The sequence below is a fragment of the Nocardiopsis sp. NPDC007018 genome (assembly GCF_040635075.1).
Classification (GTDB): domain Bacteria; phylum Actinomycetota; class Actinomycetes; order Streptosporangiales; family Streptosporangiaceae; genus Nocardiopsis.
The window spans coordinates 1-57,671 of sequence record NZ_JBEYHA010000001.1 but is presented as its reverse complement, the minus strand read 5'-3'; the positions used below and the strand labels follow the sequence as shown (position 1 = coordinate 57,671).

The following is a 57,671-nucleotide window of genomic DNA, read 5'->3' as shown; positions in this document are numbered from 1 at the left end:
TGGAACGCATGGAAACACTGAGTAACCGCCCGAATAAATTCCCGTCATTCTTTTGGGAACGGGTAAACCTCCACTCCGACGGCGCGTCTTACGAAGAAGGCCCCGCCCGGAGGGACGCCCGTCCAGGGGGCGTCCGCGTCCTCACCCGGCCAGAACTACCGGCCGGCATGGCACGGGCCACCCTCCCTCGGCATAATGCGAACCATGAGTTCCCCCCAGCCCTCACGCGCCCCCGCCCCGCACGCGTTCGGGCACGGCACGGGAGGCGGCCACACGGCACCTCCGATCGGGCCGACCCCGCCGAACGCACACGCGGACGCGTGATTCCACACCTACGAACCTCGTGAACTGCACAATGGGGACCATGCCTCTGACACCGGCGGACATCCGCGACAAGAAGTTCCACACGGTGCGACTGCGCCCGGGCTACAACGAGGAGGACGTGGACGCCCTCCTCGACCGGATCGAGGCGACCCTGGTGGCCCTGGAGGGCGGGCCGCGCACGGGTCCGCTGCTCACCGCCGAGGAGATCCGCAACTCCCGGTTCCGCACCACCCGGATGAGCCCCGGCTACCGCGAGGACGAGGTGGACGACTTCCTCGACCTCGTCGTGGCCGACCTCGCCGGTCGCGGCCTGGGCCAGTCCGCCCCGCCGCCGCTGCCCCCGCACCCCGACCGGGGCGGACCCCGCCAGCCCCACCCCGGGAGCGGCTACCCGGGACCGCCCCACCCCGGCCCGCAGCCCACCCCACCGGCCGCGCACGGACCACGGATGGCGCCCCGGGACATCAGGGAGAAGCGTTTCGCCACCACCCGACTGACCACCGGCTACAACGAGCAGGAGGTGGACGACTTCCTGGACCGCGCCGAGTACACACTGGAGGTCCTGCTCCAGGGCAGGCCGGACCGGGCCACCCTCACCGCCGCCGAGGTGGAGCGGGTCCAGTTCGCCACCACCCGCGCGCGCCCGGGGTACGACCCGGCCCAGGTCGACCAGTTCCTGGACGAGCTCGCCGAGGAGTTCCGCCGCCACGAACGCCCCTGACCCCGGACACGCCGCCAGCTCCGCACCCCTCCGGGGACAGCGGAAAGTAATATTTAGGCACAGGGAGTAGTCATTCCTGGTCAAGGGCGGCCCGAGGGGAGCAGTATGCGTCATCATGCCACGCCGTCTGGAGGGGTGTTCGCGACCGGCGCGGTCCACGGAGTCCCCGGTTGCACCACGGCGCCCGGCGCGTGGCCACCGCGCCGGACCGCGCCCCACGGTCGGGCGCTCGACCCGCACCCGACCGACCCCGACGAGGAGGTCGTCCCGGCCGCCGCACATCCCTGGGAGAGACCCCTGCTCGCGCTCGGCGTGACGGTGACGCTCACCCTGGCCGCGGTGCTGCTGCGGCTGGTGTGGACCGTGTCGGGCTCTCCGCTCTGGACGGCCCTGGCCCTGGCCGCGGTCCCCCTGGCCTGCTGGTCCGTGCGCGGACTGCGCTACGCCCGCGAACGCGCGGAGTCCGTCCGGATCTCGCCCACCCAGTTCCCCGAGGCGTACCGGGTGGTGGTCGAACTGGCCCGGGAGATGGGGCTGAACCGCACCCCGGAGGCCTACGTCCGCACCCGCCCGTGCTCGGCCCGCGCCGACGCCGCCGCGCACGGTCTCCGGCGCTACCTGGTGCTGCCCGACACGTTGTTCGACCGCGGAGAGCTGCGCGACCGCGACGCCCTCGCCTTCCTCGTGGCCCACCAGGTGGGCCACGTCGCCGCCGGGCACACGGGGTACTGGCGGCGACTGGCGACCCTGGGCGCCGACCTCGTCCCCGGCCTGGGCGCGGCACTCTCCCGAGCCGCCGAGTACACGGCCGACGACCACGCCCACGCCCACGCGCCCGAGGGCACCCACGCGGTGCGGCTCCTCGCGGGCGGACCCGCCCTGTACCCGCGTGTGAACCTGGGCGAGATGGCCGCCCGCGCGCACACCGACCGGGGCTGCTCCCTGCTGCTCTACCACCTGCTCTCGCACCGCCCCAGCAACACGCGCAGGATGGCCGCCCTGCGCGACCGCGCCCGCCGGGGCCGGGTGTTCCTGTAGCGAACCCACAGTAAGGCGACCTACGTCATCGCAGGAAGACTTGACCTTTTCGAACAGGCGTTCGATAAGGTGGGCGGCGTGAGTCTCCAGAACGACCAGATCCACGTCCGCTCCACCGACCGTGGCCACCCCGCCCAGTTCACCTGGCGCGGCCACACCTTCCGCGTCCGCCGGATCATCGGCGACTGGCCCGCCCGGCCCGGGGGCCCGGGCGTACCGGCCACGCAGATCCACCTGCTCCGCGTCTCCGCCGAGTCCGAGACGGGGCAGCCCAGCATCATCGACATCTCCCGGGACACCGCCTCCGAACACTGGACCATGCGGCGCCAGTGGAGTGGCCGGTAGGGCGGGTCCGGGTGCCCGAGCCTGGCTCCCGGACCCGCTCCCGCCCCGGCGAGCGGGGCCGCGTCAGCGCCGGAGGGCGGGCCCGCGTCAGCGCCAGAGCCGGACCGAGTACGCCCCCACCAGGCCGCGCACGAGTTCGACGAACTCGCCCTCCGGCATCGGGTCCGGGCGACGTCCGTCCCTCAACCGCACGGAGACGCTGCCCTCCAGGACCTCCCTCGCCCCCAGCACCACCTGGTAGGGCACCAGTCGGGCCGCCCGGATGCGTCCGCCCAGGCCGCCGCGCTCGGGCCCCGCGACCTCCGCGCGCAGCCCCAGTTCGACGCACCGCGCCACGATCCGGGCGGCGTCGGCGACCTGGTCGCCGGAGACCGGCAGCACCACGACCTGGACGGGCGCCAACCAGGCGGGGAACGCCCCGCCGTGGACCTCCACCAGGTGCGCCACCGCCCGTTCCACGCTCCCGATCACGCTCCGGTGCACCATGACGGGCCGGTGCCGGGCGCCGTCCGCTCCGACGTAGGTCAGGTCGAACCGCTCCGGCTGGTGGAAGTCCACCTGAACGGTCGAGAGGGTGAACTCCCTGCCTCCCGCGTCGGTGAACTGCACGTCGATCTTGGGTCCGTAGAAGGCCGCCTCGTCCTCCGCCCGTTCGTAGGGCACGCCGGAATGGTCGAGGGCCTCGGACAACAGTTCGGTGGAGCGGCTCCACAGGTCCGGAGCGTCGACGTACTTTCCTCCCGGGCCGGGCAGCGACAGTCGGTAGCGGGTGGCGGCGACTCCCATCGCGGTGTGCGCACCCCGCACCAGCTCCAGTGCGGCACCCACCTCGTCCACGACCTGCTCCAGCGCGCAGAAGACGTGCGCGTCGTTGAGCTGGATCGCGCGCACCCGACTCAGACCGCCCAGGACCCCGGAGCGCTCCGAGCGGTACATGCCGCCCAGCTCGGCCACCCGCAGCGGGAGTTCCCGGTGGCCCCGCCCGCGCGATCGGTAGATCACCGCGTGGTGGGGGCACAGGCTCGGCCTCAGCACGACCTGCTCGCCACCGCCCAGGTCCATCGGCGGGTACATGTCGTCGCGGTAGTGGCTCCAGTGTCCGGAGGCCTCGTACAGCTCGCGTTTGCCGAGTACCGGCGAGTACACGTGCTGGTACCCCGCACGCCGTTCGGCGTCACGGACGTACTCCTCCAAGGCGTGGCGCACGGTGGCACCGTCCGGCAGCCAGTAGGGCAGCCCTGATCCGATCAGCGGGTCGGTGCCGAAGAGTTCGAGCTCGCGGCCGAGCCTGCGGTGGTCGTGTCGTGCGGTCATCACGTCTCCTCCTGTGGGACGAGTGACCGCAAGACGAAGGCCCCGGGGCACTCGCCCCGGGGCCTGTCGAAAACACGGTTCAGCGCGCCGGGGACTCCGGCGTCGTCGTCATGAAGGCGCGCTGCATACGGCTCACCGTATCAGCGTTCGAAATGGGGGGCTCCCTCGTCGAGCCGGGCCCAGCGGACGCGTTCCAGTACGCGTTCGGCCATGGGCGGCATCTCGTGGTCGGCGAACCAGCCCACGTCCAGGCTCTCGTCATCGTCGACCGACAGCCGCCCGCCCACGGACCGGCAGCGGAAGGCCAGGTCGAGGAACTGCACCCGGTCGCCGTTGGGGTAGGTGTGCGGCTCCTGGCCGAGCACGGCGACCAGCCGCTCCACCTCCACCCTCACCCCGGTCTCCTCCCACACCTCGCGGACCACGGCCCGCGCGGGCTGCTCCCCCGGTTCGAGGATGCCGCCGGGAGTGGCCCAACGGCCGTCGTCGGAGCGCTGGTGCAACAGCACGCGGCCGTCGTCGTCGAGCACCACCCCGGTCACACCCACCAGGGGCAGCAGGGAGTGGCCGACGTGGGCGCGCAACTGGGTGACGAAGTCCGGGACGGGCATGCCCCCAAACTAACCCGGGGCGCGGTCGGCGGGCGGGTCAGCCGCGCGTGCGACGAAGCTCGGCGTACTCGTGGTCGAGGATCGACATCAGGACCGCGTCGTGCCACGCCCCGTCCCAGCGCAGGTGCTGGCGCCACACGCCCTCACGGACGAACCCCGATTTCGCGTACGAGCGTTCGGCGTTGGTGTTGAAGGCGAAGACCTCCAACGCCACCCGGTGCAGACCGGCGGTCTCGAAGGCGTACTCCAGGACCAGGTCGGTGGCCTCGGTGCCGTAGCCCCGTCCGGTGTGCTCCATGGAGCTGAGCGCGATCCGGTAGTGCGCCTCGGCGTTGTCCGGGTCCAGATCGAGGAGTGCGCAGTCCCCGACGACGCGGTCGTCGGCCCGGGAGCGGATCACCCAGTCGGCCCGGTCGTGCTGGTGCTCGCGGGCCGTGAAGAGCCGGACGAGTCCCTCAGCGGTGAACTCCCGGTGGGTGCCGGTGAGCCTGCGCACCTGCGGGTCCATGTCCACCAGGCCGGGGACGAGGTCGTCGGCATTGGCCGCCGTGAGCGGGTCCAGGCGCACGCGGTCACCGGTGAGGGCGGGCTGGTGGCGGAAGACGTCGGGAGGCACCATGAGGGTGATCCAACCAGCGCCCCCACCCCCGGGCAACGGGTTTTCGACGCGGGCGACCGCCGGGCGGGACCCGGGCCCACCGGTGTGGGAGGCGACCGGGCCGGGCGCCGGGTTCGGAGGGTGAGGGACCATTGACGGCGGGTCGTGGCTCTGGACAGACTGTCCGGGTCCGCACACCCCCACGGATCGACCCCCCGGGAGCAGACTTGGTAGACACGACCGACCTCCGCCCCACCCCCGAGGACCGCTTCACCTTCGGCTTGTGGACCGTCGGCTGGCGCGGTGTCAACACCTTCGGCGACCCCGTCCGGCCACCGCTCGACCCGGTCGACGCCGTGCGCCGCCTCGCCGACCTCGGCGCGTACGGCGTCACCTTCCACGACGACGACCTGATCCCGCCGGGCAGCACCCCCGACGAACGGGACGCGGTGATCCAGCGCTTCCGCAAGGCGCTCGACGAGACCGGGCTCACGGTTCCCATGGCCACCACGAACCTGTTCAGCCACCCGGTCTTCCGGGACGGCGGCTTCACCTCCAACAGCCGGGACGTACGACGCCACGCGCTGCGCAAGGTGATTCGCAACATCGACCTGGCGGCCTCCCTGGGCGCGACCACCTACGTGTGCTGGGGCGGCCAGGACGGCTCGGAGACCGAGGCGGGCAAGGACCACCGCGCCGCGCTGGACCGTCTGCGCGAGGCCTTCGACCTGTTGTGCTCCTACGTCCGGGAGCAGGGGTACGGCCTGCGCCTGGCGATCGAGCCCAAGCCCAACGAACCGCGTGGCGACGTGCTGCTGCCCACCGTCGGCCACGCCCTGGCCTTCATCGAGCGGCTCGCCCACCCGGAGATGGTGGGGGTCAACCCCGAGGTCGGTCACGAGCAGATGGCCGGGCTGAACTTCGCGCACGGCGTGGCCCAGGCGCTGTGGGCGGGCAAGCTGTTCCACATCGACCTCAACGGACAGCGCGGAGTGAAGTACGACCAGGACCTGCGCTTCGGCGCGGGCGACCTCAAGGAGGCCTTCTTCCTCGTGGACCTGTTGGAGCGGGCCGGATACGAGGGGCCCAGGCACTTCGACTTCAAGCCGCCGCGCACCGAGGACGTGTCCGGGGTGTGGGAGTCGGCGGCGGGCTGCATGCGCAACTACCTGCTGCTCAGGGAGCGGGCGGCGGCCTTCCGCGCCGATCCGGAGGTGGCCGCGGCCCTGGCCGACGCCCGGGTCCCCGAACTCTCCACTTCCACCCTCGCCCCCGGCGAGAGCGTCGCGGACCTGCTCCGGGAGGAGTTCGACGCTGAGGAGGCGGGGCGGCGCGGCTACCACTTCGAGCGGCTGGACCAGCTCGCCCTGGAGCACCTGCTCGGCGCCCGCTGAGCCGGGCGCGCCCCCGGGAGGACTTCCCCTCCCCCGGGGGCGCCGGGGGCTCTGCGCGAGCCGAGCGGCCCGGGGTCAGCGGTGGACGGTCGGGCCCGACGCGCTCCGGCGCGCGGCCTCGCGCTCGTCGTAGAGCCGTGCGAAGTCGCGCGCCCGCTGGCGGTAGCGCCGCACCCAGGGGCCGAGGAAGAGCACGTAGCCCAGGAACAGCAGGGTGATCACGAGCGGGAAGACGGCGTCGGCGCCCGGGCCGTGGGCCCGGAGGTTGAGGACGCTCAGCGTACCGAACAGGAGCAGGCCGATCGCGCTGATCACGGTGACCGTGCGCGGGGAGTTGATGCCCGCCTCCGCCTGGGCGGCGACCACCCGGGCGGCCCGGTTGACGGAGTCGCGTTCGTGGAGGCCGCCGCGGCGCAGCTGGCGTTTGGCCTCCAGCAGGTCGACCGGATCGGTGCCCGGAGCGAGGGTGGACGTGCCGAGGGTCCTGCGCAGGAACACGGGCATCAGCCACACCATGAGAGCCATCATGACCGCGGCGGGGGCGAGGCCCGCGAGGAGCGCGGGCACCGCGCTCCGCCAGTCGTCGGCCACGAGCACGCAGAGGACCAGCGGCGGGAGCACGACCACGGGGAAGAGGATGAGCGAGGCCCTGACGGCGTAGGCACGCGGATGGTTCTGCGCGTAGACCTGCATCCGGCCGAACAGGGCCCTGGGATGTCGGCGAGCGGACCGGGGGTGTGTCGTGTGCTCGTTCATACCGCACCCCTACCCCGATTCGCCGTGACCTATCCGAGACCTCGGGAGGGTTCGCTGTTGACCGTGCCCCCGGGGCGGGCGTCGTAGGCCATCGCCAGGTCCCGGGCCCTCCGTTTGGCCAGGAGGTCGTGGGCGACGGCGAATGCCACCATCAATGCCATCAGGACGCTCACGACCAGGAAGACGGCCGAGCCGCTCCAGCCACCGTCCGAGGCGTACCGGTTGAGGGCGTTGAACAGGTTGAGGACGCTGAAACCGGCCAACATCAGCGCCGACGGCCAGAGCCGTTGACCCAGGACCTGGGCGGCCAGGGCTCGGGCGACCCGGTCGACCTCGGGCACGCCGGTCAGCGTCCTTGAGCGGAGCACGCGTCTGGCGGCCCGCAGGTCCGCCGGCCGGGTGTCGGCGGGGAGCGGGACCCTGAACACCATCAGGTGCACGAACGCGGTGACCACCATCAGGAAGAGGGGGAGGCCAGCCGCAACGCCGACCAAGGCCAGGACGGCCCACACGGCGGGGTGGTCGGCGACGCCGAAGAGCAGGCCGAGGAGCACGGTCAGGAGCGTCAGTGACAGCACGCCGGTGAAGGCCACCCGGCGTGCGTGCCCGGGGTCGTTCTGGGCGCGGACCTGGAAGCGGAGGAGGGGGTCGAGGAGGCGGGGGGACCTGGCGGCGGGGGGTGTGGTGTCGATGGTTCCATTATCCCCGCCGCCCGGGGTCGGAAGAGCGTTGTCCACAGGGGGAGTCGGCCGCCCCGGTGGGGGGCGGCCGTGGACGGACCCGCACCCGCCCCTCTCCGGGCGGTGTCCGCGTACCCGGCGCGGGCACGGGAGAGGGGGTGTTCACGGCTGGGGGCGGTCCCGGGAGAGGGGGCTCACGGGACCGGGCCGGACTATCCGGCCTGGCGCTTGGCCTCCAGGGCCTCCATCGCCGCTACGGCGGTGGCGACGGTCTGGTGGACCGGGACCTGCCGGTGCAGGCCGACCAGGCGGACGACCTTGGTGACGCGCTCGTTCAGGGCCGCCAGGGACAGGGAACCGTCCAGCTCACGGACGTTCCGGTAGGCGTTGATGATGACGTTCAGCCCGCTGGAGTCCATGAAGTCCAGGGCGGACAGATCCAGGATCAGCCACGGACCGTGGTCCTCGATCGCGGTCTTGATGTGTTCCTGGAGGTCGGCGGCGGTCGCGATGTCGAGTTCTCCCTCGATCGCGACGATGACGCTGCGGCTCTCGAACCGCGTGCTCAGTCCAAGCCTGTGCACGTTCACTCCTCCCGGCCCCACGCTCCGATGGTGAGGGGTCCCTCGCTTAACCATACGCAGCCCGACCGGGAACGACTACCGGACCCGGCTCCACTCCCACAGAGCCGGTCCGGTGAGGGAGACGCCTGCGCGCCCGAGCGGTCTGGTAAGTCGTTGGACACACACGGTATAAGCGAACCGCTCCCACGGGAATGGCATCGGGGAAGAAATTTTCGCCTCATGGGCGAGAACCCCCTCCCCCACGGGCGATACCTCCCGTTCACCCTGGGTCATTTCACGACATGGAACCCGGTGTCGCCCAGCTCTCCTCAGTCGTCCCCGCCGTCGTTCCCGGACCGGTCACGCCCCGTTCGCCCCTCGTGGACGCCGTCACCCTGAGTGAAGGAGGCCAGTAGGGAACGCGCGGCGAGAGTGGCGGTCGTCTCACCCGACCGCACCCGCGCCTCCATCTCCGGGACGAGCGCGGACACCTCCCGGTCCCTCAGGAACGAGTCCATCAGCTGGTCGCGCACCTGGTCCCACATCCAGCTGACACCCTGGGCGCTGCGCCGCTCGGCGAGGGCACCGTCCCGCTCCAGCACACGCCGGTGTTCGAGCACGGTCTCCCACACCTCGTCCAGACCGTCGCCGGTCAGGCCGCTACAGGTGAGCACCGGCGGCCGCCACTCAGGGTGCACCGGTTGGAGCAGGCGCAGGGCCCGGGAGAGCTCCCGGGCGGCCTTGCGCGCGTCGTCGGCGTGCGCACCGTCGGCCTTGTTCACCGCCACCACGTCGACGAGTTCCAGCACGCCCTTCTTGATCCCCTGGAGCTGGTCGCCGGTGCGGGCCAGTGTGAGGAACAGGAAGCAGTCGACCATCGCGGCGACCGTGACCTCGGACTGGCCGACGCCCACGGTCTCCACCAGCACCACGTCGAACCCGGCCGCCTCCATGAGCAGCATGGTCTCCCTCGTGGCGCGGGCGACCCCGCCGAGGGTGCCCGCCGTGGGCGAGGGCCGGATGAACGCGTCGGGGTCGACCGCGAGCTCGGCCATGCGCGTCTTGTCGCCCAGGATGCTCCCGCCGGTGCGGGTGGAGGAGGGGTCGACGGCGAGCACGGCCACCCGGTGGCCGCGTGAGGTCAGCCGTGTCCCGAGCGCGTCGATGAAGGTCGACTTGCCCACACCGGGCACCCCGGTGATGCCCACCCGCTGGGCCTTGCCGGTGTGCGGCAGCACCCGCACCAGGAGTTCCTGCGCGGCGCGCGCGTGGTCCGGGCGGCGCGACTCCACGAGGGTGATGGCCCTGGCCAGGGTCGGCCGATGCCCGGACAGCACCCCCTCGGCCAGGGCGTCCACGTCCACCGGACGCCTCCCGCGCACCGCCACGTCCACTCCCCTTCCGACCGTTCACCGGCCGCTCGTTCCCGCGCCGGACCCTCCGGACGCCGCTCGGACTACTCCGGGCCCACCGGGCCCCGGCCGCTCCGTGCCTCGCGCGACCCGTCCCCGCCGTCGGGGTCCAGCCGGTCCTCCAACTGGTCGAGCAGGTCGACGGCGGCCTCGGCGATCACCGTTCCGGGCGGGAAGATCGCGGACGCACCGGCCGCGCGGAGCTCGTCGAAGTCGCCCGGGGGGATCACCCCGCCCACCACGATCATGATGTCCTCGCGGTCCAGCCGGGCCAGCTCCTCGCGCAGCGCGGGCACCAGGGTGAGGTGCCCGGCCGCCAGCGAGGACACCCCGACCACGTGTACGTCGGCCTCCACGGCCTGCACGGCGACCTCGGCCGGGGTCTGGAAGAGCGGGCCCACGTCCACGTCGAAGCCGAGGTCGGCGAAGGCCGTCGCGATGACCTTCTGGCCCCGGTCGTGGCCGTCCTGGCCCATCTTCGCCACGAGGATGCGGGGGCGGCGGCCCTCGGCCTCGGTGAACTCCTCGACCCGGGCGGTCACCCGGTCCATCAGCCCGGCCGCGTCGGCGCTCCCGGCCGCCTCGTTCCTGTACACACCCTGAATCGTACGGATCTGGCCGGAGTGGCGGTGGAACACCTTCTCCATGGCGTCGGAGATCTCTCCGACGGTCGCCTTGGCCCGGGCCGCGTCGACGGCGGCGGCGAGGAGGTTGTTCGTGAGGTCCTCGTCGGCCCGGGACTCCCGTCCGGCGGCCTCGGTGAGGGCGTCCAGGGCGGCGCGCACCTCCCGCTCGTCGCGCTCCTCGCGCAGGCGGCGGAGCTTGTCGAGCTGCTGGGCGCGGACCCTGGAGTTCTCGACCTTGAGGACGTCGATCTCGTCGGGGGTGTCGGGGCGGTACTTGTTGACCCCGATCACGGGCTGGCGGCCGGAGTCGATGCGCGCCTGGGTGCGGGCGGCCGCCTCCTCGATGCGCATCTTCGGCAGTCCGGCGTCGATCGCGGCGGCCATCCCCCCGGCCCGCTCGACCTCCTGGATGTGCGCCCACGCCTTCTCGGCGAGCTGGTGGGTGAGGCTCTCGACGTAGTAGCTGCCGCCCCAGGGGTCGACGACGCGGGTGGTGCCCGACTCCTGCTGCAACAGCAGCTGCGTGTTGCGGGCGATGCGCGCGGAGAAGTCCGTGGGCAGGGCGAGCGCCTCGTCCAGGGCGTTGGTGTGCAACGACTGGGTGTGGCCCTGTGTGGCGGCCATGGCCTCCACACAGGTGCGCGCGACGTTGTTGAACACGTCCTGCGCGGTGAGCGACCAGCCGGAGGTCTGGGAGTGCGTGCGCAGGCTGAGCGACTTGTCCTTGGCGGCACCCAGGTCCTTGACCAGGCGGGCCCACAGCAGTCGGGCCGCGCGCAGCTTGGCGACCTCCATGAAGAAGTTCATCCCGATCGCCCAGAAGAACGACAGCCGGGGCGCGAAGGCGTCCACGTCCAGTCCGGACCGCTGACCCGCGCGGATGTACTCCACGCCGTCGGCGAGGGTGTACGCCAGCTCCAGGTCGGCCGTGGCCCCGGCCTCCTGCATGTGGTAGCCGGAGATGGAGATGGAGTTGAAGCGCGGCATCCGCTGGGAGGTGAAGGCGAAGATGTCGGAGATGATCCGCATCGACGGCCGCGGCGGGTAGATGTAGGTGTTGCGGACCATGAACTCCTTGAGGATGTCGTTCTGGATGGTCCCCGACAGCTTCTCGGGCGGCACCCCCTGCTCCTCGGCGGCCACGATGTAGAGGGCCAGGACGGGCAGCACCGCGCCGTTCATGGTCATGGACACGCTCATCCGGTCCAACGGGATGCCGTCGAACAGTTGGCGCATGTCGTAGATGGAGTCGATGGCCACGCCCGCCATGCCCACGTCCCCGGCGACCCGGGGGTGGTCGGAGTCGTAGCCCCGGTGGGTGGCGAGGTCGAAGGCGACCGACAGGCCCTTCTGGCCGGCGGCGAGGTTGCGGCGGTAGAAGGCGTTGGACTCCTCGGCGGTGGAGAACCCGGCGTACTGGCGGATGGTCCACGGCTGGTTGACGTACATGGTCGGGTAGGGCCCGCGCAGGTACGGCGGGATGCCGGGCAGCCCGTCCACGAAGTCCAGGCCCGCGCGGTCGGCGGGCGTGTAGAGCGGCCGGACCCCGATGCCCTCGGGGGTCTCCCACTCCAGGGCGTCGGCGGCCTTGCCCGTGGAGTCCTCCAGGGACCGGCGCCAGTCGGCCGCGCCCTGGTCGCCGCCGGTGAAGGCCGGGTACCGGGGGTCGACGGCGGAGAAGTCGGGGATCATGCGTTCGCCCCCTGGGTGGAGTCGGTCGTGGTGGTCGGGGGGTCGGTGAGGAGCACGTCGACGAGGTCGGTGAGCAGCGCGACGGCGTCGCATCCCCGGTGGGCGAAGGCGTCCACCCCGGCCTCCCGGTAGGAGTCGCGCGGTGCTCCGGCGAGCAGGACGCGGCGGGCCCCGGCCCCCTTGAGGGCGCGGGCCGCCTCCTCGGCGTGCTCGTCGTAGAGGCGGTCCGACGAGCAGATGACGGCGACCCGGCTGCCGGAGTCAGCGAAGGCGCGGGCGGCGGACGGGGCGTCGTCGAGCGGACCCGGGTCGCGGGCCTCCACTCCCCCGGCGGCGAGCAGGTTGGTGGCGAAGGAGGCGCGGGCGGTGTGCGCCGCGACCGGGCCGAGAGTGGCGAGGAAGGCCGCGGGCCGGTGGCCGGTGGCGGCGGTGTGCGCGTCGGAGCGGTCGCGCAGGGCCTCGTACTCCTGGGCGTAGCGGCGAACGGGAAAGCCGCCTTCGACGGGGGCCCGGCGGGCCGGGTCGGCGGCGCGGACCAGGGGTCTCTCGTTCGGGTCGGGGAACTCGCTGACCCCGGTGAGCGGGGCGGTGCGGCGGGCGAGGTCGTGGCGGCGGCGCTCCCAGGTGCGGTCCACGGCGGTGCGGAGTGCGCCGTGCGCGACGGCGTCGGCGGCGCCCCCGGCGCGTTCCAGCTCCTGGAAGAAGGCCCATCCGGCGCCGTACAGGGCGCGGGTGAGGGACTCGACGTAGAACGACCCTCCGGCCGGGTCGATGACCCGGGCCAGGTGGGACTCCTCGATGAGGAGCGACTGGGTGTTGCGGGCGATGCGGCGCGCGAAGTCGTCGGGCAGGCCCACGGCGCTGTCGAAGGGCGCCACGGTGACGGCGTCGGCTCCGCCCACCCCGGCCGCGAAGCAGGCCACGGTGGTGCGGAGCATGTTCACGTGCGGGTCGCGGCGGGTGAGCATGGCGTCGGAGGTGGTGGCGTGCAGGCTCATGCCGCGCCGGTCGGCGGGCACCCCGCAGGCTTCCAGCACCTGGTTCCACATGGCGCGGACGGCGCGCAGCTTGGCGATGACGGAGAACTGGTCGGCGTTGGCGGCGAGCCGGAACTCGATCCGGCGGGCGGCGTCGGCCAGGTCGAGTCCGGCGCCGGTGAGCGCGCGCAGGTAGGCGGTCGCGGCGGCGACGGCGAAACCGATCTCCTGGGCCTCGGAGCCGCCCGCGTCGTGGACCAGGGTCCCGTCGGCGACGAACAGTCCGAGTTCCGGGTAGCGGGCGGCGTGTTCGGCGGCGAAGCGGGCGGGTTCGGCCACGTCGGGGAGCTCACCGGCCAGGGCCGCCGCGCTGATGGGGTCCAGGCCCAGGTGGGAGATGACCCGGCCGTCGGGGACGTCGGCGTCGGTGTGCGCCCTGAGCAGAGCGGTGGCGGCGTCGAGAGCGTGCGGTCCGGGCGCGGACACCACCACGGGCGCGAGGTCCAGGTAGACGTCGGCGAGGGCCTCGCCCAGGCGGGAGAGGGGGACGCCGCCGGGCGGCGCGCCTTCGGGGGCGGAGTCCGGGCCCACGGCCACCCACAACGAGCCCGCACCGTTCATGAGGTCGTTGTGCGCGCGACGGCGGAGCTCGGCGGGGTCGGTGTCGGTGTGCCGGGCGCGGATGTCCCAGCCCCCGGCCACGCCCCCGCCCGGGCGGTAGCCGCGGGTGAAGGGGGCCAGCCCGGGGTATCCGGGATCGGCGGCGGGCGGGTCGGCGGTGTACAGGGGCGCGATGTCGAATCCGTCGTAGCCGTGCGTGGCCAGGACGGACTCGGGGGCGTCGGCGAGGCGTTCCTCGGCGACGCCGCTCTTGCGCAGCACCCCGGCGACGAGTTCGCGCCACCGTTCACGTGTGGCCGCCGGGAAGCCCTCGGCCAGGTTGGGGGCCGCGGTACCGGCGGGCCCGCTCTCAGGGACGTCCATACTTCGAGATGGTAGAGAACCGGGTTCGGTTCCGGCCAGCCGGGGTGTGGTGCTCGGCACAGCGGGGGTACCACCGGCCCGACCCGGGCGTCGTCCCGACCGTGGGGGCGGGCCGTGGGGGCGGCGCCAGCGCCCGGTTGCGACCTGGGTCACACCGGGTGCGGCGCCCGTGTCGGCGCCGCCGGTCAGCCGCAGTTGGTGCCGTTGCGCACGACCCACTCGCCGCCGATCGCACCGCCCCAGTCCACGCACTGGCCCGCGGCCTCCAGGTAGACCGGGCCCGCGTAGGTGGTGAAGCTGCCGGGGTCGGTCTGCCAGGAGGTGGAATCGGAGCGCTTGAGGGCCGCGTCCATGCTCATCGCGGCCCCGGGGTTGGACCGCATCACGATCACGCAGTTCTTCCCGTTGGAATTGTTGTAGGCCAGGTGGATGGTGCCCCCGGGCACGGAGGCCGTGTTCACCACGCCGTACCCGCTGCCGCACTCCCCGTTGTAGGGGGCCGCGGCGGCGGGGGCGGCGCTGGCCAGGGCCGCGGCCAGGGCGATCGCGAGCCCGCCGGAGATCCGGCGGGTGAGGGTGTTCAGCACGTGTGCTCCTCCTACCAGGGCGGGGTTCCGCTGCCGCTGGTCCTGTGGTGCTCGACGAGTCGGGTGATGGTGAGGGTGCCGTCGGAGGCCTCGGTGTAGGTGACCTCCGCCGCGACGGTGCGGCTCCCGGTGTTGGCGTAGCCGGTCAGCGCGCCCGGGCTGGAGGAGACCGATCCGGCGGCCCCGTCGGCCACACCGCCGCCCTGCCCCTGGCAGAAGCTCCACGCGCACACCACCGTGGCGCCGTCGAGCACCGCGTACCGGCCGTCCCCGCCGTCGGGGCGGAAGGCCACGACGTGGTCGCCGGAGGGGCGGGAGCCGGAGGCGCTCACCCCCGCGCCGACCGTGGCCCTCACGGTGGTCGGAGCGCTCTCCTCCTCCTGCTCCTCGTCCGCGTCCTCGGCGTCGTCGTCCTCCTCCTCGTCGGGCTCGTCCGAGGGCGACGCCTCCTCGGTGGGTTCCTTGCCGACCGGTCCGGGGCGCCTCTGTTCGGTGTCGGAGCCCTCCTCGGACACCTGACCGGCCTCGTCGTCCGCGTCTCCGGAGAACCAGGAGGCGACGGGCAGCGAGTCCCAGTTGTTGGCCAGGGCCACGCCGCCGAAGCCCAGCCCGGCGATGAGCAGGAGCGCGCCCAGGGCCGCTCCGACCACGGCCAGGACCCGGCCCGCGCCGGGACCGCCCCGGTTGGCGGCCACCGAGAACTCGCGTTCGGGGGCGGTCCGCACCCCGTGCCAGTTGTCGTCGACCAGTGCGCCCATCACGCTGCCCGCGGCGTCGGCGGAGGCCACCGGGGCGAAGGACCGTCCCGGATGGGTCACGGACACCATCTCCGAGACCAGTTGCAGGGCCGTGGGCCGCTGGGTGCCCTCCTTGTGGAGCGCGCGCCGGGCCAGGTCCGCCAGTGGCCCGGTGAAGCCCTCGGTGTCCGGTTCGCCGCTGATCACCCGGTGGGCGATGGCGGCCGGGTCCCCGCCGCCGAAGGGCGGTCGCCCGGTGGCCGCGTAGGCCACCAGGGCGCCCCAGGCGAAGATGTCGTCGGCGGTGCTGGCGGGCTTGCCCTGGTAGTGGTCGGGGCTGATCCAGCCGGGCGAGCCCATCACGGACCCGGTCCGGGTGAGGGCCGTCTGGTCGACCGCCCGGGCCACGCCGAAGTCGAGGACCCGGGGGCCCTCGGGCGAAAGCACGATGTTGGCGGGCTTGAGGTCGCGGTGCGCGATGCCCGCCTCGTGGATCTGGGCGAGCGCCTCGGCCACACCCGCGGCCAGGCCGACCAGCAGTCCCTCTTCGAGGGCGCCGTGTTTGCGCATGTAGGCGCTGAGCGTCAGGCCGCGCACGAGCGGCGTGACCAGCCAGGGCCGCTCGGCCCCGGTGTCGGCGTCCAGCAGGGGCACCGCGCAGGCGCCGCCGACCCTGCGGAGCAGTTCGACCTCGCGGGTGAAGCGCGCCCGGAACTCGTCGTCGGCGGCGTACTCGGGGTGGATGAGCTTGACGGCGACCAGCTCGCCCCCGCCGGACCGGGCCGCGTACACGACGCCCATGCCGCCCGCCCCCAGGCGCTTGAGGGGCTGGTACGGGCCGATCCGCGCGGGGTCGGTGGAGGTCAGGTCAGTGGCGGTGACGGGGAGGGAGACGGCTGACGGAGTTGGGTTCACGGGGAACAGATCCTGGTCGGCGTAAAGGGTGGGACGGGTGACTGGCTGCGGTGCCGGGCGCCCACCGAGAACAGGGGTGGCGGAGGGAGTCACAAGGGGATCAAAGGGATACTAGCGCCTCTCACCTCGCGCACAAGGTATCGATCGGCGCCCCGGCCCCTCGGTCACGGCATCGGCACCCTCACCTGCTGAGTCCTACCGTCACCCAGGTGCAGGTAGGCGGTGCCCGGGGTGAGCCTCGGGCTGGAGACGCCCTTGGGCAGGCGCAACCCCAGGACCTCCCCGTCGGCCTGACTCTGCGGGGACAACAGCGCGCCGATCCGGTTGCGCTTGAGGTGGACGTGCCAGCCGTTGAACCCGCCCTGGAGCGCCTCGTTGGTGCCCGCCGCGACGATGCCCCACCCCGCGCCCACCATGCCGCGCGCGATCCGTGTGAACTCCTTGCCGAGGTCGCTCTGGAGCAGCAGCTCCGCGTCGTCGACCATCACGACCGCCGTGTCCGCCTCGAAGCGCCCGAGGGCCTCGTGCAGCTGGGACAGCCGCGGCTCGGCGGCGTCGATGACCGCCCGCACCCCGCGCTCGCCCCTCAGGTCGGCCAGGCGCGAACCGCGCGGGGTGACCAGCAGGAGCTCCGTTCCGCCCTCCAGCAGCGACGCGGCCATGGTCGTGAGCATGCTGGACCGCCCGGACTGGGGCGGGCCGCTCACGAGGAAGGTCGGGACGCGCGACAGGTCGGCGGTGACGGCGGTGAGCTCGTTGCCGCCGACGCCGACCAGGGCGTGCAGCGGGCGGGGGGCCTCGGTCCGGTACCGGGCCATGTCCGCGTAGCCCAGCTGGTCCGGCAGCACGTCGACGCGGAACGGCAGGGGGCCGCCGCCGGGCCGGGGGCGCTGGGAGACGAACTCGGCGATACGCGTGAGCTCGTGCCCCTGGGCGGCGCCCTGCGGGTTCTTCGTCAGCAGCGCGATCTGGACCTCCAGGGCGTCACCCGCGCGGAAGGCCCGGCCGTCCGGGACCTCCTCCGGCAGGGAGCGGGCCTGGAGTCCGGCCGAGCCGTAGTCGCCGCTGTCGTTGCAGCGCAGGACCAGCAGGTCCTCGGTGGTGGAGGAGTACTTCGTGCGGGTCAGCAGGCGGTCGCCGGTGGCGACCACGTGCACGCCCACACCGGCGCCGTCCCGCATCAGGGTGGTGACGTCCTCGACCAGGGCACCGTAGTTGTACTCGCCGAAGGCCTGCTCGAAGGCGTCCAGGCGGTCGACGAAGAGCACGACGTGCGCCGGACGCTCCCCCGCCGGCAGGAGGGCGCGCAGCTCCTCCAGGTCGGCGCAGCCGTGCGCCGCGAGCAGTTTCTGTCTGCGGTCCAGCTCCTCCGCGAGCAGCCCCAGCAGACGCACGACCCGATCGCCCTGGGTGCGTTGGGCGACCGCCCCGCAGTGCGGCAGGCGCTCCATCGGCAGCAGGGCGCCGTTGCCGCAGTCCAGCCCGTACAGGTGCACGTCGTCCGGGTGGTGGCCCAGGGCCAGCGAGGCGGCGAGGGTGCGCAGGGTCTGGGAGCGGCCGGTGCGCCCCGACCCCATGACGAGCAGGTGGCCGTTCCTGGCCAGGTCGAACGTGTACGTCATCTGGCGCTGTTGGGCCGGGACGTCGATCAGCCCGATCGGGACCGGGCGCACCACACCGGGCTCGGCCTGCGGAGGCCGCCCCCTCAGAAGCTCCGAGAGGGTCAGCGACGTGGGCAGGGCATCCAGCCAGGGGCTCGGCTGGCGCCGCGCGCCGACCAGCTCGGCGGCCTCCCGCACAGCCGTGACCAGCGCTGTGAGGTCGGTGGCCTCCACGTCACCGCTCCGCTGCTTCTCCTTGGCCGCGACCGGGGCGGGCAGTGCCAGGTCCGACCACCGGACCGCGTGGGCGACGGGCGCGGAGGCGTTCTCGACCGCCACGACCCGCCGACCGCCCACCCGGCCCGACTGGAACGGCAGCAGGGACGCGTGACCGAGTCGGACGTACGCGCGACCGGGGGTGTCGATCCCGATGTGCGCCGACTCCGCCGCGTCGATGACGTCGCGGCTCTCGGTCTCGTCGGTCATCCGCAGCGCGATCCGCAGGTTCGTGTTGGCGCGGATGTCGTTGGTGACCACGCCGCCGGGCCGCTGCGTGGCCAGCACCAGGTGGATGCCGAGGGAACGGCCCCGCTGGGCGATGTTGACCAGGCCCTTCACGAAGTCCGGCAGCTCGCGCGCCATGGACGCGAACTCGTCGATGACCAGCATCAGCCGGGGCATCTGCGGCATGCGCGGGTCGCGGTCCAGGAGTTCGAGGTAGTCCTCGATGTCCTTCGCCCCGGCCTTGGCCAGGATGTGCTCGCGGCGGTGCAGCTCGGCGCCGAGCGAGACCAGGGCGCGCCCCACCAGGTGGGTGTCCAGGTCGGTGACCATACCGACGGTGTGCGGCAGGTCCACGCAGTCCTTGAACGCGCTGCCGCCCTTGTAGTCGACGAGCACGAACGACATCGACTCGGGGCGGTTCACCGCCGCCAGCGACGCCACCAGCGTCTGGAGGAGTTCGGACTTGCCGGAACCCGTGGTGCCCGCGATGAGCGCGTGCGGGCCGTCCCGGCGGATGTCGACGGCGAAGGGGCCGTCCAGGCCGACGCCGAGGGTGGCGACCGTGCTCCGGCCGCCGCTGGTCCAGTGGGCGGCGATCGCGTCGCCGTTGGGCGGCTCCAGGCCGATCACGTCGAGCAGGCGGGCGCTGCGCGGGAGCGAGCCGCCGGACTCGCCGACACTGCTGTCGCGCAGCGGGGCCAGGGCCCGGCCGAGCCGGTCCGCCCAGGCGGCGGACGGGACGTCGGCCCGCACGTCCTCGACGTTGTCGAAGGAGGTCCGGCGCAGGCGCATCCCGTGCGGGGTGATGCTGACGACCGCGCTGCACTCCTCGGGCAGCAGCCGCTCCTCGGCGTCCAGGCACAGGACGTAGATGCCCACCTCGGGGCCCTCGCGCAGCAGCTGCACGACACCGGGAAGCGACCGGATGCGGCGGGCGCCGTCGAGCACCACCACGATCGCGGGCTCGTCGTCGGCGGCTCCGCGCGGGGCCTGCGCCCGCGCCTCCAGGATCATCAGCAGCTCGGAGACGCGGCGCGCGCAGGTGGTGGAGTCGATACCGATGCGCCCCAGCGAGAGCTGGGGGTGGTCCCCGCGCAGGTGCGGAACGTAGCGGGTCCACCGCCACCGGCTGTGGTCGCCCTCCATGGACAGCAGGTACAGCTGGAGTTCGGCGGGGCTGTGCAGGGCCACGAGCTGGGCGACCAGCCACCGCTCCAGGGCGTGGGCGCCCTCGCCGCTCCCGGCCACGCCCACCACGCCGTTGTCCTTCACCGACACGCTCACCGGCACGTCGCGCATGTCCCAGGTGACCTCCTTGCGGTGGTCGTCCTTGGTGGGGTCCGTGAGGACCACCTCGGAGGGGATGCTGCCGGTGCCCACGCGCAGCTGGGTGAAGTCCTCGTCGATCTTGCGGCGCTCCCACAGGCGTGACCGGGGGCCGGTGGAGAGCAGCAGGACGGCGGCGGGGTCCGGGCAGGTGTCGCGGAGTCGGCGCTGGGCGGCGACGAGGGCGTCACGGGCGTCCTTGGTGACCCGCTCGGTCTTCTCCTCGAACTCGCGGAGTTCCTTGTCGTAGCGGGCCTTGGTGGTCTTGCGCTGCATGAGCTGCATGAACAGCACCGAGACGGGGGCCAGCAGACCGATGAGGAGCATCTGCGGACGGTTCATGATGAGCGCGCCGCCGACCGCCATGGTGATCGGCATCAGGATCATCATGAGCAGCTGGGCGATGGGCTTGTCGGGCGGCTCGGGCGGGCTTGGCAGCTTGAACTTGGTCTTGGTGGGCGCGGGGTGCAGCCGGGGCGGGCGGTTGTAGTCGAGGCCCGTGCCGTCCTCGGAGGGCACGACGGCGGCGTCCGGCCGGTGGTGGGGCCACGCCTCGAAGAGGGTGCCGCCCAGGGTGAGCTGCTCGCCCTGCGGCCACGGGGTGTCCGGGGCGACCTCGTCGCGCTCCAGGTGGGCGCCCTGCCCGCCACTGGTGGCCAGCAGGGTGACGGTGCCGTCCGGTGCCACGCGTACGCGCGCCCAGTGGCCGTCCGCGTTCGTGACGAGCACCGCGCTCTCGTGGTCGCCGACCACGTAGTCGCCGGGGTCGAGCCGGACCACCCGGCCCGCGTCGGGGCCGGAGACCACACGGATCTCCACCACGCCCGGCGGCTCCGCCCTGACCTCGGCGGGACCGCCCACGCCGATGACCGACCCGTCGAGGATTCCGGCCTCCGCCAGGGACGCGGACGGGTCGATCCGCCGGTCTCCGACATAGAGCGGGACCTCCTGGCCGCGCACGCGCGGCACGGTGCGGACCACCGGGTCCACGACCTCGGTGAGCTGGCGCACCGTGGCGCCGGGGTCGGCGTCGACGAGCATGTCCAGACGCAGGGGCGAGGTGGCGACGGGTCCGGAGCCGTCCGGCCCGTCCGCGGACGGGCCGGTGGCGGGAGTCGCGGTGAAGAGAAGGCGCACGGTGGGGGCTGCTTCCAGGTCTTTGCCGTCAGCGGCGGGCTCGGTGGTCGACGCGGCGGCCGGGGGCCGCGCGTCCGCCCCGCGCCCGGGCCGGAACCGGGAGGTGGGGCGCGAGGGGCCCCGGGCACGGGTGCTCGGGGCGGGGCGGAACGGGGCGGTCACCCGAGGGGTGCGCGGCGGTACGGAGCGCGCGTTCCGGGGCGGTCCGGGGGCCGTCAGCCCTTGAGGCCCTCACCGAGCTTCTCGTCGGTCTCGCCGAAGGTGCTACCGACCTGCTTGAGGTACTTGGCGATGCCTTCGAGGCCCTTGTTGACGTCCTCGAAACCGCTGTTGAAGTCCTCGAAGAACGGACGGAAGTGCTTCTCGGCGGCGGGGGTGCTGTAGCCGTCCGAGATCAGGCCGTCGACCTTGTTCTTGATGGACTGGAGGCGCTCGGTGAACTCGTTGAACTCCTGGGTGAGGGAGCCCGAGGTCTCCTCGGTCTTGTCGCTGTCGACGTTGTACGTGGGCATGTGTCTCTCCTCGTGTGTGTCTCCCGGCGGCCTGGCCGGACCGGGAGCCCTCTTCGTCCTCATTGTCGCGGATGTTCGCCCGCAGGTGACGGTCACCCGCGAACGCACCGGTGCGCCCCGGGCACCGGCGGGCGGGACCTCAGGCCCCCGCGTCCGTGGTGACGTCGCGCTCCCGGAACCGCGCGGTGCCGGTGATCGCGTCGAAGAGGTCCAGGACCTCGTCGACCTCGTGGGAGTTGGGGCTGGTGCAGCTGACCAGGATGCGTTTGTCCAGGCCCGGGTATTCGAAGGCCGTGTGCATGGCCACCGTGCGCAGGATCGCCTCCTCCGTGTCGTAGTCCGTGACACCGAAGACGCGGCCGCACCTCCCCAGGCCCGACTCGGACAGGTCGACGACGGTCTTGTTCAGCCAGGTGCCCTCGCGGGCGGTGGCGGAGTCCTGGTAGACGTAGTCGACCAGGCGCAGCGGGTCGATGGCGTACTCCCCCCGGCCCGCGGGGAACGCGAACACGCAGACGGTCGCCATGAAGAAGCCGTCGTCGTACTCCTCGAAGGTCCCGGCGGCCGAGATCAGCCCGGCTCCGGTCGCCTCGCCGGCCACAGCCGCCATGTCGGCGATCAGCTCGTTGAGCGCCTCGGCCTCCTCCGGTCGGTTCCGGTAGGCCTCCAGGACCTCGGCGCGCATCGAGGCGAACGAGTCACCGGACAGGTCGTACTGCTTCCAGCCCTCCGGAAGTACGTAGTCGAACAGGATGTCCCGCTGGGGGACGTCCTCCTCGAACAGGTAGGCCATGGCGGTTCTTCTCCTCGTGCGGTCCTCGTGCGGCCGGTCGGTGGGCCCGGATCGGTGGTGGAACGGCCGGGCTCGGGCCGGGGCGGGTGTGTTCCCGGCCGTGGGCGCCTACTCCTCGGACTCCAGGCTGTTGCACAGCTCCTCGTCCGTCTCCTTGAAGGCCTCGATCACCGGGTCGATGGCCTGTGCCAAGGCGCCCAGGTCCTCGGACTGGCGCTCGTAGTTCTGCTTGCAGTCCTTGCCGTAGTCCCTGGCCTTGTCCACCAGGAAGCCGGGACCGATGTCCTCCGCCCGGTCCTCCGGGCTCTGGTACGAGCCCTCCTCGGGCTCCGTGAAGGCGTTCTGGATGCGATCCAGCGTCGCCTTCGTCTGGCTGAGCGTCTCGGTGTCGATGCAGACGATCCCGGCCATCCGATTCTCCCTCCTGGTGCCTCGCTCCGCCGTGCGAAGCCAGCCCTAGTCCCGCATCTTCTGCACGTCAGCCAGGCTGACGTCGTAGAGCTCGGCGAGCTCCACTTCCAACTGCTCCCTCTCGGCCTTGGCCCTGGCGAGGAACTCGTCCGCCCGTTCCTGTTCGGCGGCGGCGTCCGGGTCGGGGTGGTCGTCGAGGCGGGTGTCCTCGTACTTGGTGAGGTTCTCCTTCGTGAGCAGACTGTTGAGGACTTCGAGCTGCTTCTCGACCTTCTCCCCCTCGCGGAAGTCCTCGTGGTACTCGTCCAGATACTCGTCCCGGAGGTTGTTGCGCATGGCCTGGTGGCCCAGTTCGAGCGGGTATCCGAGCATGGTGTCACCGCCCCCGAACCGGCCCTCGGCCGCCGCCTTGGGGATCGCCGTGCCGACCTGCATGAAGGACTGCACCACGTAGCTGGGGTTGGGCAGGCCGTCGGGACCGAACGCGATGCCCTCGGAGAGCCAGTCCAGTCCCGTGACCTCGGCCACGAAATGGCGGCCGAAGTCGAATCCCGTCCCGGCGACCACGTTGAGTACGTTCTTGAAGATCTCGTACGGGATCGGTTGGAGGGCGGCCCGCCGGGTGTCTCGCAACGTCCTGACGGGATCGCGCTCAGGACGTTCCGAGGAGCCGGAGCCACGTTGGCCGTCTGCCTCGGCACTGGAACCGTTCGCCGTGAGGTCCTCCCCGACCGCGGCGCCCTCCCCCTCGGAACGGGAACCGTCCCGGGCCTGGTCCGGGGCGGCGCCCTCGTCCCCGAGCACGCGGGCGGTTCCCCCGCCGCTGCGGCCCGGAGCCGCAGGCGGCGTGGCGTCCGCCCCGGTCCCCGGGATCTCCACCCGGCTCTGGACCCCGTCCGGCGCGGTGACGCGGACGTGGCGCTCGGTGACGCGCAGCTCGGGGCCGCCACCGGACTCGACGCGCACCCCGCCCCGGGCGTCCCTGACCGTGGTTCCGCTGGCCCCGTCGGTGACCTCGGCACGCCCGGAGGCCGACCGGGTGCCCGAGACGTTGCCGCCGGACTCGAACCGGACCTGGTCGGGCGAGACCAGCGGGTCGCGCAACCGCGGCCACCTGCCGTTACCGGTGTGAACCGGGTTCTGCACCCCGGGCCTCCCGGGTTTGGCCGTCACCTCGATGCTCTGCGCACCGTTGTGGCCGCTCGTCCGGTCGGGGCCCGTCGACACTTCCCAGGAGTCGGCGTCACGGCCGGCACCCCGGGCCGTCAGGCTGTCGGAACCGACCTCGACGGTCCGGTCGCCGGAGCGGACGGAGCCGGGCTGCCGCTCCGGTCCCATCGTCGTGTGGAGCTCGCCGTCTCTGGTCCACACGCTCGTGCCGTCGCCCGTGGAGACGGAGGCCTCGTCCCCAGAGCTCTCTCCGTAGCGCTGTCTGGGATCAGTGGCACTGCTGGTCAGCGCGCTCGGCTCCCCCGGGTGGGCGCCGTCGCCGCCCCCGGCGCGGACCGTGGTGACGGCGGCGCCGTCGGAGACGCTCACGCCGTGCGCGTCGGCGCGGCCGCCGAGCCCGCCCGGTCCGGTGACGGTGAAACCGTCCCGGCTGTCGACCGCGTAGCCGCTCTCACGGGTACGCACGAGTGTGGAACCGTCGGGACGGCGGGTGACCCCCACCGCGTCGGGGTGGTCTCCCAGCGGGGTCATGGACATCTCGCCGTCGCGTGAGGTGCGCACCGACCACTGGCCGGGACCGTCCACTCGGAGCGCGGCCCCGTCACCGGGCGCCCCGGCGGGCCCCCGCTCGACGGTCACCCGCGTACCAGGGCCGTCGGGCGACCCGACCGGCACGTAGGGGGCGCCGGTCGCCGGGTCCCGGGGCAGGGGCGTGTAGACCCCACCGCCGCCCACGGGCTGGCCGTTCATGTCGTAGACGCTCTCGCGGCCGCCCTCGACCACGCGGACCACGCTCGGGCCAGGCCCGCCGCCCGGCCCCCTGAGCTCGGTGATCTCCACGCGCGGTCCGCCGTCGACGCTCACCCGGCCCGGTTCGGCGGTGACGCCCTCCGCCCTGGCCACCGGTCGGGTCCCGCCCCGCGCGTCGGGCTCCTGCCGGATCGACGCCTCGCCGCCCCGGCCTCCGTGCGAACCCCGCAGTTCCACCCCGCCCGAGCCGATCCGGACCTCGGAGCCGCCGCCACGGGCGGAACCGGTACCGTCCGCGCCCAGCCGGAGGTCGACGCCCCCGTCCATGGAGGAGACCTGCGCCGAGTCCGACCCCACCCGGGTGCGGGCGTCGCCGGTCTCCACGCGGACGCCGCCGTCCGTGCGGTCGTAGCCGTGTGTGGAGCCGCCGGGGGTCTGGACGGTGTAGCCGTCGGCGCCGACCTCCGCGTGCCGCCCGGTCGACGGGTCGAAGACCCGGGCCGGAGGCACGTGTCCGTTCTCGTCCGCACCCAGGCGGTGGACCGTGGGGCCGTCCCCGTCGAACCGCTGCCGTACGGGTCCGTCGCCGGTGTGGCTGACCCGTAGGCCGTCCCCGTCCTGGCGGACGGTGAGGCCGTCAGCGGTCCGGACCTGGTTGCCGTTCGGGTCCCGGGAGACGGAGACGTCGCCGTCGCTGGTGGAGACCGTCAGCTCGCCGTCGCGGTAGGAGGCGCGTCCCCGGCCGCCGGGGCCGGTCAGCTCCAGGTCGCCCGGATGGTCCGCGCCGTCCCGTTGGGCGCGGACCGACGATCCGTCCGCCGAGGACATGTCGAACCCGCGTTCGGTGTTCCGCACGCTGGTGCCGTTCACGTCGACACCGTCGCGGGTCACGTTCATGGTGAAGTCGGGATCGCCCTCGCGGGTGGCCGGGTGGCGGTAGGCCACGTTCCGCTCCCCGTCGGTGCCGCGCGTGGTGGTGAACTCACCCTGGCCCGCTGTGCGGGTGTGGGTGACCGTCGCGCCGTCAGAGGATCGCGGGGCGGGGCCGTCTCCGCCCCCGGACCCGGGGGCCGGAGCGGGGTCGGCGGCGGTCTGGTCGGTGCGCGACCGCGACCCGGTCGGGGCGGGGTCGGTGTTCGAGGGCACGGGCTCCGGTTCGGCCGTGTCCGTCCGCGTCCCCGCTTCCCCGTCGGAGCGCGCGCCGGACCGGGGGTCGGTGTCGGGCTGGGGGTCGCGGTTCGCGGGGGCGGTCTCCACGTCGCCCGGCTCTCCGACCCGCGCCCGAGGGGTACCGGATGGCTGGGGAGTGTTCGCGCCGCCGCCGGTCCGGGTGACCGGAGCGAACTCCTCTGGCGGCTGCGTGCCGTCGCCTCGGCCGCCCTGACCGCCTTCGGCGTCGTTCGTACCCGGACCCTCGGCGCGGTCGGGCTGGGAGCCGCCCGTGTCGGTCGGGGCCTCGGGAGCGGACCCGTCGGAGCCCGGACGGGCACCAGCGGACGACGAGTCCGCGGTACCGGAGTCCTCGCGTGTGGCAGCCGCATCGGACGACGACCCGCCGGAACCAGATTCCGACTGGTCGGCACCCGACGGGGCCGAGGAGTCGGCCGGACCACCGGTGTTCGCGGGGGCATCGGCCGTCTCGCGCGACGAATCCGGGCTACCGGTGTCCGTGTGGGCCGCGCCGGTCTGCGGCGCCGCGTCACCCTGACCACCGGTGTTCGCGGGAGCACCAGCCGGTTCCGGCGACGAACCGCCCGCGTCCGAACGGGCACCCGTCGTCTCCGGCGATCCCGCGCCACCGCCGACACCGGAGTCCGCCGAGGAACCGCCCGCGTTCGTCGGAGCGCCAGCCGACTCGGGAGCCGCGTCACCGGAACCCGCGGAACCGCCAGCACCACCGGTATCGGCCTGCGCGGCACCCGTCTGCGGGGCCGAGTCACCCAGGCCGCCCTGCTGGGGCACCGAGTCCCCCAGGCCACCCATGGGCGCGGGTCCGGACTCAGGGGTGGCGGACCCGGCACTCGGCGACGCCTCCCCGGTTCCGCCCCCGCCGGTGGTGGGGCCGCCCTCGCCGGTGTCACCGCCTCCGGAGGAACCCTGGGTTCCGACGGGGTCCGACCCACCGGCCCCCGACGCCGGGTCGGACCCGCCTCCGCTCCCACCGCTGCCGGAACCGCCGCCGAAGAAGTCGGGGAGCGAACCGTTGTCCTTGTACACCCCGAGGGTGGAACCCGCGGCGCTGGTCCCGAAGGCGGTCAGCACCTCGTTGGTCATGTTGATGTCGGTGAGACTCTTGCCCTCACCCGCGACCTGCACCGTGATCGACGACGCCATGCTGGTGGCGCTGTCCTTGACGATCGTGGTCGCGATCTTGCCGCCCGTGGTCCTGTTCGCCCGGCCCACGACGGAGGACACCGGGCCACCCACACCGCGGCGCACGGAGGAGGCGGTCCGGCTCACGCCGCCCGCCACACGCTGGCCCACCACACGGGTGGCCGCCTGGCCCGCCGCCTTGCCGACCGCGCGGCCTCCGCGCAGCAGAGCACCTCCCGGGACCAGGGAGAGCGCGTCCATGCCCAGGGTGAACAGGGACTCCCGGTTGAAGCCGAGCTTGCCCTCCTTGTGCAGGGAGGCGGCGCTGATCGCGAGCACGGTCAGGGCCAGAGCGATACCCAGACCGGGGATGAAGATCGCCGCCAGACCCGCGACGACCATGGCCACCGCGTACAGCAGCGGGTTGTCCTCGACCCAGGTGACGATCTTGTCCAACCAGCCCCAGAGTTTGCGCGGGCTGCCCTGTTTGGCCTCCTCCAAGGCGTCGGCGCAGTCGCGGGCCGCGTCCTCCATGTCGTCCAGGACACGTTTGAGCTGGTCGACGAACTCTTTCCGGACGGGGTCCTCACCGTCGAGCTTCTTCGTCCAGGCGTCGGGGTCCTCCAACGCGGAGTGGGCGGTGACGGCCCGGTGGACGATCGACGCGCTGTCCATCCGGGCGGCGCCGAGGGAGACCGCCCACTTGTCGAGGGCCCTGTACCCCTTCTCGTACGCGTCCTGGGCCTTGTCCAGGTGCCTGGGCAGTTCCTTGACGAGGTCCTGTAGGGCGGAGACGGCGTCGCCCTGGCCGAGTTCGTCACCTTCGAGACGGCGCATGTCCTCGGCGGCCTGCTTGGCGGCGTCCGACAGCCTCTCGTAGAACCGCTTCAGCGACCGTACGTCACTCGGCAGCCACGGAACGGGGTCCTCGGAGCGGTCGAGCAGGTGCCATTGGAGGAACTCACGAGGTTGTTTCGCCACGTCCCGAAGCACTCGCCTTCCAGGTCCGACCGGGGACCATCGCGTTGTCCGGCCGTCGGGAGGCACGGCCAGTGAGGGGTTCGCAGGGCTCTGGGGCGTTGGCGCCACGCGAGTCCGACATCATAGACTCCCATCCCCCTGAGTGAACAGATGCCTGGAAAAGCCCCTGGGTTCCCGCGAACCGGCAGGAGTCCTCGCGCATCCCCCTCCAGGGACCCCAGCGAGTACATTCACGGGAGAGCGAGTGACCCTGACAGCGGCGGCACGACCCCTCGACGCGCGGTCGGCCGCGACGCGGACGGCCCGCACCGGCGCGGCGGTCGGCGCCTCCCTGGTAGCGGCCCTGCTCTCCGCTCCGACGGTGTCCCCGGCCCACGCCGACACGGCGGGCACCTACGACATGTGCCCGGAGGTCTACTACTACGTGGTGCCGGAGGGTTCTCCCGGGCTCGGCGCGGTCGCCGACCTCATCCTCGGCGACCCCGAGCGCGCCGACGAGATCCACGAACTCAACGCGGGGCGCTCCCAGGCGGACGGGACGGCCCTGGGCGAGGACCGCGCACTCCAGGCGGGCTGGCGGCTGGTGGTCCCCTTCGACTCGGGCGGGGAGGGCGTCTACGAGGGCCGCGACCCCCTGTGCGTGGTCGCGGTCGACCAAGCCAACGCCCAGGGGATCGCCCCGCCGAGCCCGCACCCCGCACCGCCCGCGTACACGCCGCCTCCTGAGGCGGAGGAGTCGGCCGAGCAGGGCGAGGTCGTCGACGTCACCCCCCAGGACGACAAGCCCAAGATCGACCCCCGCCTGCTCGCTGCGGGTGCGGCCGCCCTGGTCCTGCTGACGCTGCTCACCCTGTTCTGGCAGCCGATCGGCCGCGCCATCGCCTGGCCGTTCCGGCGGATCGCCGCGCTCCCCTGGCGCAGGCCCCGTAAGCCCCGGTCCGCCCGGATCGCGGCGGCCACGCGCCGCCGCCGGGCCGCGACCGAACGCGTCACGGCGGACCCGGACGCGGTGCACCGGGCCGGGGGCGCCCACTCCGACCTGCTGAGCGCGCCCGCCGACGTCCCCGCCCGGCCGGTGGCGATCCTGACCACCCGGGTGGAGACGACCGCGATCGTCCCGGTGGGGGCGACCCCGCCCGCGACCTCGTGGCGGGTCGTCGACACCACCACGTGGCGCTACTCGCGCGGTTCGGCGTCCTCCGGTCCGCACAACTTCGCCGCGTCCACCCACACGATGGTCCGCCCGGTGGCCCACGGTGTCCTGGCCTGCCTGGGGACGCTGGAGGACGGCGAAACTCTGGTGCACGTCGACCTCACCCGAACGCGCGGCCTGCTCGCCGTGGGCGGCGACCGCGCGGTCGCCGCCGACGCGGTGCGGGTGATCGCCGACGCGCTGCACGCCCGGGGGCTGTCGATCCGGGTCCTGAAGGAGGGCCAGCCCCTGCACTCGTTGGTGCCCTCGGCCCCGCCCGACCTCTCCGCGCCGGACCCCGTCCACGGGCTGGAGCCCAGCAGGGAGCACCCGCTCGTGGTGGTCGTGCCGCGTCCCCTCGGAACCGCCGACGAGCACGTGCTCGGCGCCATCCCCGCGAACACCCTCGTGGTGGGCACCGGGGAGTCGGTGCACGCGCGCTGGCAGTGGCGGGCGCACGAGGACGGCACCCTCGACACCGGGGCGCTCGGCCTCGACGTGATCCTGCGGCTGCCCGAGCGCCGCCGGTGAGCGGTGTGCGGCGGGTGCCCGGGACGTCGTAGGCGAGCAGGCCCCGCCGGTGCCCGCGACGTCGTAGGCGAGCAGGCCCCCGGCGCCCGGAACGCGCCGGTCAGCGAGCGCGCGTCAGCCGTGGTCTCCGGTGCGGTCCTCGCGTCGGACCCCTCGGGCGCGGCCGTCCCCAACCAGCGCCGAAGGGAAGGGAACGCGCAGGGCCGCGGGGTCCAGACCCTCCGCGAGCAGTGCCCGGACGAGTTCGCCGGGGGTGTCGGTGCGCGCGGTGACGTACCGGCCGTCGCGGCCGACGATCTCGACGCCCTCGCCCGCGCGGGCGTTGGCCAGGTGGGTCCGCCCCCAGCGCCACGCGGGGCGGGTCCCGATGCGGGCGCGGCCGACGTAGCCGATCGAGGCGACCGGAACGCGGGCGCCGCGCCGCCCGGCGTGGATCTCCAGGACCCCGTTCGCGACCCGTGTGTGGACGCTGGCGGAGTACACGAGGGTTCCGCCGATCGCGGCGGCCAGGAACAGCACCGCGAGGAACGGCCACCAGAACGGCCCCTCGTCGACGATCAGGACGCCCGTACCGACCACGGCGATCCCCGCGCCGGTCGCCAGGCCCGCGATCCGTCGCACCGGGTGGGTGAGGGCGCTCCGCTCGTAGCCCGGGGCCGCTGTGGTCCGGTCGCGCACGGTGCTCAGTCGGTGTCGTCGGAGGGGCTCGGGGACGCGCTACCGTCCGCCTCCGCACCGTCCCCGTCGCCGTCCGCGCCGTCCTCCTCGGAGTCCTCGGGTGCGGGGCCGAAGACGAAGCGCTGGCGGTCCTGGACGAGGATGGCGTACCCGGTGGCGGTCACGGCCTCCACGTAGGCGGAGAGCTCGTCCCCCACCACGTCCATGGTCTCGGCGTCCAGCACCAGCTGGAGGTCGCCGTCCTCGTTGGAGCGCGAGTCGCCGTACACCAGACCGCCGTGGGCGAAGGCGGGGGAGATCGAACCGGCGTCCTCCTCCAGGCCCCAGCGCACCTCGCCCCCGGCCAGGTCGACGGCGACCATGGTGGCCTCGCCGCTGGCCTGCGACAACAGCAGGGTCCCGGTCTCGGAGTCGTAGAGCAGGCCCGGGGTCCCGGCCTCGTCGAAGTGCCGGGAGACCGGGTTGGTTCCGGCCTCCACCAGGGTCCACAGCGGCGTGCCGTCCTCGGTGTCGTGCGCGGAGAGCACGGAGGGCGCTTCGGGTTGGGCCCAGCGCAGCAGCATCGTGGTGGTGACGTCGCCCTCGTCGTCCCCCTCCTCCGCGTCGTCTTCGGAGGAGGGGACCGGGTAGACGCCGAGGATCTGCGGAACCGGGACCGGTGCGGTCGCGGGCAGGTCCAGCTCCTCGTCGGCGGCGGAGACCGACCACAGCGGGGCGCCCGGGTCGTCGGGGTCGAGCGAGTGGGCGCGCAGGACGGAGTCGCCGGAGTCGAGCAGAACGGTGTCGTCCCAGGCCGCCACCGGGACGCCCAGGCGTTCGGGATCGTCGGTGCCGGTCCCCTCCTCCGGGTCCTCGTCGGACCCGTCGGGGTCGTCCGCGTCGTCCGGGTCGGCCTCCTCGGCGCCTTCCTCCCCGGACTCCTCCGGCTCGAAGGTGTAGGACCACAGCTCGTCGCCGTCGGTGTCCAGCACCGTGAAGTCGCCGTGCGGCTCCTCCGCGCTCCAGTCGGCCGGGCGGCGCACCGCGACGCCGTCGAGGTAGGCGTCGCCGTCCTCGTCCGGTTCCCAGAGCGGCTCGCCGTCGGCACCGAGGACGAAGGGGCCGCCCTCGGGGTAGCTCATGAGCAGGACGGCCCCGCCCCGCCCGTCGGTGTCGAACCCCCGGAAGCGTGCCTCACCCTCCCACAGGGTGTCTCCGGTGGCCGCGTCCTGGAGGAGGTGGCGGTCCTCACCGCCGGAGCTGATCAGGAACGCGCCCTCGACGGGGCTGATCCGCACGCCCAGGGGGTCGTCGAGGATGTCGTGTGCGTCCGCGTCGTCTCCGTGCAGGTGACGCAGGACCTCGCCCTCGATGCCGGGAGGCGCCTCACCCTCGAACTCCGTGGGGAGCGGAGGGGGCTCCTCCTCCGGGGAGGGGGCGGGGGCGGGCGGCTCCGGATCACCGGTGCACCCCGCGACCAGCAGCGCCGCAAGGCCACAGGTCAGCGCCTGAAGCACCCGTGAGCTGCGCATTGACGGTATCTCCCCACGAAACGATGACGTTTACGGCAAATCCTAAGCCGGGGAGCGGCCAGGTGGATACACGGTGTCGATCACTCGTTACGGGCCTGTGAGCGCGCCGTTCCCGGGCTCAGGGCCCGGTCCCTGGCTCGACCTCGATGGTGGTGACACCCCTCACCTCGAACTCCGCCCTGCCGCCGGTGAGCTCCGCCAGCCGGACCCCGAAGTCGGGCAGCTCGGCCTCCGGCAGGGCCACCTCGATCCGGACCCGGTCCTCGTAGGCGACCTCCCTGACCGTCAGCGCGGAGTCGCGCAGGTCGTTCTCCAGCCGACCGCCCAGAACGTAGTCGGCGAAGACGTCCACCACCAGGAGCTGGCGCCGTTCCAGGAGCCCGAGTTCCTCGACGGCGGCGGAGACCGCGTTGCCGTAGGCGCGGATCAGGCCGCCCGCGCCCAGTTTGGTCCCGCCGAAGTAGCGGGTGACCACCGCGACCGTGTCGGTGATCCGCCGGTGGCGGAGCACCTCGAGCATGGGCACACCGGCCGTCCCCGCGGGCTCGCCGTCGTCGCTCGAGCGCTGGACGCCGCCGTCGTCACCCAGAACGTAGGCGGTGCAGTTGTGGTTGGCGTTCCAGTGCTCCTTGCGACGGTCGGCGATGAACGCGCGGGCGGCGTCCTCACTGTCCACCCTGGCCAGGGCACAGACGAACCGGGACTTCCTGATCTCGATCTCGTGTTCGCCGCCGCGCTTGATCGTTCTCATGTCGCCTGTTCAGAAGGGTTCGTGGTGGGACGCACCAGTCTGCCATCCCCGAGGGCCCGGACCCCTCCGGCCCGGGCTGCTGGTACGGTCCCCTCACCGGAGGGCCCGCGAGTACGGGAGGCCCCGAACCACAGGGGCCGAGCGCGGGGGCGCGCCCCGGGTGAGGGCGATGCCGCCCCTCCGACCACACCACAGATTCCGCACACCTAGTTAACACTCAAGCACTTTGGGTAACGTTGCGGACGTCCACAGCACTGAGCACCGGGGAGTCCCGACATGCGCACCACGCCACCCGCCGTCGGTCTGGTCCTGACCGTCCTTCTCGCCACCGGGTGCGCCCAGGGCGCCCCCTCCACCAGTGACGGGGCGGCCTCCACCCAGAACCCGGCGGCCCAGCCCACCACCGCCCCGAGCGTGACCGCGTCGACCTTCCTGCCTCCGGGCCAGAGCGCCGGCGCGATCACCTACGACGAGACCGCCGTACCCGAGGGCGCCACCTCCGACGTCCAGGTCCGTGTCCAGGACGGTTCCACGTTCGTGCAGTTCACCGGGACCGGCCTGGAGGCGGACCGGGACTTCGGCGCCCACGTGCACACCCGCCCCTGCGGTGACGACCCCGCCGACGCCGGTCCGCACTACCAGAACGAGGTCGACCCGGCGGCGACGGAGGACGAGCCCTCCACCGACCCGGAGTACGCCAACCCGGAGAACGAGGTCTGGCTGGACATGACCACCGACGGCAGCGGCAACGCCTTCGTCACCTCCACCGTCGACTGGGAGTTCCGCGAGGGCGAGGCGCACGCCCTGGTGCTGCACGACGAGCACACCGCCACCCACGAGGGCCACGCGGGCACCGCGGGGGACCGGCTCGCCTGTGTGACCGTCGAGTTCTGACACTCACGGGTCCGGCACTCGCGCACACGCGCCCCCGCGGTTCCGGGTCGGCTCAGTCCGGGAGGACCCTGCGCAGCACCACCTTCTCGGCGAGCGCCCACGTCGTTGACGCGACCAGGTAGACCCCGGCGGCCAGCGGCACGAACGCGGCGATGACCACGGTCGTGAACTGCATGTAGGACAGCGCCGCCATCATGGGCGGCTGCGCGGGGTTCTCCCGCATCATCGGGAGCACCACGTAGCGGCGGTTGGCCCACGCCACGAGGGCCAGGAGCAGCAGGAGGCCGACGAAGACCGGGGGCACCAGGAGCCCGTTCGCGCTGGTGACCAGGGTGGAGCCCAGTTCGACGCCGCCGAGGGTGTGCGCGAGCAGGGGCTCCTCCCCCGGTCCGGCCCCGATGAACAGCCCGTACAGGGCCACGACCAGCGGGATCTGCGCGAGACCGGGCAGGCAGCCCGCCAGCGGTGAGGTGCCCGCCTCCGCGTAGACCTTGCGTTGTTCGGCGAGCATCCGCTCGGGGTTCTTGCCGTGGCGCTTGGTGATGTGGGCGAGCCGTGGCGCGAGCCGGGCGCGCTGCTTCTCCGCGCGTACCTGGGCCACCCCCAGCGGTAGGAGCAGGAGGCGCACGGCGACGGTCAGGCCGACGATCGCCAGTCCTGCGGCCAGGGCCCCGGCGAACGGGGCGAGTGCGGTGGTGAAGGCGGCGAGGACCGCCGAGAGCATGCTGATGACGGCCGCGATCGGCCCGAAGGTGTACAAGGTCGAGACCCCTCGTCTGGGTGGGAAGGACAGACGTCGGGCCGCTCGGAACGGAAACCACGGTGGTGCGCGCTGGGTCGGACCGGTCGGGTCGACACGGTGCCCGGGGCTCGGGCACCCGCGACGACGCGGCTCGGAGCGCCCGTCACGACGGACGCGTGCCAGCGCGTGGCCCGTACCGGTGCAACCGGACCCCGGACACCCGGGCCCCGGACACCCCAGGCCCCCGACACCCCCGGCGCCACGGCCCACGAGCGCGTGAGCCCAAGCGCGGGCGCCAGTGGCTGTCACCACCGGCGTCCAGGTCGGCGACAGCGGGTCGGGCACACGTCAGTGCGAGCCCGGCCCGGGCACCGGCACAGGGCAGGTGGCGTCATCACGGGCGCGCCCCGGCACCTGTCGTCTCGGGCCCTCTTGGGGAGCCGCCAGACGGGGGCGCCGGGCGCCTGCGCGCGACGGTCCGGGAAGGCACGGGATCGGGCGGGCGGGTGTCAGCACAGAGTGTCGCCACGTGTACCCGCCAGGCGGGCGGGACCCCGGAGCCAGCCCCGGTGCGACGACCCGCGACAGCGCACGGCGACACCGGTCACGACGGTTGCGGTTCGGTTCGAACCCACCGGGGCACGAGGCGTGCACCGGAGTGGTTCAGCGAGCGGCCGGAAGGACCGCCCCGGGTGCCCGGGGCCGCGGTCTGCCCGCCGCGTCGGGGTCGCACAGCGCGAGGACCGGGAGCTTGCTGGCTCTGCGGCGCATCGCGTGCGCCGTTCCGGTGGCGGTGTCGCCCACCGGCCACAGGGTCGTCCGGCGCAGGGCCAGCAGAACCAGGGCCGCACCGACCGCCACGACTAGCAGGGTCACGGCGCCGCCGTCCACTCCGGGAAGGGGCAGGTCGGCCGGGAGGAAACCGAGGGCGAGGAACTCGAAGAAGGGCAACAGGTACTGCACGTGTTCCCCTCCCTCCGTGTTCGTTCCCGCCCATCGTACCCAGCGTCGGCCGGACCGGCCACGACGATCCGTGCCCTGTGGAGAAATCCGCCGACACTCCGCCCCGGCTCCCGTCCTTTCGCGCGATCCTGTAGCTAAATAACACAGAGTAACCATCTGTGCGCTCGGCAGCGCCCGTCGGTGCCCGGCCGCGTCTCCAGTACCTGTCTCCCATGGGCTCGCGCGAGCCCGGCGAAAAGGGGAATCCCGTGCCGATCCGCCCTGCCAACCTGGCCACCATGTCCGCGACCATCGCCGGGGCCATCTCGGGGATGGCCAGCAAGAAGGAGGACACCGCTCCCATGCGTGTCACCTTCGAGTCCGGCCACGAGCAGAGCGTGGAGAACGGCGGCTGCCGGGTCCTGGAGACCGGGCAGGGCGGGGTGGTCGAGATCGAGGGCGAGTACCGGTTCGCGCTGTTCGCGGGCACCAGCTGCCAGGGCAGTCGCACCCTGGCCTCCGGTCAGGGTTCCGTCCGGTTCGGCACCCCGGTGCTGGCCGGTGCCATCGTCATCGGCTAGACGCGGCGGGCGCACTCCCGCGCCCGCGCCCGCGCACCCGCGCCCGCGCAGCACGGTCGGCCTCTTCCTGGGTGCGGTGGTGCCCCACGCCCGCGCACCCGCACCGTCTTCGTCCGGACGGCGCACCGATCCCTGCCCTCCCCGCCCGGGGAGCGCGTCGGCCGGGCACCCGCCCAGACGTCCCGATCACGTGCCCAGGTCGGCGTCCGGGGCACGGATGCCGGGGACCGTGTCCGGGACCCGGTCGAGGGTGTCCCCCCGTGAGCACAGCACCTCTCCCGCGGCGGCGTGCCCCAGGCTCAGCCGCCGTTCCGGGGCCAGTCCGTCGAGCAGCCCCGAGAGGTAACCGGCGGCGAAGGCGTCTCCGGCGCCGACCTCCTCCACCACGTCCACCGGCGGGGCGGGCGCGAACACCGTGCCCGCGCCGTCGAAGCTGGTCGCCCCGTTCCCGGCGTCCTTGACCACCAGGGTCGGCACCTCCGGGAGCACGGCGCGGACGTCGTCGGCGTCCGGGGTCCCCCAGAGGCGCTCGGCCTCGTCGCGGCCGACGAACACCACGTCGGCTCGGCGGGCCAGGTCCAGCAGCACCGGCCCGGCCTCGCGGGTGCTCCAGAGCGCGGGCCGGTGGTTGACGTCGAAGCAGCGCAGCGCGCCGTTCCCGGAGCGCCGGTCGAGCAGTTCGCGGACGAGGGCGGCCGCGCGCCCGGACAGCGCGGGGGTGATCCCGGAAAGGTGCACCAGGCGCGGGCCCCGTGACCACACCTTCTCGGCGTCCCCCACCGACATCACCGACGCGGCCGACCCTCTCCTGTAGTAGAGGACCCCCGCGCCTCCGGGCGCCGTGTCCTTCACGTACAGGCCGGTGGGAAGCTCGGGGTCCACCTCCACGCCCCGCACGTCCACGCCGCAGCGGGCGACGGAGGCGGTGACGATCCGCCCGAAGGGGTCGTTCCCCACCCGGCTCACCCACGCGGCCCGGTGACCCAGCCTGGCCAGTGCCACGGCCACGTTGGACTCGGCGCCGCCGGCGCCCACGGTCAGCCGGGAACCCTCGGTCAGCGCCTCGGGTGAGGTGAGCACCGCCATGGTCTCCCCCACACAGACCGCGTCGATCCTGGTCATCGGGTGTTCCTCCGAAGTGATCGGCCGGGGAGGCGGTCGGTGCGACGCCCGTCCCTGACGGTGAACTCGCCCGCGATCAGCACGTGTTCGATGCCCACGGGGGGCAGCCGCGGTTCCTCGTAGGTGGCGGGGGAGCCGACGGTGTCGGGGTCGAAGACGGTGAGGTCGGCGAAGGCGCCCGGCTGGATGACGCCCCGGTCGGTGAGGCCCAGCCGCTGGGCGGGCCGGGAGGTGAGGTGCCGGACGCACTCCTCCAGGGTGAGCAGGCCGACCTCGCGCACGTAGTGCCCCAGGTAGCGGGGGAAGGTGCCCCAGCCGCGCGGGTGCGGGCGTTCTCCTACGAGGATGCCGTCGCTGCCCGCCGTGTGCGCTCCGTGCCGCATGATCGTGCGGATGTTCTCCTCGTTGCCGACCTGGAGGAGGCAGCCGCTGCGCAGCTCGTCGGCGACGAGGAGGTCGACGAACACCTTGCCCGGCGACTCGTCGCGGTCTCGGGCCAGGTCGGAGACGGAGGACCCGACCGCCCAGGACAGCGCGGGGTCGGCGGTTCCGGTGATCACGAGGGAGGTCCAGTCCATGGGGACGCCGTGGTTGCCGTCGGTGCCCTCGGCCTCGACCTCCCGCAGGATGTGTGCTCGGGTGGCGGGGTCGCGCAGGCGGGCGAGGGTGGCCGCCGTCCCGCCCTCCTGGGCCCAGGAGGGCAGCGGGGCGGCCAGGTAGGTGGCACTGGCCCGGTAGGGGTAGGTGTCGAGGGTGACGTCCAGGCCGTAGCGGACGGTGGCCTCGTCGATGGCGTCCAGGACCTCGCGGGCACGGCCCCGGTTCTGCGGGAAGTTCACGTGGCAGTGCGCGAGGTGGAGGGGAACGTGGGCGCGGCGGGCCACGTCCAGGCACTCCTGGTACGACTCGACCACGCGCGAACCGTAGTTGCGGTGGTGGGGGCAGTAGTAGCCGCCCGCGGCGCGGACGGGTTCGAGGAGGGCGACGATCTCGTCGTCGCTGGCGTACATGCCGGGCGTGTAGGTGAGCCCGGCGGAGAGCCCGTGCGCGCCCTCGGCCATGCCCCGGGCCACCATGGCGCGCATGCGCCCGATCTCGGCTTCGGTGGCGGGGCGGTCGTCGTCGCCCACGACCGCCATGCGGACGTTGCCCTGGGGGACGAGGTAGGCGGCGTTGGTGGGCGATCCCCGGTCGATGAGGTCGAGGTACTCGCCGACCCCGCGCCAGGAGTGGTCGAGTTCGGGGGTGCCGTTCCACGCGGCGATCTTCTCGCGGACGGGGTCGGCGGTGGCGTCGGTGACGGGCGCGTAGCCGAGCCCGTCCTGGCCGAGCACCTCCAGGGTGACGCCTTGGAGGACCTTGGCCTCGTGTGCGGGGTCGGCGAGCAGGGCGAGGTCGGAGTGGGCGTGCATGTCCACGAACCCCGGGGAGACGGCGAGGCCGGTCACGTCGACGACGTCGCCGGTGCTCTTCGCGGTACCCGGCGGCACGATGTGGCTGATGCGGCCATGGCGCAGGATGAGGTCGGCGTGACGGGAGGGGCCGCCGGTGCCGTCGATCACCCGTCCTCCGGCGAGTACGGTCTCGGGCTGCACTGTTCCTCCGATCGGGGTCCCCGACGCCCCGGTCCGCGCTGCCTTCGCCCGGAGTGTCGGTGTGGCCCAAGATACGCTTTGGGAAGGATAATTGATAACTTTGTTGCCAATAAGCGTGTCCGCGAACCCGACCGCGCGGCCCCCGAGGTGCGGGGACACGAGACCCGACCGAAGGAGACGCATGTCCAAGAAGGCGGTCCAGACCGACAACGCCCCCGTTCCCGCCGGCGCCTACAGCCAGGGCGTCGTGGCGGGCGGCTTCCTGTACACGGCCGGGTTCGGCCCGCAGGACCCGGCCACCGGGCGGGTCGCGCCCACCGTGGGCGAGCAGACCAAGCAGGTGCTGGCCAACGTCGCCGCCGTGCTCGCCGAACACGGCCTGACCCTCGACGACGTGGTCAAGTCCACCGTCCACCTGGAGAGCCTCAAGGCGGACTTCCCGGAGTTCAACGCCGTCTACGAAGAGCACTTCACCGCCCCCTACCCGGTCCGCACCACCGTGGGCTCCGACCTGGCCGACATCCTGGTCGAGATCGACGTGGTCGCCAAGCTCCGCGACTGACCGGCGCCCCCGCCCCTCCAGGGGAGTGTTCCCCCCGGAGCCCCTGATCGACCGGCCGTCCCCGAACTCGGCTCCCCGGGGGCGGCCGGTCCCCCCGTCGGACCCCGGCGGCACCGGACCGCGTGCCCCCGGTCGGCCCCGGTCAGCTGAGCCGACGCGCCCGCACCACCAGGTCGTGCACGGTGTGGGAGACCCCGTCCAGGACCTGTTCCGAGGGACGCGCCTCGTCGACGAGCACCTCCCACTCCCCCTCCACCAGTGCCGCGGTCACCGCGTCGCCCTCGTAGAAGAGTTCGGGGTGGGGCGGGCGCGGCACCCCCGACGCCAGGTCCCGGGGATGGTGCGCGACCACCAGGAGCTCACCACCGGGGATCACCGCCGCCGCCAGGTCCGCGAACAGCAGCGCCCGGGGATTCGGGTACAGGTGCATGAACTGCGCCGTGACCAGCTCGTACTGGGGAGTCGGCGGAGCCCAGCGGGTGACGTCCGCGCGCAGCCAGGTGATCCGGTCCGCCACTCCCGCGCCCGCCGCCATCGCGTGTGCGGCCGCGCGGTCCAGCGCCACGGACGAGATGTCCACCGCGGTCACCCGCCAACCGCGTGCGGCCAGCCACAGGGCGTCCGCGCCCTCACCGGCGCCCACGTCCAGGGCCCTTCCCGGTGGGAGTCCCTCGACCTCCCTGACCAGGTGCCGGTTGGGCCGCCCGCTCCAGATCCGGTCGCTGGAGCGGTACCGCTCGTTCCAGAACTCCTCGCCCATCTCCTCGGGCAGGGAACCGTGCTCGTCGGTCATGTGTCGACCACCTCCTCCCCCACTCTGCTCAGCGGTGCGGGACGAAGCGAGTTCCCTTGCCGAACCGGCAAGGGAAAGGAACGGTACGGAAACGCGTGAAAAGACGGTCCCGATATTCACGAGCGACCCAGAACCGAACTCCCGGCCCCCACATCACACCGAGTGTCCGCATCCACCCCTTCAGAGACACCTCCAAGGACAGAACACCATGATCATCTGGCGCGGCTGGGGCATCCTGGTCATCCTCATCGCCGCCGTCTTCACCGTCCCCCTGGGCTTCCTGGCCGCCGAGACCGTGGGCAGCGAGTCCGCCGGTCTCGGCGCGGGCGCGGGCCTGCTGCTCGGAGCCGTGGGCGTCTACTTCGCCGGAGCCAAGCTGAACGCCCCCAAGCAGGGGTTCCACCCGGGCACCGGTCAGCCGGTCGAGTACCGCAACGCCCACACGTTCTTCTTCGTGCCGATGCAGTACTGGGGCTTCATCCTGCCCATCGGCGGTGTGGCGGCGATCCTGAGCGCGTTCCCGCTCTGATCCGGAGCCCGGGTCGTCACGACCCGGCGAACGGCCCCCGTCCTCCTCTGCCTGGGAGCGGCGGGGGCCTTCTCGCGTCCGACGCGTCCTACGCCCGTGCCCTCTCCGGCCCGGCCGCGCGGGCCCCGCCCGGGCGCCTTCCGCCGGTGGCCGGAGCGCCGGGGCTCAGGGGCCCTCGGCCCCGGGTTCGCCGAAGTCCTCCAGACACAGCTCCAGCAGGGCCAGAACCCTCTCCTTGAGCTGTTCCCGGTCGTGTGCGCGCAGCGCCGTCGCGCCCTCCACGCGTCTGACCCGGCCCACCCCGAGCAGGACCGCCGCGACCAGCGAGGCGTGCACCCGCGCGTCGGGCCCGCCCAGGTAGACGGCGAGCGGATCGATCAGCGCGCTCTTGAGCCGCCCCTGGTAGACCGTCTGGAGGTCCGGGTCCCCGGCCGAGTCGTCCAGTGACAGCTGCAACGGAGTGCCCTCCCCGTGCAGACGGCCCACGGAGTGCTCCGCCAGCCGCTCCGTGAGGTCCTCGGGGGCACCGTCCTCGATGAGCCGGGGGAAGACGCCGTCCGCGCGCAGGATCTCGGTCAGCAGTCCCGCCTTGGAACCGAAGTACCGATTGATCAGCGCGACGTTCACCCCCGCGTGCGAGGCGATCTTGCGCGAGGAGACCGCACCGTACCCCTCGCTGGTGAACAGTGTCTTGGCGCTGGCCAGGATGCGCTCCCGGGTCGCCTCCCGGCCGCGCGCCGGCGCCTGCGCGCCGCCTCCGGTCTCGTCCGGACGCTCCATCTGCACACCCCTTGGTGGCCGCGATCTGGTCTTCGATACTCCAGGTTGACACCTCGATGTGCCCCACGCCTACCGGAAGCGTCCGAGAGATACCGATTTGACAGGTCAACAGCGTTTACATATACCTGACGTGGATGCTCGCCCCCGGTGTACCTGCCGTGGGGCTTTCGTGCGTCCGGAATCGGGGGCCTCATGGAACAGTCAGCACACGGGACGTCCACCACCCGGGGCCACTCCCCCGGAGCCCCCGACGCACCCGCCCCCCAGGCCCCCGCCTCCCCCGCACCGCTCCCCGAGGCCGCACCCGAGTACCCGCCCCGGCCCGTCGTCCGGCGCATCATGGTCGGCCTGGTCCTGGCCATGCTCACCTCGATGCTCACCAACTCGATCATCGGAACCGCGCTGCCCACGATCATGGGCGAACTCGGCGGGCAGGACCGCCTCGCCTGGGTGGCCACCGCCGCGCTGCTCACGATGACCGCCTCCACCCCCGTGTGGGGCAAGCTCTCCGACATCTGGGGGCGCAAGCTCCTCTTCCAGATCGCCCTCGGCGTCTTCATCGTCGCGTCGCTCGCTGCCGGGTTCGCGCAGGACATCAACTGGCTGATCGCCGCCCGGGCACTCCAGGGGCTCGGCGTCGGAGGCCTGGCCACCCTCCCCAACATCATCCTCGGCGACGTCGTCTCACCCCGTGAACGCGGCCGCTACAGCGGCCTCATCGGCATGGTCTTCGGCGTCTCCACGGTGCTCGGCCCGCTCGTCGGCGGGTTCCTGGTGGACAGCCCGCTCGGCTGGCGCTGGTGCTTCCTCATCACCGTGCCGCTCGCGGTGGTGGCCTTCGGCGTCATCCAGTTCATGTTCCGCATGCCGTTCACACCGCGCCACCGGCCCACGGTGGACTGGTTGGGCGCCGGACTCATCTTCAGCGCCGCAAGCACGGTGATCGTCCTGCTCAGCCTGGGCGGAACCCAGATCCCCTGGAACTCCGCGCCCGCCTACGCCATGGGCGTCGGCGCGGTCGTGCTGACCGTCGCCGCCGTACTGGTCGAACAGCGCGCCAAGGAACCGATCATCCCCACCCGCCTGTTCCGCGACCGCACGTTCGTGCTGGCCTCGGCGGGCTCGGTCACCGTCGGCATGATGATGTTCGGTCTGATCATCTACATGCCGCAGTTCCTCCAGATGGTCCACGGGATGAGCCCGACCGTCTCCGGACTGATGACCCTGCCCCTGGTGGCCTCGTTCCTGCTCACGTCCATCGGGTCCGGCTTCGCGATCAGCGGCAACGGCCGCTGGAAGGCCTACACGGTCGTCGGCATGGCGCTGTGCGTGGTCGGGTTCACCGTGCTCAGCCTGACCCGGTTCGACCCCGGACTCGCCACGGTCGTCGTGGGCCAGGTGCTCGTGGGCCTCGGCTTCGGCCTCAACATGCAGATCCTCCTGCTGGCCGTCCAGAGCGCGCTCCCGCTGAGGGACCTGGCCGCCGGAACCGCCTCCGTCACCTTCTTCCGCAACCTGGGCGGCGCCATGGGCGTGGCCGCGTTCGGCGCCGTGATGGTGAGCCGCCTCAACGCCGAACTCGCGTCGGCGGCGACCGCCGCGCAGGAGGCGCTGGCCCTGGACACCGCCAGCGGCACCGACTCGGGCGCCCAGGAGCTGACGGTGGGCCTGGAACAGGCCGCCGAGTCCGCGCAGGGTTCACCGGAACTGGTGCACTCCCTGCCCGAACCGGTGCGCGACGTGGTGGTGGGCGCCTTCGACCACGCCATGCAGGGCGTGTTCGTGGCCGGGGTCCCCATCGCCGTGCTGGGCCTGGTCGCGGTCGCGTTCATGAAGGGCGTACCGCTGCGCGGCGGCGGCCCGAAGCCTTCGCGCGCGCGGCGCGGCACGGGGGAATGACGGGCCCGCGTGCGGGTTCCGGCCCGGACGGGCCGGGGCCGACCCGCGCCGACCGGAGTCAGAGGTAGCGGCGAAAACCCGTCGCCGAGCTGTCGAAGCCCAGGGCGGCGTAGAACAGGTGCGCGCCCTGGCGGCTCTCGTGCGAGAGCAGTTCCACCTTGTAGCAGGTCGCGCGCGCGGCGCGGTCCAGGGCATCCTCCATGAGTGCCCTGCCGATGCCCTGGAGTCTGGTCTCCGGGTCGACGACGAGGTTGTCGACCACCGCCCAGGGCTGGGCGTCGTGAGTCAGGTTGGCCACCACCAGCAGGTCCAGGGTCCCGATGATCTGCCCCCGGCGCTCCGCCACCAGAACGGTGCGGTCGGGGTCGTTCTCCATACGGGTCCAGGCGCGTACGGCGGCGGAGGACATGCGAACATGAGCGCTCTGCGTGTGGGTGGTGTCACCGAGTTCGCGCAGAAGACGCAGGATCGCACCGAGGTCGGACCGAATGGCCGCGCGGATAATCATGGCTGTCGGCATCGTAGCCGACAGCCTGCGACAAGGCGGACGTCCCCCTACAACTGACCACAAAACACCGAGGGCGGGACCGGCAGGTCCCGCCCTCGTGACGTACCCGCCGACGACCGCCACGGGGGCCTCCCGCGCGGGCCGGTCCGACGCCGTGTCAGGGCTTGCGAATGACGCGCACGCCCTCGTCGTTCGCGGGCGGCTGCTGGCCGGCCTCGGGACGCCGGTAGACACCGGTGATCCCCGGGTCGCCGCCGGTCTCGTCCGCGGGCGGGGCCGCCGGAGCCTGCTGCGGGCCGCTCGGCTGCTGGAACCCCGGGGCCTGGCCCGGAGCCGGGGCGTTGAAGCGGGCACCCTGCGGGGGCTGCGGGGCGACCGGCGCGGGGTCGCCGCCCTTGCCCTCGTCCTGCTTGGGACCCCGCTGGCCCTCCGGCTCGGGGGCGTCCTGCGGAGCCGACTCGGGCGTGGCCAGCGGCTTGATGCGCACCGTGGCCTGGTCCGGCTCCTGCTGGAGCGGGGGAAGCTTCGTGGTGGCCTCCTCCTTCTTCTCCTGCTGGACGGCGGGCTTGGGTGCCTCGGGCGCCTTCGCCTCCGGGGCCTTGTTCTCGGGCTTGACCGCGGGCTTGGGCCGCACCGGGCTGCTCTGCGGACCCTGGTTCGGCTGGGCCTTGGGGGCCTCGGCCGCAGGCGTCACCGTCTCCTCGCGGGACAGCCCCGTCTCCAGCGCACCGGCCTTGTCCTCCGCCGCGACCAGGTCGGCCAGCGTGGAGTGCATGTCCTTGAGGCGGCGCAGCGCCTCGGCGTGCGTGGCCGTCAGCGTGGCCAGACGGCGGTCGGCAGTGTCGTGGATCTTCTTGGCGCGGGCCTCGGCCTCGCCCAGACGGCGGTCGCCCTCCTGCTTGGCCTGCTCCCGGAGCTGGTCGGCCTCCTTCTTGGCGCCGCCGACCATCTCGTTGGCCTCCGAACGCGCGGCGGAGACGATCCGCTCGGCGTGCTCCTCGGAGTCCTTGCGGTGCTTGGCGACCTCCTCCTGGGCCTTCTTCTGGGCCTCCTTCACCTCGGCCTCGACCCGGGAGCGACGCTCCTTGGCCTCCTCCTCGGCGATACGGAGGATCTCCGCCATGCGCTCGCTGATCTGCTCGTGCTCAGGCTTGACCTGGGCCTTCTCGCGGGCGATCGCGAGGTCGCGCTTGTACTGCTCCAGCTCGTCGTCCATCCGCTGGAGACGCTCACGGAGGTCCTTGAACTGGTTGTCCATACGGACGTAGTAGTCGTCGACGTGCGCCTTGTCGTAGCCGCCCTTGCGCACCGTCGGGAATCGGTCTTGTTGCAGTCCGCCGCCCGGCAACATATCGCTCATGCGCCTTTCATGTCCTTAACACCGCTGCACGTCGCAGATGGTGCGAAATGGTGAGAGTTGCCCCGTACCCGTTCGTCGTCGGGACACCCGTCGAACCGTCCGGTCTGGATCGCCCGCGGGTGCCCGCTGTCGTGCTCCGGCTCGGCTCGATGAGGGGCACCGGCCGAGAGCGGAGCGTAACGCCGAGACACCGTCCGAACGACCAAGGTAGACACGCGCTGCGCCGAGGCGTCAAGAGCCCTGGCGGGCACATCGCCGTGCGGACCCTGGTCACGTTCTTACTAAGGTATGCGCGATCATCCCCGTACGGGGGCGTAGCGGTCAACTTCCTGACCTTCCGCCCCGGGGGACCCACGCCGAGAGGACCCACGCATGGACAACCCGACGGACGGACCCGCGACACAGCCGCGTACCGGAGCCAGGATCGGCGGCGCCCCCTTCGGTGAACCGGAGATCCATCCCACAGCGTGGATCGCCCCGGGAGCCGTGGTGGTGGGCCGCGTCCGGCTCGGTGAGCGGAGCAGTGTCTGGTACGGGTCGGTCCTGCGCGCCGACACCGAGGACATCGTCGTCGGGGACCGGGTCAACATCCAGGACCAGTGCGGACTGCACTCCGACCCCGGGCAGCCCGCCGTGTTGCACGACGACGTGAGCCTGGGGCACAAGGCGATGGTGCACGGGGCCGTCGTGGAGGAGGGAGCGCTCATCGGCATCGGCGCCATCGTCCTGGGCGGGGCCCGGGTCGGCCGGGGCGCCCTGGTCGCCGCCGGATCGCTGGTGGCCCCGGGCAAGGTCGTCCCCGCGGGGACACTCTGGGCCGGGGTCCCCGGCAAGGTGGTCCGTGAGCTGAACGACGACGACCGCCTCGTGCTGGAGCACACGCCCACCGCCTACGCCGCGTACGCCGTGCAGCACCAGGACGTCACCTGGCGGTGAGTACCCCGGACCGGAATCCGGACCGGAATTGCGCCGGAATCGACCCGGGGAGCGGCCTCGCACGGGCGGCCCCTCCCCGGGTCGGGACCCGGACCCGACCGTGGCACTCCTGGGGGAGAAGCCGCATCGCCGCCCCCCAAAGGGATGTGGCTCTCTGGCTAACCCGGGCCAGCCCGGTACTGGCCCACACGAGTCATGCGCCACGGGGCCCGGCCGCCGTACCCTGGAACTCCTCTCTCCTTGTGGGACCGGTTCCGTCGCGCCGCGCCCGCATCGCCCCGGGGCCCGGGGTTGACGACCTGTCCAGCGACACCCGTGTCCCGGGAGGTGAGTGGTGGTGAACGGCCTGGGTGAGTACGGGCTCGGAGTGGCCGACCGGCTCCACGACCACGTCGCGCTGGACGAGATCGAGCTCTACGCCGAGGTGCTCATCGCCGTGGCCGACACCGAACACCCGCTCAGCCCGGCGGAGATCGACCGCGCGCTGGGGCTGCCCTGCCGCACCGTGGCCGGTGGGCCCCCGCCCGACGACTCCCCCGCGACCAGCCACGACGGGGACCCGTCCGCCTCCGAACCCGAGCCCACCACCCCTGGCGAGGCCGCCCGGCCCGACGCCCCGAACGCCGCCCCCGCGTCACCCGTCCCCGCTCCGGCCGGGCCGGAGCGCGTGCGACGCCAGCCCGTACCGGAGGGCGTGCCGGGGACCGGACGCCCTGGCGCGGTGCCCCCCGCCCGCGACGGCCACCGCCCGCCCGTCTTCGTCCTGCCCGTCCGGGGCGGGACCCCGGACCCGCCCTCGGGGCCGCGTCCGCTGTGCGACGTGGTTCTGCCGCACTTCGTGCCCTGGCGGGCCTGGCACCTCTGAAACCCGCGCCCCGGCGCGGGACCCGTCCAGCTGAGGGACCTCCCCCACTGGTGATCAGTCCGCCCCCGCCCCGGCCTCCACCGTCCCCCGGCCTCGCGCCACCGGCGGTCCCGGCTCCCGCGGGTCCTCCCCCAGCCTCCACCCCCTGAGATCCGCGGCGGTCCGAGGTTCGCGATCCCCTAGACCCAGCCCTCGCCCCAGTCACACCATTCTCGGATTCGGAACCCGAACCGTCCGGAATCGGCCTGATCCGGCCACCTTCGTACGGCTCCGTGCCGAACCGTTCTGGGTAGGGCCCCCTCAGGGCCCCTCAGCCCACAGAACGGCCAGCAGCCCCTCAGGAGCCGAGATGCGCACAGGACCCGACAGGCCGGAACGCGAGGTGGAGCGCCCGGACACCCGCGCCCCCGCGGACCGCCGCACCGTGGGTGAACCGGACCACGCCCGCCGCGTCACCCTCACCGTCGCCCTCGTGGTGACCTTCCTCTTCCTGCTCGTGACCGCTGGAGGCGTCGGCTGGTTCCTGGCCGGTGGCGGAGGCGACTCCGAGGGCGGACCGGACACCGCCTCGGGCACCGACGAGGACGATTCCGCGGACAGCCCCACCACCGTCTCGGGTCCGCCGCCGGGCGCCGAGGGCACCGTCACCGACTCCAGGTCGGGGCTGGCCTACTCCCTGCCCGGCCAGGGGTGGGCCCGGCTCGGCGACGACCAGGTCCCGGCGGAGTACTCCTCGTACACGGTGTACGGCTCCGAGGACGATCCCGACGCCTTCATCGTCACCGGCACGGAGGAGATCGGCCCGCTCGAACCCCTGGCCGCCACCGGGCTGTCCCTCGCCACGGACATGGTCGCGGAGCTGGCCAGCGGGGGTGTCGACCTGCGGGTCGAACCCTCGGCGGAGACCTCCCTGAACGATCTTCCGGCCTTCGGCGCGACCCTGGACGACACGTCCGAGGGAGGCGGTTACGGGCGGTTCCTGGTCGTCCAGGTGACCGACGACCGGGGCGCCTTCATGTTCGGCCTCAACACCGACGGCGGAGAGGAGGCCACGGCGGGGATCGACGCCGCGTTCGACTCCCTCGGCGTTCTCTGACCTCACCGCCTCCCATGGTCCCCCCGGATGTTCCGTGGCGCCCAGGTCCAGGGCGCCACGGAACAGGGCGGTCACGGAGGCGGGACTCCTCACCGGGCCGGGACGGCAGGCGGTCCCGGCGCCCGGAGATCCACCCACCGGTCCCACGCCCCGGACCACCGTTCACAGGCCACAGGCCCCAGTCCCGCAGCCAGTTCCCAGCCCCCCAGGCCAGTCCCCAAGCCACTCCCCAGGTCAGAAGGGGATCACGGCCCGCAGCAGGAACCCGCCGTCCCTGGTCCGCGCCCGGGACAGCGTCCCCCCGGCCAGAGCGACCCGCTCGGAGAGTCCCGCCAGCCCGTTACCGTCGCTCCCTCCGGCCGCCTCGGCCTTGGCGCTGTCGTTGTGGACCTCCACCACCAACCCCCGCGACACGTCGGCGCCGTCCCTGGTGAGCCGGAAACTGATCTGGCACTCCTCGGCGTCGCTGTGCCGCATGACGTTGGTCCCTCCCTCGCGTACCACCCACGCGGCCAGACCCGCGGCCTTCGGCGGGAGCTCCAGTCCCTCCATCCCCGTGACCACCGTCCGCGTGCCCCCCGACTCCAGCGCCTCGCCGACCGACCGGACCTCCTCCTCCAGGTCGGCCTCCCGGTCCCCGCTCACGGCCGCCCGCACCTGTTGGAGCGCCTTCCCGGCAAGGCCCTGGATCTCGGCGATCTCCGAGGCCGCGCGGTCCGGGGCCCGGTCCACGAGCCGCCCCGCCAGCTGGGCCTTGACCGCGAGCGCGGAGAGACTGTGTCCGAGCAGGTCGTGCATGTCCCGCGCGAAGCGCAGACGCTCCTGGGTCACCGCCAGTTGGGCGCTGGCCCGCTGACCCGCCACCGCCTCGCGGCTGATGTCCCACAGCCAGATGGTGCCGAAGGTGCTGAACGCGAACACGAGCGCCACGAACACGGCGAGGTACCAGAGCAGCCCGTACGCGGCCGGGTTGACGCCGTTGGGCTCGAAGAAGGCGGAGAAGGTCGGGATCAGCGGCAGGGGTGAGACCAGCAGCAGGACGCTGATCAGCAGCCCGGTGCTCCGCGAGGTGAAGAACACGGCCGTTCCCCACCAGGCTCCGATGATGACCAGCGCCACGGGCGGGGTGTTGAGCAGGACCGCGCTCAGCAGGACCAACGCGACCGAGGCCCACAGGAGCGGTGGGCTGGGCTGGCGGTTGCCGTCCAGCCGTTCCCGGAGCAGCAGCAGGAGCAGGACGGCGACCACCACGGCGCACAACACTCCGGCCAGCGAGTTCCCCAGCGGGAACCCGTACACGACGCTGTAGTAGGGGTCGGCGACGGCCACAGCGACGATGCACAGGCTGTTGAAACTGATCAGCGCCATGATGATCCGCCGGGAGAGCCGGACCCGTCGGTCGGCGGCCAGGTCGGCGAGCAGCTGGGGGTCGGGGGACGCTCCGTCCGGGTCCCCCGCGACCGTCGGAACCGAACCCGCCGTGGCCTCAGCCGCGCCCCCGGCCCCGGTCGGTGCGGCGCTCGGCGACGCGCCTCCCGGGCCCGCGCCCCCAGGTCCGGAGCCGTCCTCTCCCCCGACGGCCCGCACCCGATCCGGCGCGTCCGTCAGGGGCAGTACGGCGCGGAGCAGAAACCCCCCGTCGTCGGTCCGGGACGCCGAGAGCGCGCCGCCGCCTCCGGTGATCCGCTCGGCGAGCCCGGCCAGTCCGCTGTCGGAGCCCACCCCGCCCCGGACCCCCTCCCTCGCGCGGTCGTTGGCCAGCTCCACCACCAGTTCCCCTGCTCCGTCCTCGGAAGGGGACGCGACGGAGAGGGTGATGCGGCAGGTCTGGGCCCGGCTGTGTCTGAGGACGTTGGTGCCGCCCTCGCGCACCACCCAGGCCGCCAGGGCCGCCGTGTCCGCCGGGACGTCCAGGTCGGCGACCCCGGAGACCGTGGTGACGGTGCCGTTGGCCTCCAGCACGGCGCGCACCGAACCGACCTCGGCGTCGAGGTCGATGTCCCGGTACCCCCGGACCACCGAGCGGACCTGTCTGAGGGTGGTCCGTGCCAGCTCGTGGACCAGGCCGATCTCCCGTCTGGCCTCCTCGGGGTCGGTCCGCAGGCTCCGCCCGGCACGCCCCGCCCCGAGCCGCAGCGCGTCGAGCCGGTGCCACAGCAGTTCCTGGAGGTGGTGGGTGATGCGCAGCCGCTCGCCGTCCACGGCCAGCCGGGCCCGGGCCTGCTGGCCCTCGGTGACCCGCCGGATGCCGTCCCACAGCCAGACGGTGTACACGCAGCCGATCCACAGGAACGCGCCCCAGACGATCATGAACACGCCGTTGCCCACGATGCTGCCGAAGAGCCCCGGAAAGCCGGAGGGATCGTCGGGGCCCGGCAGCAGCGGGGTGTGCACCGGGCTGACCTGTGTGTTCACCACGGCCAGTGCCAGCGCCGCCACGGTGAGCAGGAGCAGTTCCCTGCGGGTGGACAGGAAGGCGACCAGTACCCAGGCCGAGACGCACACGGCGAAGACGCTCGGCGTGTGCCACAGGAAGAGGCACAGGACCAGGAGCAGCGCGAGGCTGCTCCGGTACAGGACGCGGTCCGGTCTGGTCCGGCCGTCCAGCCGGTCCCGGATCATCCGGAACATCGCCAGCGCGCTCAGCACCGAGGCGGTGAACAGGGCGAAGGTCCGCGCCGCGGCCAGGACCCGGACGTAGTCGGGCTGGCCGTCCAGGAGCTCCCACGCGTGGGCGAGGTCGACCAGGAGCCCGGTTCCGGCCCAGAAGGGCACCAGGAAGGGGAAGGCGGCCATGCTGATCAGGCAGTACAGCCGGGCCCGGCGGATTCTGCGGGTCAGGCCCGCGCTCATCCCCGGAGCCCCGGGGGCCTCCGCGCCCCGGGGTCCGTGAGCCGTGGCGGCCCCCGCCTCCCCCACAGGCGCCGCGCGCCCGTCCGTCTCCACCACGTGCCTCTCCCGCCTTCCGCGCACCTCTCGTCGGATTCCAAGGTAGGGGCGGCACGACCCCCCGGAGCCGTTGTCCACAGGGCCGGTTTCCCGCCGTGCGGCGTTCCCTTGATCGCGCGACGTTCTGACCACACGACCGGGAGAACGGACCACCCCGCGCGCCGCGTCCCGGCTCCGAAGCGTGATGGAGCCGGAGGGCCCCGTCCTGGCCCTTCCGGCTCCATCGCTCCGCCCGCCCGTCCGCACCGTGGTGGGGACTCAGGGCTGGCGGGGGTCCCACTTGAAGTAGCGCCGCACCAGCAGGGACAGCACGACGATCCAGGCCGCCATCACGCCGATGGCGGGCAGGGCTCCGACCCACAGGGCCGCCGTTCCGAGGGCCTCGGCTCCCTCGTATCCCCCGAACACGTCGTAGCCGGTGTAGGCGGCCTGGGCCATCTCGGCCGCCGGGGCGACCGGAAGGAACTGGACGACCACGCGGACGGGCTCGGGCAGCAGGTCGAGCGGCAGGAAGATCCCGCCGGTGAGGAGCAGGGCCATCATCGGGACCACGGAGAACATCTGCGCCGACTCCGCGCTGCGCACCAAAGGCGTGATCAGCAGACCCACCAGGGTCATGGCGACGGAGCTGAGCAGCACCGCGACCGCCAGCATCACCGGGTCGGCGGGGACCTTGCCGCCGAGGGCCGCGACCGCCCCGAGGATCACCGCCGTCAGCGCCACGGAGAAGACGACGACCACCACCGTCACGCTGCCGAAGATGGCGGTCTGGGGGACGCCGCTCACCCGCAGGCGCTTGAGCACGAGGGACTCGCGGCGCGCGGCGAACACGTTGGAGGGGTGCCCGATTCCCAGCATCAGGCCGATGCCGATGACCGCCGAGGCCAGCGACAGGTCGTGGGTCGTGAAGTCGCCGAACACCGGCGCGCTGGGCGTGGACCACAGCGGCATGAAGAGGATCGCCGGCATGATCAGGTACATCAGCGCGGTCTTGTACCGGACGAAGAGGGTGAACTCGGTGCGGGCCAGACGCAGGGTCCGGTTCAGGGTGCTCGGTCCGGTCCGGGCGGTCCCCCTGGCCGGGGGTCGGGTGGCGGTCGTGCTCATGGTGTCTCTCCTGGGTTCGGGGCCGGGGTCGCGCGGCGGCGCGTGGTCCCGGCGGCGGGGCCGTGGGGTGGGGTCGGAGGCGACGGGGCGCACCGTCGCGGTCGGGGCGAGGTGGCCCGGACCGCCGTCCTCACGAGGTGACGAGGTCGGTGGCGCCGTCCGCGACCTGGAGGAAGACGTCCTCCAGGGAGGCTCCGCGCACCTGGAGGTGTCGGAGGGCGGTCCCCTGTTCGGCCGACCACGCGACGAGCGCGGCGACGGTCCGGTGGGCGCGCTCGGCCACGTCCCCGCCGGTGACCGTGTAGGTGGCCCAGAGCTCCTGGTCGCGGGTCTCGACCTCGATCGTGGCCCCCGGCACGTCGGGCAGGTCCGCGGTGCGCACCTCCCCGGGGAGCAGGAAGCTCACCCGGTCTCCCCAGCCCGCGAGCACCCCGGCGAGGGTGCCCTCCACCCGGATCTCTCCGCGGTGCATGATGGCGAGCCGGTCGGCGAGGCGTTCGGCCTCCTCCAGGTAGTGCGTGGTGAGCAGGACCGCCACGCCGCTCTCCTTGAGGTCGCTGATGATCCGCCAGGTCTCGTGTCTGGCCTCGGGGTCCATCCCGGTCGTGGGCTCGTCGAGGTAGAGGACCTCGGGGCGGGTGAGCAGCGCCGAGCCCAGGTCGAGGCGGCGCTTCTGCCCTCCGGAGAGCTGGCGCACGCGCAGGCCGCGCTTGTCCTTGAGGTCGACCAGGTCGAGGATCTCCTCGACGTCGCGGGGGTCGGCGGCGAGGTCGCTGGTGAGGCGCAGGCTCTCGTCGACGCTCAGGTCGTCCATGAGGCCGCTGCCCTGGAGGACGGCGTTGACCCGCTCGCGCACCTGCGCCGGTTGGCCGTGGGGGTCCTGACCGAAGACGCGTACCGTCCCGGAGCTCGGGCGCCGGAAGCCCTCCAGCGTCTCGATGGTGGTGGTCTTCCCGGCGCCGTTGGTTCCGAGGAGGGCGAAGAGCTCGCCGGGGCGGATCTCGAAGGAGACCCCGCGGACCGCCTCGAAGTCCCCGTAACGCTGGTGAAGGTCGCTGACCACCACCGAGGGGCCCGTCGTGGGGGCGGGACCCGGGTTCGCGGCGGCCGGTCGGGCGTTCTCAGTCGTCGTCATGGCACCAGCGTCGCGCGAACGGGCCCCGGCCGACAGACGTCGCTGTCACCGGTACCCGATGACACTTCATCCGCCCCCGCCGCTGACAAATGTCATCGCGAGGCCCGTCCGCTTTGGGTTCCCGCTGGTCCGGCCCCTCAGCCGGACCGCGGGAACGAGGCCGCGCCCGTGCGTGCCCCTTCGTGAACTCACGTACGAGCGCGGCCCTCACCACCGGCCGGAGGCGCGCCCGTCCCCTCACAACACGTTGTCGGGCGCGGCCCCTCGGCAGTCACCAATGTTCTACACGATTCGGGGGCGGAGCACGGCCGGAATACCGCGATTACCAGCAGAGGCATCGCGGGGAATGCGCGCAGGGGTTGGCTTCTTCTTGGGAAACATCGTCCAACGGGTGGCTTCCGCCCTCCGGGCGCCTGGCGAACGACGGTACGAATGACATCACGGGTGGCCCACCGCCCCCTCAGACCCCGGGCTGATCTGGGAAGACGGACACGGAACTCTGATAAGCGAAAATGCGCACCCGCCCTCGCCCCGGTCAGGGGAAAGGTTTTATCGATGCCTCCGACGCATTCCAACAACTCATGAACGGCGCTGGTCAGAGGGGTGCACAGAAGTGTCACCCCTCGAGGAATCACGTTCCGGGACCAAGGACACCAACCGCTTTCCGACCGTTTCCAGCGGCCCCCGCCCGAACCGCCGGAGCCACCAACGGGCTCCGGCCACCAGGACCAGGGCGATGCCGAGTCCGACCGCGAGCAGCACCCCCTCCCTCGTGGCCCCGTCGATCCCCCGTTCCTCCAGGAACCCGGCCAGCCCCAGCCCCCAGCCGTAGAAGACCACCGAGCCCAGCAGGTTCTGGAGGACGTAACAGGTGAGCGCGGTGAGCCCCACCGCGCGCAGGGACCCCGCCAGCCGACCGTCACCCCCGGAACGGTCCAGCAACCAGCCCACCAGGCCGACGTAGCCCAGCATGAGCACGATCGCGAAGCCGTACCGGTGCGCCTGACCGAGAACGGAGATCTGGGAACCGAGCAGGCACAAGGGAAGGCCGAGCCCGATCCCCCAGCGCGCGAGCCGCCCGCGGAGCTCCCGGCCCCGGGGGTCGTCGTCGAAGACACCCGACCGGTAGAGGCGCACTCCCAGCAGGAAGAGGAACAGCACGAGCGGGAAGGTCACGAGGATCTCGATCCTGGTGCCGAGGAAGTCCCGCCCCCGCTCCGCCACCTGTTCGAGGTAGCCGCCCTCCAGGAAGAGCACCTGATACTCAGCGAGCCCGCGCGGTTCGGGGGGTCTCGCCCCGGACGCGTCGGCCAGGGAGAACACCACCGTCATCACGGTGAGGAAGGCGACGTTGACCGTGAGGGCCGACCACATCACCGCGGATCGGACCCGCTCGGAGCGGCCCAGCAGCCAGATCACCAGCAGCCCGGTGACGGCGTAGCCCATGAGCACGTCCCAGGCGAACAGCAACAGGGCGTGCAGGGCGCCCTCGACCAGCAGGAGGACCTGGCGCCACCGGCTCCGGCCGGGCCAGGGCCGCCCGCGCGCCGCGGCGGCCCGGTGCTGGACCGCCAGGCCCACGCCGAACATCATCGCGAGCATCGCGAGGAACTTGCCGTTGACGAGGGGGTCGAGGAGCTCGCGCGGGAGGGAGGGGGTGCCGGGAAGGGCGGGATGGAAGAGCCAGATGTTGGAGGCCAGGGTGCCGAGGATGGCCAGGCCGCGCAGGACGTCGAGCAGGAGGAGGCGTGGCGGCGGAGTCGGTGGTGGGGCGGTCCTGGTGGAGGGGCCGCCGGAGGCGGGGGGCGGGCCCGGATCGTCCGGGCCCCCGGTGGCGAGCCGTTCGACGGTGCCCGGTCGAGTCGGAGCGTCCGGGTCGGCGTGGACCCGCGCGGCGTGTGAGTCCCCGGTCCGGGGCTTCGTGGAGTCGTCCATGGGGCCGAGCCTGCCGACTCCCCCTGCCGGACGCGTCTGCCGATGGGCGTATGTCCTTCGGCAGACGCGGCCCCGGCCACCGTGCCCCACCATGGGACGCATGCACACACGCGAGAGGCCGCTCGACGCCCTGGCCCGGCGTTGGCGGCGGCTGCCCGTGACCACGCGCGACGCGGCACTGACCGCCCTGCTCGCGTCCGCGCTCCTCGTCGGCTGGCCCTTCGGTCCGGAGTCGGTTCCCCCCTGGCTGGTCAGCCTCTCCCAGCTGGCGTGCTGCCTCCCGCTGGTGTGGCGCCGCAGGTTCCCCTTCCCGTCCGCCCTGACCGTGGGAACGGCCGTCTTCGTCCACCACGCCGTCCTGGGCTTCAGCGACCCCTTCACCATCTGGCTGGCCTGCTTCGCCGCCTGGTCCGCGGTCCGGCACGGAAGCCCGGTGTCCCTGGTGGCGCCGCTGTCGGCGGTGTGGATGCTCGCCTTCTTCAACATCGTCACCCACGGCGACATGCTCGGCCGGGAGTCGCTCCCGCAACAGCTGTCCATCACCGTCCTGGCCATGTCGCCCGCCCTCGTCGGCTCCCTGGTGCGGCTACGGGTCGAACGGGCCGCGCAGCGACGGCGGGCCAACCTGGACCGGGCGCAGCGGGAGCGCGCCCGGGAGCGGGCGCGGATCGCCCGTGACGTCCACGACGTCGCCGGGCACCACCTGAGCGCCATCCGTCTGCTGGCCGTGGGCGGCCGGGAGTCGTTGAAGGGGCCGGACGGCGACCCGGACGCGGTGCTGGCGGCGATCTCCGAGGCGTCGGGGCGTGCGGTGCGCGAGATGCGTGAGCTGTTGCAGCTGCTGCGCGAGGACAGGTTGGACGAGCCCGCTCCCCCGGACGTGCTCCTGGACGACCTGCCGTTCCTGGTGGCGGCGCTGGACGACACGGGCCTGGCCGTGGACCTGGAGGTGCCGGAGGCGGTCGAGGGGCTACCGGCCCGGCTGGAGGCGGACGCCTACCGGATCGTGCAGGAGGCGCTGGGCAACGTGCTGCGGCATTCCTCTGCGGAGAGCGTGCTGGTCCGTCTGGAGTCGCGCACCGACGGAGCTGGGCGGGAGCTGGTGGTGACCGTGGAGGACGACGGCTCCCCGGCGCCCGGGGGACGTGGGGGCCGGTCTGCGTCCACCGGTGAGGGGCCGCCCGGCCTGGGTCTGCGCGGGATACGCGAGCGCGCCGAGGGCTGGGGCGGTCGTTCGGAGGCCGGGTTCGGTCCGGGCCGCGGCTGGCGGGTGCGGGCGCGGCTGCCCGTACCGGGTCGCCCGGAGTCCCGTGAGGCGGACCCCGGTCAGGAGGAGGTGGACGAACGTGATCAGGGTGCTGTTGGCCGATGACCAGCCCGCCGCGCGGAAGGGGCTGCGGTTGCTCCTGGGCTCCGCGCCGGACATCGAGGTGGTGGGCGCGGCCGCCAACGGCCGTGAGCTGGTGGTGATGGCGCGGCGGTTGCGGCCGGACGTGGTGTTCTCCGACATCCGGATGCCGGGGATGGACGGCGTGGCGGCGGTGCGGGAGCTGGCCCGGCTGGACCCGGCGCCGCCCACGGTCATGCTGACCACCTTCGACATCGACGACTACCTCTTCGGCGCCCTCCAGGCGGGGGCGGTGGGGTTCCTGTTGAAGGAGAGCGAGCCGGAGCTGCACGTGGAGGCGGTCCGGGCGGCCTACCGGGGTGAGGGGGTGATCGATCCGAAGGTGACGCCGCGCCTGGTGAACAGGTTCGCGCAGACCTCGCCCCGGGCCGCGCCGCGACGGTCGGCCGACCTGACCGGGCGGGAGCGCGAGGTGCTGCGGCTCGTGGCGATGGGGCACAGCAACGCGCGGATCTCGGAGGAGTTGGGCATCACGCCGGGGACCGCCAAGATCCACGTGACCCGTATCCTCACCAAGCTCGGGGTGGAGAGCAGGGTGCAGGCGGCCGTGTACGCCTACCGCTACGGGCTGGCCACGTGGTCCGACACCTTCGGGGAGGACTGATCCGGCGCGCCCCGGGGGGCGAGGGACCGAACGCGCGCCCCGGGGGGCGAGGGACCGAACACGGGCCCCGGAGGGCGGAGGGACCGAACGCACGCCCCGGGGAACACCGGGCGGACACCACGGCGGTCGCGGGCCCCGGGGCGGACTCCGGGGGCCGGTCAGCGCATGAGGAGCCGGACCGCCGCGTCGATCGCCGCGCGCTGGGCGGCGAGGTCGGCGTCCTCCGGCAGGCGGGCGCAGGTGAGCCACAGGCCGTCCAACAGGACCATGAGCAGTTCCGCCGCTCCCACGGGCTCCTGGCCGGGGGCGAGTTCGCCTTGGTCGCGCGCGTACTCCATGACCATGCGCAGGTGGGTACGGGCCTGGTCGTCGAGCGCGGCGAGCACACGGGCGAAGTCCGGGTCCACGGCCGCGCGAGCGTAGAACGCGGACCAGATCCTGGCCTGGGCGCGGCGCCGTTCGTCGGTGGGCAGCAGGTCCAGGAGCACCTGGCGCAGGGCGCCTGCGACGGTGAGCGCCTCCGGTCCGACCCTGAACCGGCCGAAGCGGGCGGAGACCTCGTCGACGGAGGCGCGCAGCGCGAAGTGCAGGAGCTCGTCCTTGGTGGCGAACTCGCGCTGTACGGCGCCCGCCGACAGTCCCGCCTCGGCGGCGACCACCCGGACGCTGACTCCCTCGAGTCCCTCCCTGGCGGCGATGCGGTGGATCGCGTCGGCGACCCTCCTGCGTCGATCTTCCCTGTCCACGACCTTCGGCACCCCGTCATTCTGGCACACCCGGGGCCTGTTGATGCCCTCGTATCGGTACATGCGCCCGGTTGTCCGAGACCGCGCGCATCACCTTGCCGATGCGGGTGAACTGGAGCATGCACGCCACGAGCACCAGGACCACGAC

At 72.9% G+C, this 57,671-nt stretch carries 47 protein-coding genes; 15 read left to right on the top strand and 32 right to left on the bottom strand.

What is annotated here, in order from left to right; all coding sequences use genetic code 11:
* Positions 1–355: 355 nt before the first annotated feature.
* The 3 genes from ABZ635_RS00235 (at position 356) to ABZ635_RS00225 (ending at position 2,428) form a co-directional block, all read left to right on the top strand.
* Positions 356–1,045 carry a DivIVA domain-containing protein gene (locus ABZ635_RS00235; protein ID WP_357756520.1) on the top strand — a complete coding sequence of 230 codons (690 nt, stop codon included), beginning with the start codon at positions 356–358 and terminating at the stop codon, positions 1,043–1,045.
* Between the two features lie 297 nt (positions 1,046–1,342).
* Positions 1,343–2,083, top strand: coding sequence for a M48 family metallopeptidase (locus ABZ635_RS00230; RefSeq protein WP_357756911.1), 741 nt, complete (start codon positions 1,343–1,345; stop codon positions 2,081–2,083).
* A 78-nt stretch (positions 2,084–2,161) separates the two neighbouring features.
* Entirely contained in the window at positions 2,162–2,428 is a 267-nt protein-coding gene (locus ABZ635_RS00225; protein WP_357756517.1) for a DUF6504 family protein, read from the top strand.
* 87 nt (positions 2,429–2,515) lie between these two features.
* Here the strand turns inward: ABZ635_RS00225 and thrS are convergent, their stop codons facing one another.
* The 3 genes from thrS to ABZ635_RS00210 all read right to left on the bottom strand — a co-directional run bounded on the left by thrS (position 2,516) and on the right by ABZ635_RS00210 (position 4,972).
* Positions 2,516–3,742, bottom strand: coding sequence for a threonine--tRNA ligase (thrS, locus tag ABZ635_RS00220; protein ID WP_357756514.1), 1,227 nt, complete (start codon positions 3,740–3,742; stop codon positions 2,516–2,518).
* 140 nt (positions 3,743–3,882) lie between these two features.
* A complete protein-coding gene (locus tag ABZ635_RS00215; protein ID WP_357756511.1) occupies positions 3,883–4,353 on the bottom strand; it encodes an NUDIX domain-containing protein in 471 nt (156 codons plus the stop codon).
* A 37-nt stretch (positions 4,354–4,390) separates the two neighbouring features.
* Positions 4,391–4,972, bottom strand: a complete 582-nt coding sequence (locus tag ABZ635_RS00210) for a GNAT family protein (protein ID WP_357756508.1) — start codon at positions 4,970–4,972, stop codon at positions 4,391–4,393.
* A gap of 206 nt (positions 4,973–5,178) precedes the next feature.
* Here ABZ635_RS00210 and xylA point away from each other — a divergent pair, with 206 nt between their 5' ends.
* Positions 5,179–6,345, top strand: a complete 1,167-nt coding sequence (gene xylA, locus ABZ635_RS00205) for a xylose isomerase (protein WP_357756505.1) — start codon at positions 5,179–5,181, stop codon at positions 6,343–6,345.
* Positions 6,346–6,420: 75 nt separating this feature from the next.
* On the opposite strand, the gene ABZ635_RS00200 is transcribed toward xylA, so the two are convergent.
* The 13 genes from ABZ635_RS00200 to ABZ635_RS00140 all read right to left on the bottom strand — a co-directional run bounded on the left by ABZ635_RS00200 (position 6,421) and on the right by ABZ635_RS00140 (position 27,772).
* A complete protein-coding gene (locus ABZ635_RS00200) occupies positions 6,421–7,101 on the bottom strand; it encodes a hypothetical protein (RefSeq protein ID WP_357756503.1) in 681 nt (226 codons plus the stop codon).
* A 29-nt stretch (positions 7,102–7,130) separates the two neighbouring features.
* On the bottom strand, positions 7,131–7,838 hold the full coding sequence (locus ABZ635_RS00195) for a hypothetical protein (RefSeq protein ID WP_357756500.1): 708 nt from the start codon (positions 7,836–7,838) through the stop codon (positions 7,131–7,133).
* A gap of 155 nt (positions 7,839–7,993) precedes the next feature.
* The gene (locus ABZ635_RS00190) at positions 7,994–8,365 is read right to left on the bottom strand and encodes an STAS domain-containing protein (RefSeq protein ID WP_017544239.1); all 372 of its coding nucleotides are present in this window, start codon (positions 8,363–8,365) and stop codon (positions 7,994–7,996) included.
* A gap of 308 nt (positions 8,366–8,673) precedes the next feature.
* The gene (gene meaB, locus ABZ635_RS00185) at positions 8,674–9,738 is read right to left on the bottom strand and encodes a methylmalonyl Co-A mutase-associated GTPase MeaB (protein ID WP_357756497.1); all 1,065 of its coding nucleotides are present in this window, start codon (positions 9,736–9,738) and stop codon (positions 8,674–8,676) included.
* Positions 9,739–9,800: 62 nt separating this feature from the next.
* Positions 9,801–12,074 (bottom strand): methylmalonyl-CoA mutase, encoded by a 2,274-nt coding sequence (scpA, locus tag ABZ635_RS00180; protein WP_357756494.1) that lies wholly within the window; start codon positions 12,072–12,074, stop codon positions 9,801–9,803.
* On the bottom strand, positions 12,071–14,035 hold the full coding sequence (locus ABZ635_RS00175) for a methylmalonyl-CoA mutase subunit beta (protein WP_357756491.1): 1,965 nt from the start codon (positions 14,033–14,035) through the stop codon (positions 12,071–12,073). The genes scpA and ABZ635_RS00175 overlap by 4 nt, the downstream gene beginning before the upstream one ends.
* A 185-nt stretch (positions 14,036–14,220) precedes the next feature.
* On the bottom strand, positions 14,221–14,622 hold the full coding sequence (locus ABZ635_RS00170) for a spore-associated protein A (RefSeq protein WP_357756488.1): 402 nt from the start codon (positions 14,620–14,622) through the stop codon (positions 14,221–14,223).
* A gap of 11 nt (positions 14,623–14,633) precedes the next feature.
* Positions 14,634–16,274, bottom strand: a complete 1,641-nt coding sequence (locus ABZ635_RS00165) for a serine/threonine-protein kinase (RefSeq protein ID WP_357756486.1) — start codon at positions 16,272–16,274, stop codon at positions 14,634–14,636.
* Between the two features lie 164 nt (positions 16,275–16,438).
* On the bottom strand, positions 16,439–20,842 hold the full coding sequence (locus ABZ635_RS00160; RefSeq protein WP_357756484.1) for an FtsK/SpoIIIE domain-containing protein: 4,404 nt from the start codon (positions 20,840–20,842) through the stop codon (positions 16,439–16,441).
* A 215-nt stretch (positions 20,843–21,057) separates the two neighbouring features.
* Positions 21,058–21,354: a WXG100 family type VII secretion target gene (locus ABZ635_RS00155; protein ID WP_357756481.1), complete on the bottom strand. Its 297-nt coding sequence runs from the start codon at positions 21,352–21,354 to the stop codon at positions 21,058–21,060.
* Between the two features lie 139 nt (positions 21,355–21,493).
* Positions 21,494–22,147 carry a hypothetical protein gene (locus ABZ635_RS00150; protein WP_357756478.1) on the bottom strand — a complete coding sequence of 218 codons (654 nt, stop codon included), beginning with the start codon at positions 22,145–22,147 and terminating at the stop codon, positions 21,494–21,496.
* Positions 22,148–22,255: 108 nt separating this feature from the next.
* Positions 22,256–22,558 (bottom strand): hypothetical protein, encoded by a 303-nt coding sequence (locus ABZ635_RS00145; RefSeq protein WP_357756475.1) that lies wholly within the window; start codon positions 22,556–22,558, stop codon positions 22,256–22,258.
* 45 nt (positions 22,559–22,603) lie between these two features.
* A complete protein-coding gene (locus tag ABZ635_RS00140; protein ID WP_357756472.1) occupies positions 22,604–27,772 on the bottom strand; it encodes a hypothetical protein in 5,169 nt (1,722 codons plus the stop codon).
* Between the two features lie 244 nt (positions 27,773–28,016).
* On the opposite strand from ABZ635_RS00140, the gene ABZ635_RS00135 reads away from it, so the two are divergent.
* Positions 28,017–29,495, top strand: coding sequence for a hypothetical protein (locus ABZ635_RS00135; RefSeq protein WP_357756470.1), 1,479 nt, complete (start codon positions 28,017–28,019; stop codon positions 29,493–29,495).
* A gap of 114 nt (positions 29,496–29,609) precedes the next feature.
* On the opposite strand, the gene ABZ635_RS00130 is transcribed toward ABZ635_RS00135, so the two are convergent.
* The 3 genes from ABZ635_RS00130 to ABZ635_RS00120 form a co-directional block, all read right to left on the bottom strand.
* Entirely contained in the window at positions 29,610–30,173 is a 564-nt protein-coding gene (locus ABZ635_RS00130; RefSeq protein ID WP_357756467.1) for a hypothetical protein, read from the bottom strand.
* Positions 30,174–30,178: 5 nt separating this feature from the next.
* Positions 30,179–31,684: a hypothetical protein gene (locus ABZ635_RS00125; RefSeq protein ID WP_357756464.1), complete on the bottom strand. Its 1,506-nt coding sequence runs from the start codon at positions 31,682–31,684 to the stop codon at positions 30,179–30,181.
* Positions 31,685–31,802: 118 nt separating this feature from the next.
* Positions 31,803–32,435 carry a YigZ family protein gene (locus ABZ635_RS00120; RefSeq protein ID WP_357756461.1) on the bottom strand — a complete coding sequence of 211 codons (633 nt, stop codon included), beginning with the start codon at positions 32,433–32,435 and terminating at the stop codon, positions 31,803–31,805.
* A 276-nt stretch (positions 32,436–32,711) separates the two neighbouring features.
* Between ABZ635_RS00120 and ABZ635_RS00115 the strand changes: the two genes are divergently transcribed.
* Positions 32,712–33,329 carry a superoxide dismutase family protein gene (locus ABZ635_RS00115; protein WP_357756458.1) on the top strand — a complete coding sequence of 206 codons (618 nt, stop codon included), beginning with the start codon at positions 32,712–32,714 and terminating at the stop codon, positions 33,327–33,329.
* Between the two features lie 52 nt (positions 33,330–33,381).
* Here the strand turns inward: ABZ635_RS00115 and yidC are convergent, their stop codons facing one another.
* Both yidC and ABZ635_RS00105 read right to left on the bottom strand, forming a co-directional pair.
* On the bottom strand, positions 33,382–34,089 hold the full coding sequence (gene yidC, locus ABZ635_RS00110) for a membrane protein insertase YidC (RefSeq protein WP_357756455.1): 708 nt from the start codon (positions 34,087–34,089) through the stop codon (positions 33,382–33,384).
* Between the two features lie 645 nt (positions 34,090–34,734).
* Positions 34,735–35,034, bottom strand: coding sequence for a DUF6412 domain-containing protein (locus ABZ635_RS00105; protein WP_357756452.1), 300 nt, complete (start codon positions 35,032–35,034; stop codon positions 34,735–34,737).
* Between the two features lie 248 nt (positions 35,035–35,282).
* Between ABZ635_RS00105 and ABZ635_RS00100 the strand changes: the two genes are divergently transcribed.
* Positions 35,283–35,594, top strand: a complete 312-nt coding sequence (locus ABZ635_RS00100) for a hypothetical protein (RefSeq protein WP_357756449.1) — start codon at positions 35,283–35,285, stop codon at positions 35,592–35,594.
* A 186-nt stretch (positions 35,595–35,780) separates the two neighbouring features.
* On the opposite strand, the gene ABZ635_RS00095 is transcribed toward ABZ635_RS00100, so the two are convergent.
* Complete coding sequence (locus tag ABZ635_RS00095; RefSeq protein ID WP_357756447.1) at positions 35,781–36,716, bottom strand: sugar kinase; 936 nt, start codon at positions 36,714–36,716, stop codon at positions 35,781–35,783.
* Positions 36,713–38,311: a D-aminoacylase gene (locus ABZ635_RS00090; RefSeq protein ID WP_357756444.1), complete on the bottom strand. Its 1,599-nt coding sequence runs from the start codon at positions 38,309–38,311 to the stop codon at positions 36,713–36,715. The genes ABZ635_RS00095 and ABZ635_RS00090 overlap by 4 nt, the downstream gene beginning before the upstream one ends.
* A gap of 181 nt (positions 38,312–38,492) precedes the next feature.
* Between ABZ635_RS00090 and ABZ635_RS00085 the strand changes: the two genes are divergently transcribed.
* Positions 38,493–38,873 (top strand): Rid family detoxifying hydrolase, encoded by a 381-nt coding sequence (locus ABZ635_RS00085; protein WP_357756441.1) that lies wholly within the window; start codon positions 38,493–38,495, stop codon positions 38,871–38,873.
* A 142-nt stretch (positions 38,874–39,015) separates the two neighbouring features.
* On the opposite strand, the gene ABZ635_RS00080 is transcribed toward ABZ635_RS00085, so the two are convergent.
* Positions 39,016–39,666, bottom strand: coding sequence for a methyltransferase domain-containing protein (locus tag ABZ635_RS00080; RefSeq protein WP_357756438.1), 651 nt, complete (start codon positions 39,664–39,666; stop codon positions 39,016–39,018).
* A gap of 208 nt (positions 39,667–39,874) precedes the next feature.
* Between ABZ635_RS00080 and ABZ635_RS00075 the strand changes: the two genes are divergently transcribed.
* The gene (locus ABZ635_RS00075; protein ID WP_357756435.1) at positions 39,875–40,195 is read left to right on the top strand and encodes a hypothetical protein; all 321 of its coding nucleotides are present in this window, start codon (positions 39,875–39,877) and stop codon (positions 40,193–40,195) included.
* A gap of 165 nt (positions 40,196–40,360) precedes the next feature.
* Here ABZ635_RS00075 and ABZ635_RS00070 read toward each other — a convergent pair whose 3' ends face one another.
* The gene (locus ABZ635_RS00070) at positions 40,361–40,975 is read right to left on the bottom strand and encodes a TetR family transcriptional regulator (RefSeq protein ID WP_357756433.1); all 615 of its coding nucleotides are present in this window, start codon (positions 40,973–40,975) and stop codon (positions 40,361–40,363) included.
* A 192-nt stretch (positions 40,976–41,167) separates the two neighbouring features.
* Between ABZ635_RS00070 and ABZ635_RS00065 the strand changes: the two genes are divergently transcribed.
* On the top strand, positions 41,168–42,874 hold the full coding sequence (locus ABZ635_RS00065; protein WP_357756430.1) for an MDR family MFS transporter: 1,707 nt from the start codon (positions 41,168–41,170) through the stop codon (positions 42,872–42,874).
* 58 nt (positions 42,875–42,932) lie between these two features.
* On the opposite strand, the gene ABZ635_RS00060 is transcribed toward ABZ635_RS00065, so the two are convergent.
* A complete protein-coding gene (locus tag ABZ635_RS00060) occupies positions 42,933–43,382 on the bottom strand; it encodes a GNAT family N-acetyltransferase (protein WP_357756427.1) in 450 nt (149 codons plus the stop codon).
* Between the two features lie 157 nt (positions 43,383–43,539).
* Positions 43,540–44,733: a cell division protein DivIVA gene (locus ABZ635_RS00055; protein WP_357756909.1), complete on the bottom strand. Its 1,194-nt coding sequence runs from the start codon at positions 44,731–44,733 to the stop codon at positions 43,540–43,542.
* Positions 44,734–45,114: 381 nt separating this feature from the next.
* Here ABZ635_RS00055 and ABZ635_RS00050 point away from each other — a divergent pair, with 381 nt between their 5' ends.
* The 3 genes from ABZ635_RS00050 to ABZ635_RS00040 all read left to right on the top strand — a co-directional run bounded on the left by ABZ635_RS00050 (position 45,115) and on the right by ABZ635_RS00040 (position 47,639).
* Entirely contained in the window at positions 45,115–45,678 is a 564-nt protein-coding gene (locus ABZ635_RS00050) for a gamma carbonic anhydrase family protein (protein WP_357756424.1), read from the top strand.
* A 337-nt stretch (positions 45,679–46,015) separates the two neighbouring features.
* Positions 46,016–46,543 carry a hypothetical protein gene (locus ABZ635_RS00045; protein ID WP_357756421.1) on the top strand — a complete coding sequence of 176 codons (528 nt, stop codon included), beginning with the start codon at positions 46,016–46,018 and terminating at the stop codon, positions 46,541–46,543.
* Positions 46,544–46,892: 349 nt separating this feature from the next.
* The gene (locus ABZ635_RS00040) at positions 46,893–47,639 is read left to right on the top strand and encodes a hypothetical protein (RefSeq protein ID WP_357756418.1); all 747 of its coding nucleotides are present in this window, start codon (positions 46,893–46,895) and stop codon (positions 47,637–47,639) included.
* A 234-nt stretch (positions 47,640–47,873) separates the two neighbouring features.
* Here ABZ635_RS00040 and ABZ635_RS00035 read toward each other — a convergent pair whose 3' ends face one another.
* The 4 genes from ABZ635_RS00035 to ABZ635_RS00020 form a co-directional block, all read right to left on the bottom strand.
* Positions 47,874–50,588 (bottom strand): histidine kinase, encoded by a 2,715-nt coding sequence (locus tag ABZ635_RS00035; RefSeq protein WP_357756415.1) that lies wholly within the window; start codon positions 50,586–50,588, stop codon positions 47,874–47,876.
* Between the two features lie 258 nt (positions 50,589–50,846).
* Positions 50,847–51,695, bottom strand: coding sequence for an ABC transporter permease (locus ABZ635_RS00030; protein WP_357756412.1), 849 nt, complete (start codon positions 51,693–51,695; stop codon positions 50,847–50,849).
* A gap of 130 nt (positions 51,696–51,825) precedes the next feature.
* Positions 51,826–52,830, bottom strand: a complete 1,005-nt coding sequence (locus ABZ635_RS00025) for an ABC transporter ATP-binding protein (protein WP_357756410.1) — start codon at positions 52,828–52,830, stop codon at positions 51,826–51,828.
* 579 nt (positions 52,831–53,409) lie between these two features.
* A complete protein-coding gene (locus ABZ635_RS00020) occupies positions 53,410–54,765 on the bottom strand; it encodes a DUF418 domain-containing protein (RefSeq protein WP_357756406.1) in 1,356 nt (451 codons plus the stop codon).
* Positions 54,766–54,865: 100 nt separating this feature from the next.
* Between ABZ635_RS00020 and ABZ635_RS00015 the strand changes: the two genes are divergently transcribed.
* Positions 54,866–56,137 carry a histidine kinase gene (locus ABZ635_RS00015; protein WP_357756403.1) on the top strand — a complete coding sequence of 424 codons (1,272 nt, stop codon included), beginning with the start codon at positions 54,866–54,868 and terminating at the stop codon, positions 56,135–56,137.
* A complete protein-coding gene (locus tag ABZ635_RS00010) occupies positions 56,112–56,777 on the top strand; it encodes a response regulator transcription factor (protein WP_357756401.1) in 666 nt (221 codons plus the stop codon). Before ABZ635_RS00015 ends, ABZ635_RS00010 begins: the two co-directional genes overlap by 26 nt.
* 158 nt (positions 56,778–56,935) lie before the next feature.
* Here the strand turns inward: ABZ635_RS00010 and ABZ635_RS00005 are convergent, their stop codons facing one another.
* On the bottom strand, positions 56,936–57,535 hold the full coding sequence (locus ABZ635_RS00005; protein ID WP_357756398.1) for a TetR/AcrR family transcriptional regulator: 600 nt from the start codon (positions 57,533–57,535) through the stop codon (positions 56,936–56,938).
* Positions 57,536–57,671: the final 136 nt, after the last annotated feature.

Excerpts from the sequence above, each read along its gene's own strand:
- ABZ635_RS00055 (WP_357756909.1), bottom strand. The coding sequence starts at position 44,733 with ATGTTGCCGGGCGGCGGACTGCAACAAGACCGATTCCCGACGGTGCGC.
- ABZ635_RS00075 (WP_357756435.1), top strand. The coding sequence starts at position 39,875 with ATGATCATCTGGCGCGGCTGGGGCATCCTGGTCATCCTCATCGCCGCC.
- ABZ635_RS00015 (WP_357756403.1), top strand. The coding sequence starts at position 54,866 with ATGCACACACGCGAGAGGCCGCTCGACGCCCTGGCCCGGCGTTGGCGG.
- ABZ635_RS00125 (WP_357756464.1), bottom strand. The coding sequence starts at position 31,684 with ATGCGCAGCTCACGGGTGCTTCAGGCGCTGACCTGTGGCCTTGCGGCG.
- ABZ635_RS00060 (WP_357756427.1), bottom strand. The coding sequence starts at position 43,382 with ATGATTATCCGCGCGGCCATTCGGTCCGACCTCGGTGCGATCCTGCGT.
- ABZ635_RS00150 (WP_357756478.1), bottom strand. The coding sequence starts at position 22,147 with ATGGCCTACCTGTTCGAGGAGGACGTCCCCCAGCGGGACATCCTGTTC.
- ABZ635_RS00025 (WP_357756410.1), bottom strand. The coding sequence starts at position 52,830 with ATGACGACGACTGAGAACGCCCGACCGGCCGCCGCGAACCCGGGTCCC.
- ABZ635_RS00235 (WP_357756520.1), top strand. The coding sequence starts at position 356 with ATGGGGACCATGCCTCTGACACCGGCGGACATCCGCGACAAGAAGTTC.
- ABZ635_RS00215 (WP_357756511.1), bottom strand. The coding sequence starts at position 4,353 with ATGCCCGTCCCGGACTTCGTCACCCAGTTGCGCGCCCACGTCGGCCAC.
- ABZ635_RS00070 (WP_357756433.1), bottom strand. The coding sequence starts at position 40,975 with ATGGAGCGTCCGGACGAGACCGGAGGCGGCGCGCAGGCGCCGGCGCGC.
- ABZ635_RS00210 (WP_357756508.1), bottom strand. The coding sequence starts at position 4,972 with ATGGTGCCTCCCGACGTCTTCCGCCACCAGCCCGCCCTCACCGGTGAC.
- ABZ635_RS00115 (WP_357756458.1), top strand. The coding sequence starts at position 32,712 with ATGCGCACCACGCCACCCGCCGTCGGTCTGGTCCTGACCGTCCTTCTC.
- ABZ635_RS00120 (WP_357756461.1), bottom strand. The coding sequence starts at position 32,435 with ATGAGAACGATCAAGCGCGGCGGCGAACACGAGATCGAGATCAGGAAG.
- thrS (WP_357756514.1), bottom strand. The coding sequence starts at position 3,742 with ATGACCGCACGACACGACCACCGCAGGCTCGGCCGCGAGCTCGAACTC.
- ABZ635_RS00155 (WP_357756481.1), bottom strand. The coding sequence starts at position 21,354 with ATGCCCACGTACAACGTCGACAGCGACAAGACCGAGGAGACCTCGGGC.
- ABZ635_RS00050 (WP_357756424.1), top strand. The coding sequence starts at position 45,115 with ATGGACAACCCGACGGACGGACCCGCGACACAGCCGCGTACCGGAGCC.
- ABZ635_RS00145 (WP_357756475.1), bottom strand. The coding sequence starts at position 22,558 with ATGGCCGGGATCGTCTGCATCGACACCGAGACGCTCAGCCAGACGAAG.
- scpA (WP_357756494.1), bottom strand. The coding sequence starts at position 12,074 with ATGATCCCCGACTTCTCCGCCGTCGACCCCCGGTACCCGGCCTTCACC.
- ABZ635_RS00175 (WP_357756491.1), bottom strand. The coding sequence starts at position 14,035 with ATGGACGTCCCTGAGAGCGGGCCCGCCGGTACCGCGGCCCCCAACCTG.
- ABZ635_RS00085 (WP_357756441.1), top strand. The coding sequence starts at position 38,493 with ATGTCCAAGAAGGCGGTCCAGACCGACAACGCCCCCGTTCCCGCCGGC.
- ABZ635_RS00095 (WP_357756447.1), bottom strand. The coding sequence starts at position 36,716 with ATGACCAGGATCGACGCGGTCTGTGTGGGGGAGACCATGGCGGTGCTC.
- ABZ635_RS00065 (WP_357756430.1), top strand. The coding sequence starts at position 41,168 with ATGGAACAGTCAGCACACGGGACGTCCACCACCCGGGGCCACTCCCCC.
- ABZ635_RS00030 (WP_357756412.1), bottom strand. The coding sequence starts at position 51,695 with ATGAGCACGACCGCCACCCGACCCCCGGCCAGGGGGACCGCCCGGACC.
- ABZ635_RS00200 (WP_357756503.1), bottom strand. The coding sequence starts at position 7,101 with ATGAACGAGCACACGACACACCCCCGGTCCGCTCGCCGACATCCCAGG.
- ABZ635_RS00020 (WP_357756406.1), bottom strand. The coding sequence starts at position 54,765 with ATGGACGACTCCACGAAGCCCCGGACCGGGGACTCACACGCCGCGCGG.
- ABZ635_RS00040 (WP_357756418.1), top strand. The coding sequence starts at position 46,893 with ATGCGCACAGGACCCGACAGGCCGGAACGCGAGGTGGAGCGCCCGGAC.
- ABZ635_RS00080 (WP_357756438.1), bottom strand. The coding sequence starts at position 39,666 with ATGACCGACGAGCACGGTTCCCTGCCCGAGGAGATGGGCGAGGAGTTC.